Source organism: Streptomyces sp. NPDC026515 (genome assembly GCF_055567595.1).
The window spans coordinates 336,008-383,873 of record NZ_JBVHQD010000010.1 but is presented as its reverse complement, the minus strand read 5'-3'; the positions used below and the strand labels follow the sequence as shown (position 1 = coordinate 383,873).

General features: G+C 72.1%; 48 protein-coding genes and 1 pseudogene (1 of these 49 only partly in view). 26 read left to right on the top strand and 23 right to left on the bottom strand.

Annotated features, from left to right (window positions below):
- Together ACZ4O3_RS23455 and ACZ4O3_RS23450 are read left to right on the top strand one after the other, a co-directional pair.
- Positions 1 to 8,627, top strand: an 8,627-nt coding sequence (locus ACZ4O3_RS23455; protein ID WP_467724043.1) for a hypothetical protein, incomplete at its 5' end; no start/stop codon positions are given.
- A gap of 38 nt (positions 8,628 to 8,665) precedes the next feature.
- Positions 8,666 to 11,188, top strand: coding sequence for a right-handed parallel beta-helix repeat-containing protein (locus ACZ4O3_RS23450; protein ID WP_467724041.1), 2,523 nt, complete (start codon positions 8,666 to 8,668; stop codon positions 11,186 to 11,188).
- Here the strand turns inward: ACZ4O3_RS23450 and ACZ4O3_RS23445 are convergent.
- Together ACZ4O3_RS23445 and ACZ4O3_RS23440 are read right to left on the bottom strand one after the other, a co-directional pair.
- Positions 11,145 to 11,564, bottom strand: coding sequence for a cysteine hydrolase family protein (locus ACZ4O3_RS23445; protein WP_467724039.1), 420 nt, complete (start codon positions 11,562 to 11,564; stop codon positions 11,145 to 11,147). The two genes, ACZ4O3_RS23450 and ACZ4O3_RS23445, sit on opposite strands and share 44 nt — an antisense overlap.
- A gap of 66 nt (positions 11,565 to 11,630) precedes the next feature.
- A complete protein-coding gene (locus tag ACZ4O3_RS23440) occupies positions 11,631 to 12,269 on the bottom strand; it encodes an HD domain-containing protein (protein WP_384999584.1) in 639 nt (212 codons plus the stop codon).
- Positions 12,270 to 12,371: 102 nt separating this feature from the next.
- Here ACZ4O3_RS23440 and ACZ4O3_RS23435 point away from each other — a divergent pair, with 102 nt between their 5' ends.
- A complete protein-coding gene (locus ACZ4O3_RS23435) occupies positions 12,372 to 13,334 on the top strand; it encodes a GlxA family transcriptional regulator (RefSeq protein WP_467724037.1) in 963 nt (320 codons plus the stop codon).
- Between the two features lie 18 nt (positions 13,335 to 13,352).
- Here ACZ4O3_RS23435 and ACZ4O3_RS23430 read toward each other — a convergent pair whose 3' ends face one another.
- From ACZ4O3_RS23430 to ACZ4O3_RS23410, 5 genes and pseudogenes are all read right to left on the bottom strand, one after another.
- Positions 13,353 to 14,540: a cytochrome P450 gene (locus ACZ4O3_RS23430; RefSeq protein ID WP_362731639.1), complete on the bottom strand. Its 1,188-nt coding sequence runs from the start codon at positions 14,538 to 14,540 to the stop codon at positions 13,353 to 13,355.
- A gap of 38 nt (positions 14,541 to 14,578) precedes the next feature.
- Positions 14,579 to 15,952 (bottom strand): NAD(P)/FAD-dependent oxidoreductase, encoded by a 1,374-nt coding sequence (locus ACZ4O3_RS23425; RefSeq protein ID WP_467724036.1) that lies wholly within the window; start codon positions 15,950 to 15,952, stop codon positions 14,579 to 14,581.
- Complete coding sequence (locus tag ACZ4O3_RS23420) at positions 15,942 to 16,151, bottom strand: ferredoxin (RefSeq protein WP_362725911.1); 210 nt, start codon at positions 16,149 to 16,151, stop codon at positions 15,942 to 15,944. The genes ACZ4O3_RS23425 and ACZ4O3_RS23420 overlap by 11 nt, the downstream gene beginning before the upstream one ends.
- Before the next feature lie 429 nt (positions 16,152 to 16,580).
- Positions 16,581 to 17,002: pseudogene (locus tag ACZ4O3_RS23415) on the bottom strand (SRPBCC family protein); the annotation flags it as partial.
- Positions 17,003 to 17,149: 147 nt separating this feature from the next.
- A complete protein-coding gene (locus tag ACZ4O3_RS23410) occupies positions 17,150 to 17,995 on the bottom strand; it encodes a histone protein (protein ID WP_467724034.1) in 846 nt (281 codons plus the stop codon).
- 147 nt (positions 17,996 to 18,142) lie between these two features.
- On the opposite strand from ACZ4O3_RS23410, the gene ACZ4O3_RS23405 reads away from it, so the two are divergent.
- From ACZ4O3_RS23405 to ACZ4O3_RS23360, 10 genes are all read left to right on the top strand, one after another.
- On the top strand, positions 18,143 to 18,505 hold the full coding sequence (locus ACZ4O3_RS23405; protein WP_362725905.1) for a gas vesicle protein GvpO: 363 nt from the start codon (positions 18,143 to 18,145) through the stop codon (positions 18,503 to 18,505).
- Between the two features lie 30 nt (positions 18,506 to 18,535).
- Positions 18,536 to 18,967, top strand: coding sequence for a gas vesicle structural protein GvpA (locus tag ACZ4O3_RS23400; RefSeq protein ID WP_362725902.1), 432 nt, complete (start codon positions 18,536 to 18,538; stop codon positions 18,965 to 18,967).
- 2 nt (positions 18,968 to 18,969) lie between these two features.
- Positions 18,970 to 19,683 carry a GvpL/GvpF family gas vesicle protein gene (locus ACZ4O3_RS23395; protein WP_362725899.1) on the top strand — a complete coding sequence of 238 codons (714 nt, stop codon included), beginning with the start codon at positions 18,970 to 18,972 and terminating at the stop codon, positions 19,681 to 19,683.
- Between the two features lie 12 nt (positions 19,684 to 19,695).
- Entirely contained in the window at positions 19,696 to 19,950 is a 255-nt protein-coding gene (locus ACZ4O3_RS23390) for a gas vesicle protein GvpG (RefSeq protein WP_467724031.1), read from the top strand.
- A 21-nt stretch (positions 19,951 to 19,971) separates the two neighbouring features.
- Positions 19,972 to 20,406: a gas vesicle protein gene (locus tag ACZ4O3_RS23385; RefSeq protein ID WP_467724029.1), complete on the top strand. Its 435-nt coding sequence runs from the start codon at positions 19,972 to 19,974 to the stop codon at positions 20,404 to 20,406.
- Positions 20,399 to 21,223 carry a GvpL/GvpF family gas vesicle protein gene (locus tag ACZ4O3_RS23380; RefSeq protein WP_467724027.1) on the top strand — a complete coding sequence of 275 codons (825 nt, stop codon included), beginning with the start codon at positions 20,399 to 20,401 and terminating at the stop codon, positions 21,221 to 21,223. Before ACZ4O3_RS23385 ends, ACZ4O3_RS23380 begins: the two co-directional genes overlap by 8 nt.
- On the top strand, positions 21,220 to 21,453 hold the full coding sequence (locus ACZ4O3_RS23375) for a gas vesicle protein (RefSeq protein ID WP_362725890.1): 234 nt from the start codon (positions 21,220 to 21,222) through the stop codon (positions 21,451 to 21,453). The genes ACZ4O3_RS23380 and ACZ4O3_RS23375 overlap by 4 nt, the downstream gene beginning before the upstream one ends.
- Positions 21,417 to 21,884: a gas vesicle protein K gene (locus ACZ4O3_RS23370; RefSeq protein WP_467724025.1), complete on the top strand. Its 468-nt coding sequence runs from the start codon at positions 21,417 to 21,419 to the stop codon at positions 21,882 to 21,884. The genes ACZ4O3_RS23375 and ACZ4O3_RS23370 overlap by 37 nt, the downstream gene beginning before the upstream one ends.
- Positions 21,885 to 21,998: 114 nt before the next feature.
- Entirely contained in the window at positions 21,999 to 22,172 is a 174-nt protein-coding gene (locus ACZ4O3_RS23365) for a CsbD family protein (protein ID WP_362732380.1), read from the top strand.
- Between the two features lie 28 nt (positions 22,173 to 22,200).
- Complete coding sequence (locus tag ACZ4O3_RS23360; RefSeq protein WP_362732382.1) at positions 22,201 to 22,641, top strand: low affinity iron permease family protein; 441 nt, start codon at positions 22,201 to 22,203, stop codon at positions 22,639 to 22,641.
- 26 nt (positions 22,642 to 22,667) lie between these two features.
- Here ACZ4O3_RS23360 and ACZ4O3_RS23355 read toward each other — a convergent pair whose 3' ends face one another.
- Positions 22,668 to 23,000, bottom strand: a complete 333-nt coding sequence (locus ACZ4O3_RS23355) for a helix-turn-helix transcriptional regulator (RefSeq protein WP_362732384.1) — start codon at positions 22,998 to 23,000, stop codon at positions 22,668 to 22,670.
- 92 nt (positions 23,001 to 23,092) lie between these two features.
- Between ACZ4O3_RS23355 and ACZ4O3_RS23350 the strand changes: the two genes are divergently transcribed.
- Complete coding sequence (locus ACZ4O3_RS23350) at positions 23,093 to 23,485, top strand: ANTAR domain-containing protein (RefSeq protein WP_467724023.1); 393 nt, start codon at positions 23,093 to 23,095, stop codon at positions 23,483 to 23,485.
- A gap of 46 nt (positions 23,486 to 23,531) precedes the next feature.
- On the opposite strand, the gene ACZ4O3_RS23345 is transcribed toward ACZ4O3_RS23350, so the two are convergent.
- Positions 23,532 to 23,699: a hypothetical protein gene (locus tag ACZ4O3_RS23345; protein WP_467724021.1), complete on the bottom strand. Its 168-nt coding sequence runs from the start codon at positions 23,697 to 23,699 to the stop codon at positions 23,532 to 23,534.
- Between the two features lie 164 nt (positions 23,700 to 23,863).
- Here ACZ4O3_RS23345 and ACZ4O3_RS23340 point away from each other — a divergent pair, with 164 nt between their 5' ends.
- Positions 23,864 to 24,529, top strand: coding sequence for a nitroreductase (locus tag ACZ4O3_RS23340; protein WP_467724019.1), 666 nt, complete (start codon positions 23,864 to 23,866; stop codon positions 24,527 to 24,529).
- Between the two features lie 58 nt (positions 24,530 to 24,587).
- Here the strand turns inward: ACZ4O3_RS23340 and ACZ4O3_RS23335 are convergent, their stop codons facing one another.
- From ACZ4O3_RS23335 to ACZ4O3_RS23315, 5 genes are all read right to left on the bottom strand, one after another.
- The gene (locus ACZ4O3_RS23335; RefSeq protein WP_467724017.1) at positions 24,588 to 25,595 is read right to left on the bottom strand and encodes a zinc-dependent alcohol dehydrogenase family protein; all 1,008 of its coding nucleotides are present in this window, start codon (positions 25,593 to 25,595) and stop codon (positions 24,588 to 24,590) included.
- 131 nt (positions 25,596 to 25,726) lie between these two features.
- Complete coding sequence (locus ACZ4O3_RS23330) at positions 25,727 to 26,077, bottom strand: ArsR/SmtB family transcription factor (protein ID WP_362720505.1); 351 nt, start codon at positions 26,075 to 26,077, stop codon at positions 25,727 to 25,729.
- Positions 26,078 to 26,152: 75 nt separating this feature from the next.
- Positions 26,153 to 27,292, bottom strand: coding sequence for a DNA alkylation repair protein (locus ACZ4O3_RS23325; protein WP_467724015.1), 1,140 nt, complete (start codon positions 27,290 to 27,292; stop codon positions 26,153 to 26,155).
- A 68-nt stretch (positions 27,293 to 27,360) separates the two neighbouring features.
- Positions 27,361 to 28,758, bottom strand: coding sequence for a dihydrolipoyl dehydrogenase (lpdA, locus tag ACZ4O3_RS23320; RefSeq protein WP_362720511.1), 1,398 nt, complete (start codon positions 28,756 to 28,758; stop codon positions 27,361 to 27,363).
- A 52-nt stretch (positions 28,759 to 28,810) separates the two neighbouring features.
- Positions 28,811 to 29,512 (bottom strand): SDR family oxidoreductase, encoded by a 702-nt coding sequence (locus ACZ4O3_RS23315; protein ID WP_362720514.1) that lies wholly within the window; start codon positions 29,510 to 29,512, stop codon positions 28,811 to 28,813.
- 175 nt (positions 29,513 to 29,687) lie between these two features.
- On the opposite strand from ACZ4O3_RS23315, the gene ACZ4O3_RS23310 reads away from it, so the two are divergent.
- From ACZ4O3_RS23310 to ACZ4O3_RS23300, 3 genes are all read left to right on the top strand, one after another.
- Positions 29,688 to 30,188, top strand: coding sequence for a winged helix-turn-helix transcriptional regulator (locus tag ACZ4O3_RS23310; RefSeq protein WP_362720516.1), 501 nt, complete (start codon positions 29,688 to 29,690; stop codon positions 30,186 to 30,188).
- A gap of 82 nt (positions 30,189 to 30,270) precedes the next feature.
- Positions 30,271 to 30,777 carry an SRPBCC family protein gene (locus ACZ4O3_RS23305; protein WP_362720519.1) on the top strand — a complete coding sequence of 169 codons (507 nt, stop codon included), beginning with the start codon at positions 30,271 to 30,273 and terminating at the stop codon, positions 30,775 to 30,777.
- Positions 30,777 to 31,835, top strand: coding sequence for an LLM class flavin-dependent oxidoreductase (locus tag ACZ4O3_RS23300; protein ID WP_467724013.1), 1,059 nt, complete (start codon positions 30,777 to 30,779; stop codon positions 31,833 to 31,835). The genes ACZ4O3_RS23305 and ACZ4O3_RS23300 overlap by 1 nt, the downstream gene beginning before the upstream one ends.
- Before the next feature lie 53 nt (positions 31,836 to 31,888).
- On the opposite strand, the gene ACZ4O3_RS23295 is transcribed toward ACZ4O3_RS23300, so the two are convergent.
- Positions 31,889 to 32,554, bottom strand: coding sequence for a TetR/AcrR family transcriptional regulator (locus ACZ4O3_RS23295; protein ID WP_362720525.1), 666 nt, complete (start codon positions 32,552 to 32,554; stop codon positions 31,889 to 31,891).
- Positions 32,555 to 32,791: 237 nt separating this feature from the next.
- On the opposite strand from ACZ4O3_RS23295, the gene ACZ4O3_RS23290 reads away from it, so the two are divergent.
- The 3 genes from ACZ4O3_RS23290 to ACZ4O3_RS23280 all read left to right on the top strand — a co-directional run bounded on the left by ACZ4O3_RS23290 (position 32,792) and on the right by ACZ4O3_RS23280 (position 36,419).
- Positions 32,792 to 33,574, top strand: a complete 783-nt coding sequence (locus ACZ4O3_RS23290) for a polysaccharide deacetylase family protein (RefSeq protein ID WP_467724011.1) — start codon at positions 32,792 to 32,794, stop codon at positions 33,572 to 33,574.
- Between the two features lie 129 nt (positions 33,575 to 33,703).
- Positions 33,704 to 36,007: an FUSC family protein gene (locus ACZ4O3_RS23285; protein WP_467724010.1), complete on the top strand. Its 2,304-nt coding sequence runs from the start codon at positions 33,704 to 33,706 to the stop codon at positions 36,005 to 36,007.
- A 214-nt stretch (positions 36,008 to 36,221) separates the two neighbouring features.
- Complete coding sequence (locus ACZ4O3_RS23280; protein ID WP_467724008.1) at positions 36,222 to 36,419, top strand: amidase family protein; 198 nt, start codon at positions 36,222 to 36,224, stop codon at positions 36,417 to 36,419.
- Positions 36,420 to 36,428: 9 nt separating this feature from the next.
- Here the strand turns inward: ACZ4O3_RS23280 and ACZ4O3_RS23275 are convergent, their stop codons facing one another.
- From ACZ4O3_RS23275 to ACZ4O3_RS23260, 4 genes are all read right to left on the bottom strand, one after another.
- Positions 36,429 to 37,529, bottom strand: coding sequence for an NADH:flavin oxidoreductase/NADH oxidase (locus ACZ4O3_RS23275; protein WP_362726335.1), 1,101 nt, complete (start codon positions 37,527 to 37,529; stop codon positions 36,429 to 36,431).
- Positions 37,530 to 37,649: 120 nt separating this feature from the next.
- A complete protein-coding gene (locus ACZ4O3_RS23270) occupies positions 37,650 to 37,949 on the bottom strand; it encodes a hypothetical protein (RefSeq protein WP_362726333.1) in 300 nt (99 codons plus the stop codon).
- Between the two features lie 227 nt (positions 37,950 to 38,176).
- Complete coding sequence (locus ACZ4O3_RS23265; protein ID WP_467724006.1) at positions 38,177 to 39,244, bottom strand: alpha/beta fold hydrolase; 1,068 nt, start codon at positions 39,242 to 39,244, stop codon at positions 38,177 to 38,179.
- Between the two features lie 105 nt (positions 39,245 to 39,349).
- A complete protein-coding gene (locus ACZ4O3_RS23260; protein ID WP_467724004.1) occupies positions 39,350 to 40,141 on the bottom strand; it encodes a COG4705 family protein in 792 nt (263 codons plus the stop codon).
- A 323-nt stretch (positions 40,142 to 40,464) separates the two neighbouring features.
- Between ACZ4O3_RS23260 and ACZ4O3_RS23255 the strand changes: the two genes are divergently transcribed.
- The 3 genes from ACZ4O3_RS23255 (at position 40,465) to ACZ4O3_RS23245 (ending at position 43,297) form a co-directional block, all read left to right on the top strand.
- Positions 40,465 to 41,133, top strand: a complete 669-nt coding sequence (locus ACZ4O3_RS23255) for a DedA family protein (protein WP_362726325.1) — start codon at positions 40,465 to 40,467, stop codon at positions 41,131 to 41,133.
- A 131-nt stretch (positions 41,134 to 41,264) separates the two neighbouring features.
- Positions 41,265 to 41,927, top strand: coding sequence for a response regulator transcription factor (locus tag ACZ4O3_RS23250; protein WP_467724002.1), 663 nt, complete (start codon positions 41,265 to 41,267; stop codon positions 41,925 to 41,927).
- Positions 41,924 to 43,297 (top strand): sensor histidine kinase, encoded by a 1,374-nt coding sequence (locus ACZ4O3_RS23245; RefSeq protein WP_467724000.1) that lies wholly within the window; start codon positions 41,924 to 41,926, stop codon positions 43,295 to 43,297. Before ACZ4O3_RS23250 ends, ACZ4O3_RS23245 begins: the two co-directional genes overlap by 4 nt.
- Before the next feature lie 26 nt (positions 43,298 to 43,323).
- On the opposite strand, the gene ACZ4O3_RS23240 is transcribed toward ACZ4O3_RS23245, so the two are convergent.
- From ACZ4O3_RS23240 to ACZ4O3_RS23225, 4 genes are all read right to left on the bottom strand, one after another.
- Entirely contained in the window at positions 43,324 to 44,175 is an 852-nt protein-coding gene (locus ACZ4O3_RS23240) for a COG4705 family protein (protein WP_362727135.1), read from the bottom strand.
- A 114-nt stretch (positions 44,176 to 44,289) separates the two neighbouring features.
- Positions 44,290 to 45,015 carry a COG4705 family protein gene (locus ACZ4O3_RS23235; RefSeq protein ID WP_467723998.1) on the bottom strand — a complete coding sequence of 242 codons (726 nt, stop codon included), beginning with the start codon at positions 45,013 to 45,015 and terminating at the stop codon, positions 44,290 to 44,292.
- A gap of 112 nt (positions 45,016 to 45,127) precedes the next feature.
- Entirely contained in the window at positions 45,128 to 45,289 is a 162-nt protein-coding gene (locus ACZ4O3_RS23230) for a hypothetical protein (RefSeq protein WP_362727131.1), read from the bottom strand.
- Between the two features lie 263 nt (positions 45,290 to 45,552).
- Complete coding sequence (locus tag ACZ4O3_RS23225) at positions 45,553 to 47,001, bottom strand: aldehyde dehydrogenase (protein ID WP_467723996.1); 1,449 nt, start codon at positions 46,999 to 47,001, stop codon at positions 45,553 to 45,555.
- Between the two features lie 186 nt (positions 47,002 to 47,187).
- Here ACZ4O3_RS23225 and ACZ4O3_RS23220 point away from each other — a divergent pair, with 186 nt between their 5' ends.
- Both ACZ4O3_RS23220 and ACZ4O3_RS23215 read left to right on the top strand, forming a co-directional pair.
- Positions 47,188 to 47,676 (top strand): TetR/AcrR family transcriptional regulator, encoded by a 489-nt coding sequence (locus ACZ4O3_RS23220; protein WP_467724067.1) that lies wholly within the window; start codon positions 47,188 to 47,190, stop codon positions 47,674 to 47,676.
- 69 nt (positions 47,677 to 47,745) lie between these two features.
- Positions 47,746 to 47,866, top strand: partial view of a maleylpyruvate isomerase family mycothiol-dependent enzyme gene (locus ACZ4O3_RS23215; protein WP_467723994.1) — the 5' end (the start) only. Its footprint extends 704 nt past the window's final position; only the first 121 of its 825 coding nucleotides appear in the window; it begins with the start codon at positions 47,746 to 47,748; the stop codon falls past the right edge of the window.

The following is a 47,866-nucleotide window of genomic DNA, read 5'->3' as shown; positions in this document are numbered from 1 at the left end:
ACCTCACCGACCTGCGCCGGCTCAGCCTCAAGGAACGGCCCCGGCTGCTCGGCGGCACGTCCCTGCCCGCCGACGGCGCGACACCGCCGCCCGCGCACTCCGGCCCGGCCCTCCACACCGAGACCGAGACAGCCGTCCCGCTGACGCCTCCGCAACAGCTGGCCAAGACCCTCGGCGAGCACACCGAGGCCCAGCGCGGCGTGCAGCAGGCCGAGAGCAGTCTCGCCAACGCCGGCGGCAACCAGCGCCCGGCCATGGAGGCGGCCCTGGCCAGGGCGAACGAAGAAACCGCCCAGGTCACGGTCCGTCTGGACGAGGAGATGACACAGGCGCTGGCCGACGGCCGGCTCACCCAGCTCGACCTCAACCTGCTGGTCGACCAGTTCGCCGGTGCCGGTGAGATCCAGCGGGCCCTGCGGTTCCGGGAACACGCCCTGCGTCTGGACGTCCAGGCCCGGCAGGCACCCGAGGCCGCCGCGGACCATTTCATCAGGACCGGCAAGGAGATCGAGGAGCAGTCGCTCGCACTGCGCGGGCTCACCCAGCGGCTGGAGAACCTGGTCAAGTCGGGCAAGAAGACCCCACTGGAACTCCAGAGCCTCGCCCGGACCCTCGACCAGGCGGCCGACACCCTCGACGCCTCCCTCAAGGGCTTCGTCAAGGACGCCGCCGAGCTGGGCGGTGTCTACACCCTCCGCGGCGAGCACGCCCCCGTCTCCACCGTGGCCCACGAGCTCGCCCGGAAGGTCGACGACGCCGTCAGGACGGCGAAGCCCGGCGGCTCCATCACCCTCAGGGGCTTCCACGGCACCGAGTTCTCGATCTCCCGCCTGCAGCGCGACATGCCGGACGTCGTCCGCCACTTCCGCAGCAACAAGGCGTACGCCGAGGTGCCCACCGGAAATCAGTGGAAGGCCGAACTGCCCGGCTCGCAGGAGCAGTGGGCGAAGATCTTCCCCAATTTCGAGGACTTCGAGAAACTCTCCCACGCACAGAAGACGCATTTCGTGCGGACCCTGTCCGAACGGAACATCACGCAGCTGCGCAAAGACGTCCGCGAGCTGCTGGACAGCCTGCCGCAGACGGAGCGCGCCGAGTTCCAGAAGCTGCTGACCAGCCTGGAGAACCTGCCCTATCGCATCAAGCACGCGACCCCCGCCTACCACGCCATCGCCAACAGCGGAGTGATGTCCTCGCAGGGCGACCTGGCCCGACGGGGCATCAGGTTCCTCGCGTCCGGCAAGAGTTCGGCGAAGAACACCTCCAACCTCGGCAACGACGACTTCGTCTTCTTCCGCATGGAGGCCGGCGACAAGCCGATGGCGACCCGGTACGGGCCGACCACCCTCGTCTTCGACGCCAAGGTCCTGGAGGAGAAGGGCGGCTGGGTCTCGCTCCACGACCAGCTGCACCCGCTGGACCGCGAGACGATGCGTGACCTGAAGTTCGGCGACGACACCGTCCGCAGCGCCAAGTACGACGACGGCTTCGAGGAGATGGGCAAGCGGGCCCGCTGGACGTACGAGTACCCGGGCGGCGGCAAGTCCCGCACGGTCTCCTTCGACCAGGAGGTCTTCCACGGCGCACACGTCCAGGAAGCGCTCGCCCTGTCCGTGGTGCGCGAAGTGCACCAGATCGGGGGCGGCTTCAAGGACGACGTCCTCAAGCTCGTCCAGGGTCCGGTCGACGTGGAGAAGATGGGCGCCGTCGTCTCCAAGCTGTACCGGCCCGAGGCCAAGTTCGGCTCCGGGCTGCCGATCAACCCGTTCTCCAGCCAGGTCGAATCCCGGTGGCCGAAGCCACTCATGGTCCACGACATGGAGGGCGACGGACGCTATCTCGCCGACGGCACGGTGGACCCCGCCGCCCGGGCCGCGGGCAAGGCGTTCGACGAGGCGTCCGACAAGCTGCGCCAGGCCGACAACGCCGTCGGCAGCGGCAACAGGAAGGCGCAGCGCTACAACCTCAACAAGGCGCAGCCCCTGGCCGAACAGGCGGTCAAGCTGACGCAGGAGTTCCACGACATCGCCCAGGGCGCCCGCAAGGACATGGCGAAGGGGCTGCTCGACGAGCGGACCAAGCTCCTCGACGACATCAACGGACGTATCGGCGCGCTGAAGGGCCAGCCCGGCACGGACACGGTGAAGGCGCAGCCCAGGCCGGGCAGGACCCCCACCGCGGGGGCGTCCTCTTCGGCCGCCGTGGTGAACGGCCCGAACCTGAGCACGCTTCCGCAGCCGGCCGAGGACGCGCTCAACGCCGTTCCGGGGATCACCGACCACATGCGGAAAATAGTCCGGGCACTCGCCAACTCGGACGGGTTCCGGGTCCTGGCGGACTCCAGCGCCGGCGCGCAGACCACGGCCGCCGTCGACCTGGGCAGGACCGCCTTCGGCAAGGCGTTCAAGCAGCTGGCGAAGGAGAAACTGGTCTACGGCGACGCGAAGGGCCTCCATTTCACGGACGACGGTCGCCGGCGGTTCCTGCCGCAGAGCGCCGACACCGGGACGACGGCACCGTCCCTGTCGGTCGCGACCGACGTCCACACGGCCCCGTCCCCCACCCAACCCCAGCTCCCGCACACCCGGTCGGGCCCCCACACCGAGGCTCCCGCGCTCACCGGCGACGGCCTGCCGCCCCACTCCCCGGACACCGACACGCCGGCACCGCACGACCTCGACACCAACTCCCCGGCGCCCCACGACCTCGACAGCAAGTCTCCGGCGCCCCACGACCTCGACAGCAAGTCTCCGGCGCCGCTCCGCGTCGACTCCGAGCCGGTCCCGCCGGTGATCAAGGAGGGCGACGCCACCGTCTCGCACGCCACGGACCACGACGCCTCCCCGCACCACATGGCGGACACCGACACCACTGCGCCCCACCCCGCCGACACCGACGCGGCCGCGGTACACCTCGACGACGTCCGCCCCCCGGCGGCGCCGCACCACGGTGGCGACGGCGACCTCGTCCCGCTGCCCCCGCGGGACGGCACTCGGCCCGGTGCTCCCGTGCTGGACGACCTGCTGGGGACGCCCCGCCGGACCGGCGACACCACCGTGACGGCGGCGCCCGGCACCGCTCACCCGGCCACGCCCGACATCCTCGACCGGGCCGCCTTCCGGCGTGACACGTACCGGGAGCACGGCATCCGCGCCCGCTCGCAGATCCGGCACGTCGACCGTGCTCTCGACGCCTTCCATCACGTCCCCGAGGACCGGCTCGCCCAGCGCGCCGAGGCCCTGGACAACCTGGCCGACACCGCGCGGCAATTCCTGCGGGACCGCCCGGTCTCGGTCCGCCGCCCCGGAGTGGAACGGCTGCTGGGCCAGGTGCGCGCCGAAGCGCACGCCTACCGGCTGCTCGACGACCTCCGGCGGCTCGGCGGCGACGGGGACGGGCTGGCCGGCCGCATCCGTACCGCGCTCGCCGACGGCGGCATGACCCCGCACACGCGGACCAGGCTGCAGACGGCGCTCGACGGGATGGACAGCTCCGCGCAGGCCCGGCGGCACAACGACGCGCTGAGCCTGCTGGACGGCCCCCCGCCGCTCCGGGACACCGGGGACACCACCCTCACCGCACCGGCCCGGCAGCCCGGGGAGGCGCCGTGGGCGGAGGATTCCGCGCGGTTCGACGAACTCCTCGGCGGCGACGGGCGGCCGTTGCGCGAGGCCTGGGTCGAGCTGTCGTCCGCCCGGGTCGAACTGAACCGGGTCGAGGACCTGCGCGCCGCGCCGGGCGGGGCCGGCACGTCACGGGGCGTCAGCGACTACGACAGGCAGCTCGGCCACGAGCTGATCTCCGCTCGGGAGCGGTTCCGCACCGCGTACACGAACCTCGAGGAGCTCGGTGTCCGTCCGACCGAGATCGAGGCCCGGATCCACGAGATCGAGAGGGGAGCCGTCCGCCGCGGCGCGACGCTCGGCGCGGGCAAGCTCGACACGCTGCCCGACACCGCCCCGCCCGTGGTCGACCGGATCGATCTGAACAACTCCGGCGTGAGCGGGCCGAACGGCCTGACCATCGAGCGGAGCGTGGGCCAGGACAACGCGGTGACACTGCGGGTGGTGGACCAGCACGCGCACCCGGACCCGACGCGCACGGTCCTCGCCCGGCAGGACGGCGGCTTCGACGTCCGGCACACGCCGTCGGGAACCGTCGACACCTACACCGCGAACGGCGACCGGATCGCCTACGAGATGCCGCTGCACGACGCCGGCGGCCGGCCGACGGGGCTGCGTCTGCACACGGACATCAACGCTCACGGCGCACGCCGGACCCTGACCGTGAACGGCCCCGGCGGGGACCGGCTGACCGCGTTCCCGCTGCCCGGCGACGAGGCACGGATCACCCATCTCGACACCGGCGCCACCCGGCGCGTGGACGCCCTGGGCCACCAGCTCGACGAAGGCTTCCAGCTCACCGGCGGCAACGGCGTCCCCACCGGGACGGACCGGGTGTGGGTCACCGGTGCCGACGTCCACGTCACCGATCTCGCGGGCAACCGTCTGGACCTGCGGGTGCAGCACCTCGGTGACGGGAACGGCATCAGGGTCACCGACGGAACGACCGGGGTGTCCGTGCGCCACGACGGCCAGGGCCGGCTCCAGGAGACCGGTATCGCGCTGACCGACCCGCGGGGCACGCGCGGGCAGCGGTTCCTGGCCGACGACGGCGCGGGCCGCTTCACGCTCACCGACCCCTCCGGTGCCCGGCAGCCCCAGACGGTCACCGCGCTGCCCGGCGGCACCGGCTTCCGGGTGACCGACGAGACGAGCGGCGCGACCAGCAGGTTCACGGCCGACGGCCGCTACCAGGACACCGGCCTCGCCCTGTTCGACCCGACGGCGAACGCGCGCGGCGGCCGGATCCTCGTACCGGACGGCGCGGGCCGTCACCGGCTCACCGACGCGGCGGGGCAGCCGCTGCCCCAGCGGGCGGTCGCGGTCGGCGGCAACCGGCCGCGCACCATCGACGACCTGACCGGCGAGTCCGTGCTGTACAACACCCAGGGCCGCCCGGTGAGCACCTCGACCGCGCTGGCCGACCCGGCCGGCAGGCCGCGCGGCGCCCGGTTCGTCGAGCCCGACGGGGCCGGCGGTCACCGTCTGACCGACGCCGACGGCAACCGACTGCCCGGCACCGTCACCGCGCTCCCGGACAACGGCGGTTTCCGAACCGTCCACGCCACCGGGCACCGCACCTTCGGCGCGGGCGGCGACTTCACGGGCGACGGACTGCGGCTGACCGGACGCGACGGCGTGCCGGCCGGGCATCTGGACCGGCCGCTCGGCGCCGCCCCGCGCCGGCTGGACGACGCCTTCGCGCCGGACCCGGCGCGCGCGGTCACCTTCGATCCGGCCGGCCGGATCGAGATCGCCCTGCCCGGCGGCGGCCGGCAGGTCTTCGACCAGACCACTGGCCGGTTCGTCCGGGAGACCGTCCCGCTGCCCGGTGGCGGCCACCAGACGACCCTGGCCGACGGCTCGTTCACCCGGTACGACGGCCACGGTGCCGTCACCGCCGAGGGCACCCCGCTGCCCGCGGGCCACGGCGGGCGCCTCCTCGTCGTGGAACCGCCGGCCGCCGGCCGCCCCGGGGCGGCCTGGCTGGAGGACGGGGCGGGCGGCAGGTTTGCGCACTGGGACGCGGTCCGGCGTCCCGACGGCACCACGCGGATCGGGTTCAACGACCGGACCAGCCCGCGGCACGGCGAGTTCGTGCACCTGGCCGCCGACGGCGGTGTGGCCCGGCAGGGCTTCAACGTGCTGGACAACGGGCGGCGCACGGACTACCGGTACGTCGTCGACCACACCACGGGCACCTGGGAGCGGACCACCAGGTCCGGTGCGCCCGTCGCGCCCGGGTCCTTCCACCACGGCAGCGCCGACCTGTCCGGAGCCGCACACGGCCACATCACGCTGCAGAGCTCGACCAAGAAGCAGGTGCCGGTCTTCGAACGCCAGGTGCTGCCCGGCGCCTCCGGCGACGTGGTCGACTCCTTCCGCCGTACCGACACCATCTCCTTCGCCCGCACCAACCCCCGTACCCACTGGGTGCGCTGGGACGGGACCGGCACCCCGGCCGGTACCGGCAGCCGGCACTACGACACGGCGGGCACCGGCTGGCGCGACACCGACGGCTGGGGCCGCACGGTGCGCGAGCACCGGGACGGGCTGCAGAAGTTCGACGGACGGGCCGGGCGCACCCTGGGCGTCGACGACGGCAACGGCGGCTGGACCTGGCACCGTTACGACGGGGCGGGCAAGGAGATCGCCTCCGGCCCGCGGACCCGTGAGCACCTCGGCGCGGGCTGGACAGACCGCACCGCGGGCGGTGACATCGCGCAGCGGCAGTGGGGCATGGCCGAGTGGCCCGAGCGGGCCGGCCAGTACCAGGAACACGCCATGAACCCGGACGGCACGCTGCGCGGCACCTGGGAGCGGCACTCCCCGCACGGCAAGGAGGTCGGCAGGCACGAGGCGTTCGGCGACGGTTTCCTCACCACCGACCGCTGGCGCGAGCAGCGTCCGCCGACCTGGGTGCGCACCCGCTGGCTGACCGGCGCCGAGCACACCCGGCCGCCGTACGCGCATGTCCGCGGTGACGACACCTACCAGCTGTTCACCTGGAGCAGGGAGGCGAACGACGGCACGGTCGCCGCCTCCGGGGTGCGCTATGTCGGCATGGACGGCAGCGCCCTGGACCTGGCCGCCGACGGGAGTTTCGCCCGCTTCAGCGGCAAACTGCACGACGGCACGTCCCTGAAGGTCGGCGACCACGCCGGACGTCCCGGCCACGCCCCGGCGAACCCCACCGACCAGCCCTGGCAGGCCGGCGACGTCCGGGGTTACCGCGAGCCGCTCACGGACGACCCCGGGGGCAGGCTCTGGCAGGACGTCTACCGGGACGCCGGCGGCACCACCCGGATCGCCCGTGAGGGGCTGCCCGGCGGGGTGGTGCGGGAGTACACCGGCCTGCCGGAGGACCGGCTCTGGGTCGAGCGGGACCCGCACGGCAACCTGGTCGGCCAGAGCCACGCCAAGCCGAACCAGCCGGGTCATGTGATCCAGGGTTCCGGCCGCGCCGACTCCGGCCGCTGGACCTGGCGTGAGTTGGACGCGCACGGCGCCCAGGTCGCCACCGGCGAGCGGGAGTTCTTCCGCGGCTCCACCGGCTCCCGGCTGCCCTGGGACGACTCCTACCGGGACTTCGGCGCGAACGGGCAGCTGGTCCGCGAACGCCGGATGCTCGACTCGGGCAATTACGTGGACGCCTGGCGCGACGGCAACGGCCTGTGGAGCGCCAACGCCTTCCGGCGCGACGGCAACGGCCTGTGGAGCGCCAACGCCTTCCGGCGCGACGGCACGGCCCTGAACCCGGCCCTGGCCGACCAGGCCCGGCGCTGGTGGCACGGCGGCGCCTGGCACGACCAGTGGGCGCCGGGCTCCCGCCACTTCCGCGACTCGCTGCCCGGCGCCGGGCAGGGCGCCGCGCCCACCGTCCTGCGCGAGACCCCGGTGCACAACGGCGGTCCGGTGCGGGTACGCACCTACGACACCGGCGCCGGCACGCCGGGGTCGGTGTGGAAGGAGTACGACCACGGCGGTGTGGTCCGCGAGCGGAAGGCGGAGGGCAACGGCTTCCTGGAGACCGACGCCTGGCGCGGCCAGTGGAACCGCTACAGCGACCGTGGCGAGCTGATCGCCCAGCGCACCGACAACGGGCTGGTGTTCGAGCGGGACAGCTTCGGCCGGATGCGGCTGACCGGCAACGAGTACGACTTCCGGGGCGCGCTCACCGAGATCCGCGGCTGGGGCCGTACCACCCGTGAGGCGCAGCGCATGCCGTGGTCGGGGACCGTCCTGCCGGACGGCGACGCGGCGCTGCGCGAGGCGCGGTACGAGCCGTACTGGCAGAGCGTGGCCAAGAAGGCGGCGCTGGAGTTCGGTCAGGAGTTCATCCTGGAGTTCGGCGCGAACCTCGCCGTCAACGGGATCGTGGCCGCCGTCCAGAACAAGCCGTTCACGGGCAAGGACGCGCTCAAGTCGTTCGCGAACGCGGCCGTCGGCGCGACCGTCAAGACCGGTCTGAGCACCGCGGTGCACGAGAACCGGGCCCTCGGGTTCGAGAAACTCGGCTCGCTCAAGGCCGGCGTCGCCAACATCGACGGCGGCAAGCCGTGGACCCGGCGTCCGATGAACCACGACAAGACCTGGGCCAACGAGTGGGCGGGCAACGAGACGCCGACCCGCTGGCGCGGCGGTACCTACGACTTCTCGTTCGGTGTGCTCAGCAGCGCGCTGTCCGGCTGGGTCAACGGCAGCATGAACGCGGCCGTGTGGGGCGTGACCGACGCCGACGGCCAGACGGTGAAGCTGCACGGCGGGGACGCGGTCTGGGAGGGCGGGATCAACGCGGCCGCGTCCGTCACCACGGCCGCCACCACCGGACTGGTCAAGAACGTGTTCGTGATGAGCGCGGGCAGCCGGCTCTTCCACCGCCAGGGATTCGCCGACTTCTGGATCCAGCTACCCTTCAAGATCTTCGAGAAGTCGATCCAGTCGCTGTACCTGACCAGTGCCTATCGTGCGAGCATCAATCCCACCTATTACCAGGCACCGTGATCGGGCCGGCGACGATCACCGAGACTTGAGGAACGTAGATGACCACCCGTCACACCGTGGCGCCCAAGGGTCAGGGCGGCCGGGGCGCGTACCGGACCATCGGCGAGGCGATACGCGCCGCCTCGCCCGGCGACCTGGTGGTGATCGCCCCGGGCACCTGGACCGAGAACCTGGTCCTGGACCGTGCGGTCGTGCTCACGGCGGAGCACGGCCGGGGCAGCGTCGTGATCGCGCCGCCGCCCGGTGAGCGGCCCGCGGTGACCGTGGACGGCCCGGACTGCGCGCTGCACAACATCACCGTGTGGGGCTCCGACGCGGGCCTGCCCGCGGTGAGCGTGTCGCCCGGGGCCGGTCTCGTCCTGGAGGAGTGCTCGGTGGAGGGCGGCCGGGTGCAGGCGAAGGGCCCGGAGGACGAGGAAGGCGGTACGACGGCACTCGTGCTGCGCCGCTGCCGGCTGGAGGGCGCCCGGCTGGCCGGTCTGCACCTGGCCGGGGGTGTCCGTGCCCGGGTGGAGGACACCGCGGTCACCGGCGTCGACGGCACCGGCGTGGTGCTGTCCGGCACGGCGAGCCTGGACGCCCTGCGGCTGCGCCTGGAGCGCACCACGGGGTCGGGGGTGCGGCTGCGGGGCCGGTCCCGGCTACGGCTGACCGACTCGGTGCTGGCCGGCAGCGGCCGGGCGGGGCTGCTCCTGGAGGACGCCACCGAGGCCACCGCCGGGGAGTCCCGCATCGAGACGCCCGGCGCGGCCGGGGTGCACCTGACCGGGTCGGCGCGGGCCGAACTGACCGACTGCAAGATCCGCGGTGCGGCCGCCAGCGGGCTGGTGGTGCAGGAGACCGCACGGCTCAGCGCGTCCGGCTGCTCGGTGGCCGACGCGGGCGCCAACGGGCTGCTGGTGACGGGGGCGGGCGAGGCCGACCTGGCGGACTGCCGGATCGACCGCAGCGCCTTCAGCGCGGTGCATCTGGCCGGTACGGCCGTGGGGCGGCTCGCCGACTGCCGGGTGCGCGGTGGTTCCGAGCACGGTGTGCACGCCACCGGCGAGGCCCGGATCGAGCTGACGGACTGCGGGATCGTCGATGTCGCGATGACCGGGGTGAGCGTCCTGGAGCGGGCGATGGCCACGCTCACCGGCTGCCGGGTCGCCGGGTCCGGCGCCGGGATCGGCATCGGCTCGCCCACCGGCAGTACGGTCGCCGACTCCACGGTGACCGGCACGAAGGAGATCGGCGTCCAGGTCGCCAAGGGCGCCACCGCCTCGCTCGCCGGGATCCGGATCAGCGGTGCCGGGGCGGCCGGGCTGGTGGTCGACGAGGGCGCCGAGGCGACGGTGAACGGGGGCTGGGTCGAGAACTGCGCGGGCTCCGGTGCCGTCGTGTGGACCGGCGCCAGGCCGGAGATGAGCGGGCTGCGCATCGACCGGCCGGGCAAGAACGGGGTGTTCCTGGCGGAGGGCGCGGGCGGCACGTTCACCGGGCTCGACGTCACCCGGGCCGGCTTCCCGGCCCTGCACGTCGCCGCGGGGGCCGACCCGGTGTTCCGGCACTGCCGGGTCCGTGACTGCGCGGAGGCGCTGGGCACCGACGAGGGCGCCAAGCCGGTCCTGGAGGACTGCACGGCCGACGGCGCCCCGCTGACCTTCGGCACGCCGGCCGCGGCCCCGGCGAACGGCACGCCCGGTGCCCTGCCCTCGCCCAGAGCCGCGAAGACCGCCGACGACGGCGCCGAGGAGCCGGAGGAGGAGAACCTGGAGGACCTGCTCGGCGAACTCCACGAACTGGTCGGCCTGGACCGCGTCAAGGAGGACGTCGGCTCGCTGGTCAAACTCATGCAGACGGTCCGCCGCCGCGAGGAGGCCGGGCTGCCGGCCCCGCCGCTCAGCCGCCACCTGGTGTTCGCGGGCAACCCCGGTACCGGCAAGACCACCGTGGCCCGTCTCTACGGCCGTCTCCTGAAGGCCCTCGGGCTGCTGCGCCGGGGCCATCTGATCGAGGTCGACCGTACGGCGCTGGTCGGCGAGTACGTCGGCCACACCGGGCCGAAGACCACCGCCGCCTTCAACCGGGCGCTCGGCGGTGTGCTCTTCATCGACGAGGCCTACTCACTGGCGCCGGCGCTGGCGGGCAACGACTTCGGCACCGAGGCCGTGGCGACCCTGGTGAAGCTGATGGAGGACCACCGCGACGACGTCGTGGTCATCGCCGCGGGCTACCCCGGTGACATGCACCGCTTCATCGGGTCCAACCCGGGCCTCGCCTCGCGTTTCGGCCGCACGCTCCTCTTCGAGGACTACGAGTCCGCCGAACTGGTCTCGATCGTGGAGTTCCAGGCCGGCCAGCACCGCTACGAGCTGACGGCCACGGCCCGCACCGAACTCCTCGCCCTCTTCGAGGCCATGCCCCGGGGCGAGGGCTTCGGCAACGGGCGCTCGGCCCGCCAGATCTTCCAGGAGATGACCGAGCGCCAGGCCCAGCGGGTGGCCGAGCTGTCCGACCCGACCTCGGAGGAGCTGATCAGCCTGGAAGCCCACGACCTGCCTCATCCGGCCGCCCGCTGACGGCGTCGGAGTGCGGCCGCCCAGGCGTCCACGGTCGTGACCTCGGCCTGCCGGCCCGCAGCACCAGGTCGAGGTCGCTGCCGGCGAAGGCGCCCACACGTCGCTTGGTCACGACGGTCCCGCCGGGTGCGGGCGCCACGTCGGGGTGCACCCGTGTCGCCGGGCCGTCGCCCGCCGGACCGGCCGCGCGGCTCGCCACCGCGGCGAACGTCTTGTTGCGGGAGCTGATCTCCGGGTGCCCGGGGCGGAAGCCGACGACCACGTAGATCACCGGGATGCCGCTTGCCCGGGCGAGACGCGGCAGGCAGCCGTCCGCGGCGAACCGGTCGGTGACGACCTGCTGGACGTCCATGACGAGCAGAGCTTGCCGAGGCACCGTCCATGTTCCCTCCCCGCGACCCGGCCGGCCGGGTCGACTACTCACCGGCCGTCGGCTCTCCGGTCACTCGGGCCAGGCTGAGCCCTTGATGACCTCGACGAAGTCGCCGCGCCGGAAGCCGGGGACGTAGTGGGCCAGTACGTCGGCCTTGACGTTGCCGAAGGTGGTGTCGGGGCGGTCCTTGATGCCCTCGGTGAAGGCGGCCAGGATCTGGTTCTTGAAGTCCGGGCGCGGGTGTGCGGCGACGACCGCCGCCCGCTGCTCGTCGCTGACCTCGTGATAGCCGATGCCGAGGACATCGAGCTCGACCCCGCGGGTGACCAGGGCGATCTCGGATGCCATGTGCAGCGGGATCTCCGGGGTGGTGTGCAGGGCGATGCTCGTCCAGACCCGGTCGGCGGGCTCGCCGGTGATGCCGTGGGCGTGCAGGAAGCGGCGGGCCTCGTCCGCGCCGTCGATCTCGAAGCGCTGGTCGGTGCGGCGCAGGCTCTTGGTCAGCCCGAGGTCGTGGAACATCGCCCCCACGTACAGCAGCTCGGGGTCGAAGGCCAGGTCCAGCGCCCGGCCACGCAGCGAACCCCACAGGAAGACCCGCCGGGAATGGTCGAACACCAGTGGGGTGGCCACGTCGCGCACCATCTCGGTGGCCTCCCGCACCAGGGCGGTGTCCGGGATGCGTACGCCCGCGATCTCTTCACTCATCGTTCTCGGCCTCCATACCGGATAGGTGATGTGCCTCAAGGATTCTCCGGGGGACGTAGGCTGGGCCATGTCTCTGCTGCCAGGAAAACCACGGATTCGGACATGACACATCGAGTGGGCCTTGTGGTCTTCGAGGGCGTGACCATGCTCGACGTCAGCGGCCCCTCGGAGGTTCTGCACCAGGCGGGCCGGCACACCGACGGCTACGAGCTGGTGCTGGTCTCGCCGGAGGGCGGGACGGTCACCACCTCCGCCGGGCCCGCGCTCACCGGCACGGTCCGGGCGGCGGACGCGGGCCCCGTCGACACGGTCCTGGTCGCGGGCGGCGACCGGCTGGCCGACCGGCCGATCGAGGGCGGGCTGCTGGCCACGGCCCGTGACCTCGCCGAGCGGGCCCGCCGGGTCGCCTCGGTGTGCACCGGCGCGTTCGTGCTGGGCGAGCTGGGCCTGCTCGACGGCCGCCGCGCCACGACCCACTGGCGGCACGCGGCCGCGTTCGCCCGCCGTTTCCCGCGGGTGCGGGTCGAGCCGGACGCCATCCATGTCCGCGACGGACGGTACGTCACCTCGGCGGGCATCAGCGCGGGCATCGACCTCACCCTCGCCCTGGTGGAGGACGACCACGGCGCCGACGTGGCCCGCGACATCGCCCGCGAACTGGTCGTCTTCATGCAACGCCCGGGCGGGCAGTCCCAGTTCTCCACGGCCATCAGCACCCCGCCGGCCCGCAGCGGCCTCCTGCGCACCGTGATCGCGTCCGTGGTCGCCGACCCGGCCGCCGATCACAGCCTGCCCGCTCTGGCCGCGTCGGCCGCCGTGAGCCCGCGCCATCTCGCCCGGCTGTTCCGGGCCGAACTGGGCACCACGCCCGCCCGCTGGGTCGAGCGGGTCCGGCTGGACCGCGCCCAGCAACTGCTCCTGGAGGGCCACAGTGTCACCGCGGCCGCGCTCCACAGCGGCCTGGGCACCGACGAGACCCTCCGCCGTGCCTTCGCCCGCCAGTTGGGCACGACTCCGTCCCACTACCGCAGCCGCTTCGCCTCCACCCGCGGCAGCCGGGAGTAGCCGGTACCGGCCACGCGCTCACAGCTGGAGCGGCAGGTGACGGGGGCCGCGCAGCATGGCGTTCTGGCGGTAGGGAGGCGGGTCCTGGACCAGGCTCGCGGTGCCGAGCAGAGGGAGCAGCGCGGTCAGTGCGGTCCGGGCCTCGATGCGGGCCAGCGGTGCGCCGAAGCACAGGTGGATGCCGTTGCCGAAGCCGAGGTGTTCGTTGTCCGGGCGGTTGGGGTCGAACCGGTCGGGGTCGTCGAACCGCCGGGGGTCGCGGTTGCCCGAGGCCAGCGCCAGGATGACGGGGGTGCCCCGGGCCAGGGTGGTGTCGCCGACGGTGATGTCGGCGAGCGGGATGCGTTCGCGCATGTGGACCGGGGGTTCGTAGCGCAGGAGTTCCTCGACCGTGCGCGGCATCAGGCCGGGTTCGCGGCGGAGGAGGTCCAGGTGCTCGGGTCCGCGCAGGAACGTGAGCACCCCGTTGGTGATGAGGTTGACCGTCGTCTCGTGTCCCGCGATGAGCAACAGGATGGCGGTCTCGGCGAGTTCCTCCTGGGTGAGCCGCAGGGCCGGGTCCGGCTCGTTCACGAAAGCGGCGAGCAGGTCGTCGCCCGGCTCGCCACGGCGCTGCTCGGCGAGGTTCACGAGATACCCGCCCAGCTCGGTCCGTGCCTTCTCGCCCGCCTCGCGCTTCCCGGCCGAGTCGCCGTCCTCGGGTCTGAGGTCGGCCGATTCGACCAGCACGTCGGACCACGCCCGGAAGAGCGGCTCGTCCTCGCGGGGCACGCCGAGCAGCCGGCAGATCACCGTGACGGGCAGCGGGTAGGCGAAGTCGTCGACGACGTCGATCTGCCGGCCCGCCTCGAAGGATGCCAGCAGTTCCCTCGTGATCCGGTCGATCTCGTCGCGCATCGCGTCGACGTGCCCCGGGCTGTGCGGTGGTCCGAAGGGGCGCATGGTCAGCGTGCGCAGCCTGTGGTGTTCCGGGTCGTCGAGCCGCAGGAACGGCGGCTTGGGCGTCACCCGGCCACCGGTGCGGGGATCGGCGCTCATCCGCGGGTCGTGCAGCAGGGCGGCGACGTCGTGGTAGCCGCCGACCAGGAAGCTGCCGTCCGCCTGCCGGACCGCGCGGCCGGCCTCCCGGAGTTCCGCGTACAGGGGGTAGGGGTCGGGGCGGCTGGCGTAGTCGGTGATCCGCGCCAGCAGGGTCTCGGACTCCATGGTGGCTCCTCGGAGTGGGAGTCGTGGACGGACGCGGATCAGCGCGTCGGCGGCACCACGGCGAGTCGGCGGTCGGGCAGGTATCCGGTGAGCGCCACGGTGGGGCCGTGCGAGAGCACGGAGGGATCCGGCACGTCGGAGGGGACCGGGACGTCGGCGGCGAGTGCCCGGTCCGCCGCGCCGGGCGGGGGCGGGAACGGAGCGGCTGTCTCGATCATGTGCCGGTAGTAGTCGAGCGACTTGGCCATGTCGACGGTGACCGCGGCGGTGACCCGCCCCTGGTAGCCGTAGACCATGACCAGGCGGCGCGCCTCCAGCGACCCCTGGGCGATGACCACGTGGTCCGAGTAGGTCGGCACGCCCACCGACTTGATGTTGAGCCCGAACTGGGTCGACCAGAACGTCGGGATGGCCAGGTGGGGGCGTTGCAGCGGCCCCGGATTGACCATGTTGTGGGCGGCCACCGCGGCCTGTTCGACCGCGTTGCCCCAGTGTTCCAGGGAGAGCATCTGGTAGCCGAACAGCGGGTGGGGGAAGCGGGAGACGTCCCCCGCCACGAAGACGTCGTCGGTGACGATCCCGTACATGGTGAAGGCGCGGCATCCGGCGTCGCAGGCCACGCCGCGCGGTCCCGCCGCCAGCCCGGAATCGGCCAGCCACTCGACGTTGCGGACCGCGCCGAGCGCCACGACGCAGACGTCGGCGTCGACGCGGGTGCCGTCGGACAGCTGCGCGCCGGTGAACGCGCCCTTCCCGTCGCCGTGCAGGGCGGTGACCGTCACGCCGGTGCGCAGGTCGACGCCGTGGTTGCGGTGCATGACGGCCGCGAGCTTCGACAGGGTGCCGCCGAGGGCGCCCACGAGCGGCGCGGGGCCGCGTTCGGTGACGGTGACGGCCAGTCCGCGTTCCCGGCAGGCGGAGGCGATCTCCGAGCCGGTGAAGCCGCCGCCGATGACCAGGACCCGTTCCGGTCCGGCGGCCAGCCGCTCGGCGAGTCCCCGGGCGTCCTCGCTGGTACGCAGGGTGAACACCCCGTCCAGGGCGCCTTCCTCGGGGTTGGGCCAGGGCCGGGCGCGGGTACCGGTGGCGATCAGCAGCCGGTCGTACGGGAGCGACTCGCCGTCCTCCAGGCGCACTTGTCCCGCTAGCAGGTCCACGCCGCAGGCCCGCACCCCGAACCGCCAGTCGGCCTCCGGATCGCGGCGCATCGGCAGTCCGGTGGTGTCCGCCGTGGCCTGCCCGAGCAGCACCTGTTTGGACAACGGCGGCCGGTCGTAGGGCGGATGGGGTTCGTCCCCGACCACGGTCAGCGAGCCGGTGAAGCCCTGGTCGCGCAGCCCCTCCGCGGCCCTCAGCCCCGCCAGCGACGCGCCGACGACGACGACACGGCCGTCCTTCAGGTCATCGCGCACCGCCGCTCACCTCTTCCCCGAGGAGGATCGCCTGCACCGGGCACGCGGCCACGGCCTCCCGCACCCGATCGACCTGGTCGTCGGGGACGGCCGTGGCGTACAGCAGCCCCTCGTCCCCGTGCAGCTCGAACACCTGCGGTGCGAGGAAGACGCACTGTGCATAGCCCTGGCAGCGTGTGAGGTCCACAACGACTTGCATCCCCACCACTCCCTCCGTTGCCGCGCCCCCCTCGTTTCCCGCCCCTCATGTCCAGCATGGAGCCAGACCAGGACTCCCGCACGCCACGCTGCCGGGGCACCGGGACGGGCCGTGACACGCCCGGCCTGGCGCCCGTGCACGTACCGCGGTGACGGCGTCAGGTGCGGCCCTTGTTCCGTGCGGCCCACAGGCGGGCGTGGCTCCCGTCCGCGGAACGGGGTCCGTGGGGGCGGCCGTGTTCGGCGTGCCGGCCAGGCGGCGGGTGACGGGGATTCGCCGAGCCGGCGCGTGCTGAGGAGCAGCGAGGCAGGCGCCAGGTCCCGGCGGCAAGCTGACACACCGTCACCGGGACGTCGCCCAGGGCGGCTTCGACGCGGCAACTACTGGCCACGGGCGTGATCGACAGGGACGGACCGGCGGTGAGCTTCACGCCCTCTCGTCCTCTCCGTCCTCCTCGTGCGTACGCACCACCTCACCGTCGCGGATCTCCCCGCGCCAGCCGTCGGCGTCCTCGGCGGAGAGCGTGACGAAGCGCTGGAAGTGTTTGGTGTCCAGCCGCAGTCGGCGTCCCTGGGGGCACAGGTTGCCGGTCTTCTCGAAGAAGCCGCAAGGGCAGTACTCGACGACGAGCACGATGTGGGTGAGCGTGGGCGCCACCTCATGGAAACTGACATTCCCGGGTGCTGCCTCTGGCGCCGTCCGACGTCCACACCGTGCGCTCGCCCGTTACCTGTTCCTGGATGGTCGCGTTCCACGAACGCGTGGACGGGCCCACTCTCACCTTCCAGTCGCTGCTGGTCCCGTCCCCCCTGCGACACACTGCGCACGCCTTTGGCGAAGGAGCTGAACTGCGAACTGCTCTTCGCCTTCTCCTTGCCACCCGCGACGTCCGCGAGATGCTCCGTCTGTGCGCCGGGGTGGTCGACGAACTCCTCGCGCAACCGGTCGAGGCGCGATGCCTCGTCCCGCCCGTTCTTTGGTGCCGTCCTCACCACGGCCTACCTCCGCCGCGCGGACGCCTTTTTGGCCGTCGTCCCTTTCGGGACAGTCTTCTTGGCGGCGGCCTTCTTCGACGCGGTCTTCCTGGCAGGAGCGGCGGTCTTCTTCGACGCGGCCTTTCCCGCCGGAGGTGCGGCCCTCTTCGCCGGGGACTTCCGGGCCGGAGCCGACTTCTTCGCGGCCGTCTTCTTGGCGGGCTGCGCCTTCTGGGCGGTGGGCCTGCGTGCGGCGGCCTTGTGTGCGGGGGCCTTGCGAGGCGCGGACGGCCGCGCGGACGTGCGGCGGCCGGGCGGCTCCTCCGAGGTGTCCTCGGCCCGGTGACCGGACCTCCGGTGCCCAGGCCTGAACCTCTTGGGCCTGGGCTCCTCTTCTTCCTCCGCCTCCTCCAACTCCTCGTCCTCAGGCTCCTCTTCCTCCTCCTCTCCCTCCTCGCCGTCGCCCTCGTTCTCGTACTCTCCTTCCTCCTCCTCTTCCTCTTCCTCCTCCGGCTCGTACTCCTCTTCGTCGCTCCCCTCGTCCCCCTCCTCCCTCTCGCTTCCGACGCGTGCGGTCCGCTCGTGCAAGGCGTCTGCCAGATCGGCGAGTTTGCGGTCGGCGGCCGCGACGAGGGCCTTCCTGCCAACGTCCTTGAATTCGCCGCGCAGTTGCTCGTTGAGGTCGGCGACCTGGGGAATCTCCTGGAGCTTTCGCAGTCCCTCGGTGACCAGTTGCTGGGGTTCGAGGCCGAAACGCCGGCCGGCGAGGTAAGTGGCCAGGCCGAAGGCGAGCCTTCCCTTTTTGGCGCGACCGAGGACGTAGCCACCGGCGACCGCGGCAGCGAGACTGATTTTCGTCGAATTGTTCATCGATCGTTCCCTCCGGCGAGCCGCTGTACGGCCGCACGGCGACGCGCGGCCGTCATGGGCCCGTCGCAGCACTGCTTCAAGATGTATATGCTGAAATAGTACATTTTGTTGATATCGGAGTGCCGCTCCAGTGACGGAGTTGGGAACATGCCCGCGTCTGACAAGAACGGCACGGGAAGAGGCAGACGCCCCTCCCCCAAAGACGACACCGCTCGCAGCGCTGACGGCGTCGGCGCCCGGAAACCTGTCAAACGTTCGGCAGCCTGGGCGATGCGCTCCGCCGCCGGGCAACTGGAGGAACTTCTCGGGCGCACCCCCGAATCGGTTTCGGCAATCAAACCGACCGAGGAGGGATGGGAAGCCGACGTCGAGGTACTCGAACTGGAACGAATACCCGAGACCACCAGCGTCCTCGGCACCTATCACGTGACGCTGAGTGCGAGAGGTGAACTGCTGGCGTACGAACGGATCCGCCGCTACACCCGCGGCCAGATCGACCGGCGCCGCTGATATGCACAAGGGGGGTGAAGGGAGGGCACCATGACTGTGGTGCCACAGGGCGGCAGCGGTGTCTCGCGCGGCAGCACGAGCAGTCTGTACGACGTCCTGGAGCTGATTCTCGACCGCGGCCTGGTCATCGACGTCTTCATCCGTGTGTCCCTAGTCGGTATCGAAATCCTCAAGATCGACATACGCATCGTCGTGGCCAGCGTCGACACCTACCTCCGCTTCGCCGAGGCGTGCAACCGCCTGGACCTCGAATCGGGCAGCAAACAGCCCACCAAGCTCACCGACCTCGTCGGCGAGATGACCGAAGGCGGGGCCGCGGGCAAGTCCAAGGGCGCCCTGACCGGTGCGGTCGAGGCCGTCAAGGACACCCTGACCGGCGGCGAGGAAGAAGAGGACGAGGAGGAGCCCCGGCCGCGACGGCGTCGGCCGACCACCACGGCTTCCCGGCGGCGGAGGGAATGACCATGGCCGTCTACGTGTACTCCATCACCTCGGCGGACCACCCGATGAGGCTCCACGGCGTCCACGGCGTCGGCGAGCCGCCCGCCGCGCTGCGCACGGTGACCGCCGGAGGTCTGTGTGCGGTCGTCAGCGAGACGCCCGAGGGCCTGCGAGCCCGACGGCGCGACGTCCTGGCCCATCAGCAGGTCCAGGAGCGGCTGATGGCCGACGGCGCCGTGCTGCCGCTGCGGTTCGGCATGACGGCCGAGGACGACGACGCCGTTCGCACGGTCCTGGAGGGCAGGGCCGCCGAGTACGTACAACGGCTGCGATCGCTGGACGGCACCACCGAGTACAACCTGAAGTGCTCGTGGGAGGAGGAGGCCATGCTGCGCCGGATCCTGTCGGAGTCCGACGAGGCCCGCGAGCTCAACACCGCGATCCGGGGCGGCTCCGGCACCCCGCAGATGTCACTCGAGCTCGGCGAACTGGTCGCCCAGGAAGCCGAGGCGCGACAGGAGGCTCTCGCCAAGGGCATCGTCGAGGCGCTGCACCCGTACGTGTGCGACGAGAGCCGCTCCGCCCCCCGCGGCGAGGACTTCCTCAGCGTCTCTTTCCTGGTCCCGGCGGACAAGGAGGAGATGTTCCTGGCCACCGAGATCAGCCTGGCCAACCAGCTCGGCGGGGACTGCGCGATCCGGCTGTACGGACCGCTGCCCCCGTACAGCTTCGTGTGAAAGGTACGGCTCATGGGCTTGCTGACTCAGCTCCTCACCCTTCCGCTCGCGCCGGTACGGGGCGTGGGATGGGTCGTCGACCGGGTGGTCGAGGCCGCCGAACGGGAGTACTACGACCCCGAACCCGTCGAGCGTGAACTGGCCGCGCTGGAAAGAGACCTGCTGGAGGGCCGCATCGACCAGGCGGACTTCGACGAGCGCGAGGACCTGCTCCTCGACCGTCTGGAAGAGATCGCCGCCTACCGGCGGGGCGACGCCCCTCCCTGAGCTGGAATCGAGGTACCCGAGGTGTCGGAACCCCCCGCCAACCGGCTGAGCACCTACCCATCCCGGGCAACGGCCCCGTACAGCAACGACCACGGCTCCTCGGCGAACCTTGCCGACATCCTGGAACGCGTCCTGGACAAGGGCATCGTCATCGCCGGGGACATCCGCATCAACCTCCTCGACATCGAGTTGCTCACCATCAAACTCCGGCTGATCGTCGCCTCCGTCGACAAGGCCCGGGAAATGGGAATCGACTGGTGGGAGCATGATCCGTCGCTCTCCTCCCATGCCGGAGGCGAGCACGCCCTGGCCGAAGAGAACAGAAGGCTGCAGGCGGAGATCGAGGCATTGCGGGGCCGGCGGGCTCTGTCCGGCGACAAGACACGGCCGGCCGAACGGCGCGCCCGCCGCGGCACTCCCCCGCCCGACGCGGGGACCGGGGTGAGTGATGACTGAGACAGTCGCCTACGCCTACGCCGCCCTGTTCCCCGTCGAGGGCCTCGGCACGGCCCTGCGCGGCGTGGCAGGTGTGGCGGGGGCACCCGTCCGCCTGGTGCCGGCAGACTCCGGCGGGACACCGGCGGCAGCGGTCAGTTCGGTACCTGCCCAGGACTTCCGGGAAGACGCCCTGCGCCGCCATCTGGAGCACCTGGACTGGCTGGAGACGGTCGCCCGCGCCCACCACAACGTGATCGAGGTCCTGGCCGCACACACGACCGTGCTGCCGTTGCGGCTCGCCACGGTGTACCTGGACGACGAGCGGGTGGAGGCGATGCTGCGGGAGCAGACGGACGCGTTCTCGCGTGCCCTGCGCCGGCTGGCGGGGCACCTCGAATGGGGCGTGAAGATCTACGTCGAGCCTCCGCCGGACCCGCGGCCCACCGATGCGCCCGTGGCGGCCGGCCCGGCCGACGGGCTCAGTCCGGGCCGGGCCTACCTCCGCGCCCGCCGCTCCCAGCGGCACCTGCGCGACGAGTCCTACCGGGCCGCCCGGGAGGCTGCCGAACGGGTGGCGGAGATCGGCCGCACGATGGCGGCCGACCACGCCAGGCACCGGGTTCAGCAGGGGGAACTCGCCGTCGGCGCCGGTGAGAACGTGGTCAACGACGCCTACCTGCTCCCGCGCGAGGCGGCAGCGGAATTCCGTAGCCGGATCCTGGACGCCGTCCGGGACCTGCCCGGCGTACGCGTCGACGTCACCGGCCCCTGGGCGCCGTACTCCTTCGCCGTCCCGCCCGGGGCCCAGCCCCCCGCCATGGACCGGACACCATGAACGAGGTACAGCGGCTTCCCGAGGCCGAGCCGCTGGCGCAACGCCAGGTGGCCCTCGTCGACCTGCTCGACCGCCTGCTCAGTGGCGGCGTCGTCGTCACCGGGGATCTGGTGCTGTCGATCGCCGACATCGACCTGGTCCGGATCTCGCTGCGGGCTCTGATCGTCTCCGTGAGCGCGCAGAACCCGTCACCATGGACGGCACCGGCAGGCCCGGAGGGCGCTCCGTGACGGGCGCGGACGCCGGGCGGACGCCCAGGCCGCCGGACCGCCTGGCCGAGGTCGCCGACGCGGCCACCCGGGCCTTCCGGCTGCTGCCCGCCGTACCGGACGACATCGCGGCGGCCCGGCAGCCGGGGCCGCCGCAACCCGCCCGCCGCATCAGCACCGACCCCGACACCGTCGAGCGAGACCTCGTCCGGCTCGTGCTCACCCTGGTCGAACTGCTGCGGCAGCTCATGGAGCGCCAGGCACTGCACCGTGTCGACCAGGGGGACCTCACCGAGGAGCAGGAAGAACGGCTGGGCTCCACCCTCATGATCCTCCACGACCGCATGTCCGAGCTGTGCGCCGACCACGGCCTGACCATGGAGGACCTCAACCTGGACCTCGGCCCGCTGGGAACACTTCTCCCGCCCGCGCACCCCGAGGGGCGGTCCTGAGCGCGGAGCGGCCCGTCGGCCACCGGATGCCGGCCGCCGGGCCGTTTGACCGTCCGAGGCGGGGTACTCGCAGTGGTGCACGAATCCCCCGAGCGGCAAGGACGGTGAATGACGATGGCCGGAGGGCAGAAGGCCAAGGGCAAGATGGAAGAGGCCACCGGAAAGGCCAAGGAGACGGTCGGGAATGCCGTGGGCAACGAGCGGATGACGGCCGAGGGGCAGGCCAAGAAATCCAAGGGCGCGGCGCGTCAGGCCAAGGAGAAGACGAAGGACATCTTCAAGCACTGACGAGACCGGTCACGAGCGGGATCTCCTGGTGGGGATCCCGCTCCTTCACGCACTGCCGGAGCACGCGGTGGCCGGCAGTTCCCTGGCGGTTCCGGAAGACGAGGAGATCATGGCCGTACGACATCCTGCCGAGAGGGGCAGAGGGAGATTCGAGCACTTCGCCGAATCCGCCTCGAACATGACGAGCTCGCCCGCGTTCTACGTGTTCTGCATGCTCCTCGTGGCCTTCTTCGTAGCCGCGCACGCCGCCCATCTGGCACTTTCCCAGCAGATGCTGGCCGGCGACCTGATGACGTGCGTGACGTTGCTGCTGCTGGCGTTGCTGAAGAACTCGGAGCGCCGGGCCGAGCGCGCCGTCCAGCGGAAGCTCGACGCGATCATCGCGGCGCTCCTGGAACAGAGCGACGGCGAAGCACGCGGTGTCCGGCAGGACCTGCGGAAGGCGATCCGGATGGAAGAAGACCTCTGACACCGTGGTCCCGGCCCGCGACGGGCTCATGCCCGGTGTTCTTCGCGCTCGTGGTCGTGCTGGAGCAGGAGGGCGAGCAGTCCGGCGACGGGGAGGCCGCCCTCCGCCGGATGGCGGAGACTGGTGTCCGGCTGGATGCGGTACGTGTTGCTCCGGCCCTCGCGGGTGTGGGTGAGATACCCCTCGGACTCCAGGTCGGTGATGATCTTCTGGACCGCCCGCTCGGTGAGCCGGCAGCGCGCCGCGATGTCACGGATGCGGGTGGACCGGTCCTCCGCGATGGCGACCAGCACGCGGGCGTGATTGGTGAGAAACGTCCAACCGGTGTGTGGCTTCGGTGCCTCAGTTGCTTGCCCCATGCTCCCAGGCTAGACGTGTTGTTCGCGCATCCAGAAGACTGAAAGTCTATTCAGGTGTCCCTTGATGTGTAATCGGCCGGCGGGCAAGTCCTGTGGAGAGATCGGGCCGTCTCTTCCGCTCCGGGCGGCGGAGGACGCCCGGAGCGGAAGAGACGGAGGACGCCCTGAGCGACGACGAGACCAAGGACGCCCGGGGTGCGGACGACCTCGTGGCCGAGGCGGCTCGGCTGCGGCGCGCCATGCGTACGTGCCCGGCCATGGACCAGGCCACGGGCGTACTGATGGCGACCTCCTCCCTCGACACGGAGGACGCGTGGGCCGTGCTGGTCACGGTCTCCCGGAACAAACACGAACACCAAGCTGCACCAGGTCGCCGAGGAGGTCCTGACGGCCCTGCAGGGCGACTCACCGCCCGACGGATTCCGGACCCAGGTCGCCTCCGCGCTGAGCGCGCTGCGCACCGACGAGGGCGGCGCGCCGGATGACCGGCCCGAGCCGCGCCGCGGTCGCGCCCCGCGAGGGGACGGCGGCTCAGTCCTCACCCCGCACGACGTTCCAGTCGTCCCCGCGCCGCGGCCGGCCCGCGGTGCCGTCGGTCGTCGCGCGCACCCAGGTGCGTATGCCCTTGCCGCGCAGGCGGCGTGCCTTCGCCCAACCCGTCTCGGATCCGCGGACGCTGCCCGTCTTCATGGCTTCCATGGTCACGGCTTCTCGTCTTCTCTCTGCCCGGCCCCGTTCCGGCCCGGCGCGTAGGAACTCCCCCGTCGTCTCCCCCATGGCACTCACCCCGGCCGGGTCCCCACTCGGCACACCCGGAAACGCCGGGACAAGGCCGCCGTCGCCGGACGAAAGGACCCGAGGACGTGGATGTGTACGAGGCCGTGCGCAGTCGAAGGGCCGTGCGGGCGTTCAGTGACGAGCCGGTGCCCAGAGAGGTGCTGGAACGGGTTCTGGCCACGGCGACCCGGGCTCCGTCGAGCGGGAACCTGCAGCCGTGGCACGTCTACGTCGTGGCAGGCGGCCCCCTGGCCGAACTGAAGAGACGTGCGACGGCCAGGGCGCTGGCGGGAGATCCCGGTGACGAGCGGGAGTATCCGATGTATCCGGCCGAACTGGTCCCGCCGTACTTGGACCGTTTCTCGGCCGCCGCCGCGCAGCGGTACGAGGCACTGGGGATCGAGCGCGACGACCCCGGCAGGCCCATGAAGGTCGCCGCCCTGAACACGGAGGCGTTCGGGGCTCCGGTCGTGTTGTTCTGCTACCTCGACCGGACGATGGGCCCAGGTCAGTGGGGGGACGCGGGGATGTACCTGCAGACGGTCATGCTGCTGCTCAGAGCGGAAGGGCTGCACAGCTGCCCTCAGGTGATGTGGACGATGTACCGCAGGACCGTGAGCCGGGCGGTCGGCGCCGATGAGGGCCTCGTCCTGTTCTGCGGTGTGTCGGTCGGCTTCGAGAAGGAGGACGCACCCCTGCCGCGCACCGGGCGCGCGAGCATCGGGGAGACGGTGAGCTTCGTCGGCGCGTGACCGACCGGTCCGACGCGGCGCCCACCGGCCGGGACGGCCGGTGGGCGCCGGGCGGGGTTCACGCCGAGGTGTCGTCGTGGGTGACAGTGACGACGATCTTGCCGACCTGGCCGTTGGCCGCCATGTAGCGGTGGGCCTCGGCGATGTCCGCGAGGTCGAAGGTGCGGTCGACGACCGGCGCGAAGGCGCCGGAGGCGAGGCCCGCGTTGACGAAGGCGACCGCGCGGCGCAGGCGTTCGGGGTCGGTGGTGATCTCGAAGAGCGTGTACGTGCTGCTGGTCAGCGCCGGGAAGGACTGCGCGTTCGGCAGCGGGGTGGGGCGCGGGTCGAGGGCGCCGTAGACCACCAGGAACCCGCCGGGGGCGATGCCCTGGGCGAGGGTCTCGACGCCGGGTCCGGCGACCGGGTCGAAGGCCAACCGGACGCCCTCGCCGCCGGTGATCTCCTTGATCCGGGCGGGCAGGTCCTCCTCGTCGGTGACGATCACGTGGGCGGCGCCCGCGTCCAGGAGGCGCTCCCTCTTGCCGGGGCCACGCGTGGTGGCGATCGGGATCGCGCCGACGTGGCGGGCGATCTGGAGGGCGGCCAGGCCCACACTGCTGGAGGCCGCGGAGATGAGGACGTGGTCGCCGGGACGCACCCGGCCGCTCTCGGCGAGGGGCCCGTAGGCGGTGATGTAGGCCATCCAGACGGCCGCCGCCCGCACGGGCTCGACCTCGGCGGGGCGGGGCACGACGGCAGAGGCGGGGACGATGACGTGATCGCCGTAGGTGCCGTAGTCGGTCTGCAGGAACTGCGGCACGACCGCGACCGGGTCACCCTCGGCGCGACCGGTGACCCCCTCACCGACCGCCTCGACGACGCCGGCGGCCTCGTAGCCCAGCGTGGAGGGGAAGACCGGGTCGTAGAAGTAGCCGCCCTCCCGGTACATGATCTCGGCGCGGTTCAGACCGATCGCGTCGACACGGATCCGTACCTCTCCCGCGCCGGGGGCACCGACCTCGACGTCACGGAGGGTCAGGACCTCGGGTCCGCCGGTCTGATCGAACTGTACGAGTCGTGCCATGGTGCATCCGTCCTCGGGACAGGGATGAGGGGAGTCGCGCCGGTACGAACTCGGCGTCATCACCCACCCTGCCCCAAGCTTCGATGACCGTCAAATTTCGAGATTCGTCAAAGTACTGTCGGCCGGCCGGCTCAGGCGGCGCTCGCCCCTTCCTCCGCGGTCGCGGCGGCCAGCACGGCCGTCAGCAGGCCGGGAAATCGCCGCTCCATCTCCTCGGCGCGGAGCGTGTTCATCTTGGCCGTCCCGACGTAGTACTGCCGGATCACACCGGCCTCGCGCAGCACGTTGAAGTGGTGGGTCAGCGTCGAGAGCGACACCGGCGCCTGGAACGTCCCGCAGCTCAGGTCCTCGCCCGCGCCGGCCAGCTGCGTCACCACCATGCGCCGCACCGGGTCCACCAGCGCCTCCAGCGCCTGCTGGAGCGAGACCTCCGACAGCTCGGGGTGCTCCACTGTGCGTGCGGCGGTACGGGGGCGGGCCACGGTGGCTCCTCGGGGTGACTTCGGGACGGTCACGTCATAGTACGACCGTCATCGAAACCACCGGCGGGCCCAAGATCACTCCCCGGCCTCCGGCGACACGGGCCCGTCGGCCTTCAGGAGCCGGAAGTCCGCCCTGTCGTAGCGGTGCCCGTTGACCTGGAGCTGCACGGCGTGCGCGCCCGGATAGTAGACGCGGGTGGTGAGGGGACGGAACGAGTGGCTCCGAGTCAGGTCGGCCGACTCTCCGGGGCCCAGGCGGCGCTTGGCGAGCTTGAACACCTTCGGCGCCGGCCTGCCGTTCGCCTTGAGGTGATGGACGACATAGTCGATGGCGAGGGAGACCGGTCCGTCCGAGACGTTGGTGATGCGCGCGGTGAAGACGAGGTCTCCGCCCATGGGCACATCGGTCTTCGACAGCAGCGGGCCCACCACCTTCACGTCCTCGCCGCCGCCGTGGAACCCGACCAGCTCCAGGGCGGCCGGCTCGCCCTTCTTCACGAGGGTCCGCATCGCGTGCCGGACCAGGGCGGGGGTGGTGGACTCCGGCTTGCGCAGCCAGCGGGCGGCGGCCTCGGCGGCGAGTGCGGCGTCCAGCCGCGAGACGTCGTTGAGGTGGTTCGCCACCGACCGGCGCACGTCCGGCGAGGCGTCCGTGTACAGCCTGTCCAGCACGGGGAGCGTGACCGCCGGGTCGCGGTTGAGGGCGGCCACCTGCCGGGCCCAGGGCAGTTTGGGGCGGGTGCCCTCGCTCGCCAGCCTGCGTACGGCCGGATCCGGGGAGCCGGTCCAGGTCAGGGCGGTGGCGAGGGTACGGTCCAGGTCCGCGACGAGGAAGGTGCGCAGCGCGAACTCACCGGTCAGGCGGGGCGTGAGCCGCGCCAGCAGGTCGAGGCCGTCGTCGAAGTGCCGGCCGGTGCCAGAGGCGGTGGCGCCGACGGCGACGGCCTCGCTGACCGGCCAGATCATCCAGCCCGTCAGATCGGCCCGGGTGAGGGACCGTCGTACCGCCTGGGCCAGTTGCTCGTAGTCACGGCCGCAGTCGGCCAGGAGCGCGTCGCCCACCGTCCGGGCCCGCTCGCTGAGGCCCAGCGGGTGAAGCAGCGCCGCACTGTCCGCGACGGCCTGCCAGCGCGACGCGACGGGGGCGGCCTCCTGGAGGATGCCGGACAGGCGGCGGATGCCGTCGGGACTGATCAGCTCGTCCGCGGTGGGCACGTCTCCTCCAGGGTGCGGTGTCAGGGTCGAAGAAGGTTACTTCACCCGGCCGTACGCCCGGCCCCGGGTCAGAGGTTGATCATGTGGCCCGCGAGGCCGTGCAGGGCGTCCTGGACCGCCTCGCTCAGGGTGGGGTGGGCGTGGACGTTGCGGGCGAGTTCGGTCACCGTGAGGTCCCATTTCTGGGCCAGTGTCAGCTCGGGCAGGAGCTCGGTCACGTCCGGGCCGATCAGGTGGCCGCCGAGGAGTTCGCCGTAGCGTGCGTCGCTCACCAGTTTCACGAACCCGGCCGTGTCGCCGAAGCCGTGGGCCTTGGCGTTGGCCGTGAAGGGGAACTTCGCCACACGTACGTCGAAGCCCTCGGCACGGGCCTGGGCCTCGGTCCAGCCGAAGCTGGCGATCTGCGGCTGGCAGAACGTGGCCCGCGGGATCATGCGGTAGTCCAGCTCCATGGTCTCCGCGCCGGCGATGCTCTCGGCGGCGACGATGCCCATCGCCTCGGCGGTGTGCGCCAGCATCAGCTTCGCCGTGACGTCACCGATGGCGTAGATGTGCGGTTGGCTGGTACGGCAGTACCCGTCGACGTCGATGGCTCCGCGCTCGGTGAGCCGTACCCCGGTGGCGGCCAGCCCGTAGCCGGCCGTGCGCGGCTGGAAGCCGGTGGCCTGCAGGATCTTGTCCGCCTGGAGCACCTGTTCGGTGTCGCCCTGCCGGACGGTCACCCGGACGTCGTCCTCGGTCTCCTCGATGCCCTGCACGGCTGTCGAGGTCAGCACCCGGATGCCCTGCCGTTTGAAGCGCCGGGTGAGTTCGGCGGAGACCTCCTCGTCCTCCAGCGGCGCGATCCGGTCCAGGAACTCCACCAGCGTCACCTCGACGCCGTAGGACCGCAGCAGATAGGCGAACTCGACGCCGATGGCGCCCGCACCCGCGATGACCAGGCTGGCGGGCAGGCTGTCCGAGAGGATCTGCTCCTCGTAGGTGACGACGCGCCGGCCCAGGGCCGTGCCCGGCAGCAGCTTCACGGTCGAACCGGTGGCGATGATGCAGGAGCGGAAGGTGAGTGCCGTCTCCCCGTCCCGCATCCGCACCTGCAGGGTGTGCGGGTCGAGGAAGGTGCCCTGCCCCTCGAACTGCTCGATCTTGTTCTTGCGCATCAGATAGCCGACGCCCTTGACGCGTCCGTCGGCCACCACCCGGCTGCGCTCGTAGGCGGCGCGGTAGTCCAGGCCCACCTCGCCACTGATCTTCACGCCGAACTTCTCCGCGTCGTGCAGGATCAGCTGGGCCACCTCCGCGTTGCGCAGCAGCGCCTTCGCCGGGATGCACCCGATGTTCAGGCAGACACCGCCCCAGAACCGGCCCTCCACGACGGCGGTGCGCAGGCCCAGCTGGGCGGCCCGGATCGCGGCCACGTAGCCGCCCGGCCCGGCCCCGAGAACGACGACATCGAAGTCGGTTTGCATGGCTCTCCTCACCACTGGGTCGGGTCGGTCAGCGCACTGCACCGCCGCACGATCAGACGGTGCCGTAGAGGAGATCCAGCGGCCCGGACAGTGCGGCGCGAACCTTTCGGGTCGTCTCGTCGACCAGCACCTCGGGCTCGTCACGGGCGATGGCGTCCATGGTCTGCGACGCCACCTCGGCCGGGTCGATCTTCGGGCCCTCGATCTCCGTGGTGGCGTCGGTCTCCACATAGCCGACGTGCACACCGACGACCAGGGTCCCCTGGTCCCGCAGGGCGAGGCGCAGCGCGTTGGTCAGCGACCACTGTGCGGACTTGGACGCCGCGTAACTGGGGAAGCGGCTGTTCGCCCGCCAGGAGGCCACGGACAGCATGTTCACCAGGGCTCCGCCGCCGTTGGCCGCGAGGACCGGCGCGAAGGCCCGGGAGACGGCCCAGGTGCCGAGATAGTTCACCTCCAGCTCCCGCCGCGCCCCGTCCAGGGAACCGCCTGCCAGCAGGGGCGGTCCGCCCTGGATGCCCGCGTTGTTGATCACGATGGTGGCGTCGGACGCGGTCCGGGCGGCGGCCTCGACCTGGTCGTCGTCGGTGACGTCGAGGCGCAGCGGTTCCAGTCCGGGCTCGGTGAGGTCCTCGGGCCGGCGGACGCCCGCGTACACCTTGGACGCGCCCCTGGCCAGCAGCGCGCGCGAGAACGCCAGGCCGATCCCGCGGTTCGCTCCGGTCACCAACGCGACCGATCCCTCGATCTTCATGGTCGGACACCTCGTCTCGGCGCAGGGACCCCGTCATGACCAGTCAAAGCGCACCGGGCATCGCTGTCCACGCGGCCCGTACCCGGCCGCTCGCGGTTGGGGCGATCCCGCACGGCCACCGTCAGCTGAGTCTTTTGATGAGACTCTATCCGCCGAGACTCGTTATCGTGAGGGCATGAAACGGACGTCGTTCGCCACGTGGCCGTGCTCCATCGCACGGACCGTCGATCTGTTGGGTGACCGCTGGACTCCGCTGGTGGTGCGGGAAGCGTTCTACGGGATCCGCCGCTTCGACGACTTCCAGCGGGAACTGGGCATCGCCCGCAACACGCTGACCGACCGGCTGCGTCACCTGGTCGAGGAGCGGATCCTGGAGAAGCGGCAGTACGAGGCCGAGCCGCCGCGCTACGACTACGTCCTCACGGAGAAGGGGCGGGACCTGTTCACGGTGCTCGCCGCGATGTCCGCGTGGGGCGACCGGTGGCTTGCCGGGGAGCGCGGGGTCCCCGTGGTGTTCCATCACGACGCGTGCGACCACGACACCACGGCCGAGGTGGTCTGCGCCCACTGCCGGACCCCGCTGCGGGCCGAGGAGACCTCGATGCGGATGGGGCCCGGCTATCCCGAGCGGCTCAGGCAGCGGCCGGACGTACGACGGCGGTTCGGTACCGACTGAACTCGGCGCGCTCCCTTGACATGGTGAGTCTCATGACGCAACTCTGAGGGTCAGACGCTTGACGGCAGGGAGGCCGACGATCTTGGAGTGGACGGGCGCACGCTACGCGGACAAACCGACGGTCGAGGTGCGGACCTGGATCGACGCCCCACCGGAGCGGGTGTGGGCCCTGGTCAGCGACATCGAACTGATGCCGGAGATGAGCGAGGAACTCCGGTCCGTCACCTGGCTGGACGGCGTGGCCGGACCCGAGGTGGGCGCCAGGTTCGTCGGCCGCAGCGAGCACGAGGCGTTCGGCACCTGGGAGACCACGTCCCAGGTGATCGAGTGCGAACCGGGGTCGGTGCTCGCCTGGGCCGTCGAGGACCCCGCCGCTCCCTCCGCGGTCTGGCGGTTCCGGCTGCGCCGCGAGAACGGCGGGACCGAACTGTCGCAGTGGATGCAGCTCGGGCCGGGCCGGTCGGGGCTGTCCGTGGCGATCGACCGGATGCCCGACAAGGAGCAGAAGATCGTGTTCGTACGACTGCGGGAGTTCGAGCGCAGCATCACCGCCACCCTCACGCAGATCAAGCAGCGGGCGGAGGCGTGATGCGGACAGCCACCACGATCGAGGCCTCGGGCGGCGAACACTGGTCCCAGCTGAGCGACTTCGTCGTCGAGGCGGAGAAGCTGGGCCTGGACGTCTGCTGGGTCGCCGAGGCCTGGGGTTCCGACGCGCCTTCCGCGCTCGGCTACTACGCGGCGCTCACCGACCGGATGCTGCTCGGCTCCGGCGTCATGCAACTGGGCACCCGGACGCCGACAGCCGTGGCCCAGACGGCCGTCACCCTCTCCAACCTGTCCGGCGGGCGCTTCCTGCTCGGCCTCGGCGCCTCCGGCCCGCAGGTGATCGAGGGACTGCACGGTGTGCCCTTCGCCCGGCCGCTGCGGCGCATGCGCGAGACGGTGGAGATCGTGGGGCGGGTGCTCGACGGTGGTCGACTGTCCTATTCCGGCGCCGAGTTCAACGTTCCGCTGCCCGGCGGCGAGGCCGTGCCGATGCGGCTGTCGATGCGCGCCGAGCACCGGATCCCGGTCTACCTCGCCGCCCTGTCACCGGCCATGCTGCGCCTGACCGGTGAGGTCGCCGACGGCTGGCTCGGCACCAGCTTCGTGCCCGAGGGCGCGGCCGACGCCTACTTCGCCCCTCTCGACGAGGGCCTGGCCCGCGGCGGCCGGACCCGCGCCGACCTGGACGTCTGCCAGGGGGCCGAGGTCGCCTTCGCGCCAGACGAGGAGGCGCTCGGCGCGATGGTCGCCGGCCGCAAGAAGGAACTCGCCTTCAGCCTCGGCGGCATGGGGTCGGCGTCCACCAACTTCTACAACGGCGCCTACAGCCGCCAGGGCTGGGCCGAGGTCGCCGCCGAGGTGCACGAACGCTGGCAGGACGGCGACCGCGACGGCGCGGCCGCCCTGGTGACCGACGAGATGGTGCTCGCTACGACGCTGATCGGCACCGAGACCATGGTGCGCGAGCGGCTGGCCGTCTGGCGCGACGCGGGCGTGGACATGGTACGGCTCTATCCGGCCGGTGAGACCCTCGAGGAGCGGCTCGCCACCCTGGGCCGGGCGATCGAGCTGGTCCACGAGGTCGACGGGGCCGCCTGAGCGGACGACGCCGCGCCGGAGGGCGGCCGGAGGCCGCGCCCGGCACCGGCGTCTCAGACCTCCGGAGCCGTGGCGCGCAGACCGTCCAGCAGGGCGGTCAGGATGCGGGTCAGCCGGGGCTCGACGTCGACCACCGCGTGCGCCAGCTCCGGGTGGCTTTCGTAGAGTTCACGAAGTCCGGTGCCGGGCGCGGCCATCTGCCACAGCGCCCCGGCCATGCCCGTGGCGGTGGCGATCACGTCCACGGCCGCGCCCTCGCCGATCCCCAGCAGCCCGCGCAGCACAGTGGCGATCGAGGCGACCTCGGCGAGCGCGATCGTCTTGAACCCGTAGGCGGAGTCGAGCGACACGTTGCGCTCCAGGTTCAGCGGCGCCTGGGCAAGCAGGTCACAGAAGAACGGCCGCGCCACCAGCGACCGGGCGAGGGCGGCCGCGATCTCGTCATGACCGGCGCCGGTGAGCTCACCCAGCCGTGCGCGCAGCGCCGCCGACCATTCCTGCCAGCCTTCGCCGGTGAGCGTCAGAAAGATCTGCTCCCGCGTCTCGAAGTACCGCAGCATGGCGGACTTGTGCATGCCGACGGCGGCGGCGATGTCGGTCAGCGTGACCTCGCGCACGCTGCGCCCGGTGCCGAGCGACCGGGCGGCGTCGAGGATCTCCCGTTCACGCTGCTGCTTGGCCGCCGCACTGCGGGCACGCTGAGGACGGTTCGAACTCACGCGCGGAATATTAGCACAACCCAGTTGCATTAATGGGGCGCCCGGGGCTCTGCCGCGCGGTTGCGGGCCGGACCGCCAACACCGATCGCTCCGCCCGCCGTTAAAGGACACACGGGGTGTCCGTCGCAGATCTCCAGCGGAATTGTCCGTGATCGGTAACGGATGGATCCGGTGACCCCCTCCATCCGTCTGGACGGGTGCACGAGAGCAGCGGAACGACAAGGATCGGGGCGGACGATGGTACGGCGCGGCGGACGAGGATGGTACGGCCAGGTGGCCGCGGCGGCGCTGGGGGTCACGGCGGTGGCTGTGGCCGCCTCACTGTGGACCTCACCGGCCGGCCCCGTCGACAGGGGCGCGGGGGCCGGGACCTCGGCGCACCCCGCGGCGCCCGGCCCCGCCCGGAAGGCCGCCGCCGTGTCGGCGGAGATCGCGCACGCCTCGGACCGGGGCGAGCGGGGCGTCAACATCACCGTCGACGACGGGCCGGACCCGGTCTGGACGCCGCAGGTGCTCCAGGTGCTCAAGGAGTACGGCGTGAGGGCCACGTTCTGCATGATCGGCCCGCAGGCGAAGGCGCGTCCCGACCTGGTCAGGGCGGTGGTGGCGGCCGGGCACCGGTTGTGCGACCACACGGTGTCGCACGACGTCACCATGGACCGCAAGTCCGAGGCCTACCAGTCCCGGCAGATCCTCGACGCGGAACGCATGATCACCGAGGCGTCGGGGGGCGTACGGCCGCTCTACTACCGCGCCCCGGGCGGCGCCTTCACCCCGTACAGCAGGAAGCTCGCCGCCTCGCACGGCATGCGGCCGCTCGGCTGGAACGTCGACTCGAAGGACTTCGAACGCCCCGGCACGTCCGCCGTCGTCACCACCGTCAAGGACGAGATGCCCAACGGGCCGACCATCCTCTTCCACGACGCCGGCGGCGACCGCTCCGAGACCGTGGCCGCCCTGCGCGAGGTGCTCCCCTGGCTCAGGGGACAGGGGTACACGTTCGGCTTCCCGGTGCGGTGAGCCGGGCCGCGTCAGCGGTGTGCGCGGGACCTCGGGCAAATGTTGCGGACGGCCCGGGGGTGACCGCATATGGGTGGTGTGCGCGGCGCGGCGGCGGAGCCGGCTGCCTGGGGCCGGCGGGAGGTGTGCATGTCGGGGCGGGCACCGCGCTGGGTGACGTGGTTGCGCGACCGGGACCCGGACCTCGCGGCGACCCGGCGGGCCGGGCGTGCCGCGCTGGTGCTGCCCGCCCTGTTCGCCCTGTCCGGCGAGGTGTTCCACAACCCGACGATGGCGAGCTTCGCCGCGTTCGGGACCTTCTCGATGCTGCTGCTGGTCGACTACTCCGGTTCCATGGTGGAGCGGCTGCGGGCGCAGGCGGCTCTCGCGGTGGCCTGGCTGGTGCTGATCTGTGTCGGGACGCTGGCCGCCGCGCAGATCTGGCTCGCCGTACTGGCCACCGTCGTGGTCGGGTTCGTGGTGCTGTTCGCCGGTGTGGTCAGCTCCGTCCTGGCGGGCAGCTCGACGGCGCTCCTGCTCGCGTTCGTGCTGCCGGTCAGCGCACCGGTGTCGCTGTCCCAGCTGCCGGACCGCCTCGCCGGGGCCGGTCTCGCGGCGGCGGCGGCGCTGCCGGCCGTCGCCCTGCTGTGGCCGCGTCCCGCCGCCGATCCGCTCAGCGCACCGGCGGCGGCCGTCTGCCGTGCCGCCGCCGCATACCTGCGCACCCGGGTCTCCGCACCGGCAACCGGCGGGTCGGCGCCCCTCGACGACCGGTGCAGAGCCGCGGCGGAGCTCACCGCCCGCGCCGGCGCGGACCTGCGGGAAGCGTTCGACGCCACCCCCTACCGGCCGACCGGCCTGTCCGCGACCTCACGGGCCCTGGTCCGGCTGGTCGACGAACTCACCTGGCTGTGCGCCGTCCTCCTGGACCGGTCCGGCTACGCCGAGGAGCCCCCCGGCTGTGATCCGGCCGCGCTCGGCGTGCGCCGTACCGCGGCCCATGTCCTGGAGGCGGCCTGCGACCTGCTCACCGACCTGAACGGCGACACCGGCCCGCTGCGGACCCGCGCCGAACGGCTGCGGGCGGCGCTGACCGGGATGGAGCACAGCTCCACCGTCCACGTGCCCGCCGGGCACCCGGGCGGGAACAGCCCGGCGGAGAACTACAGGTTCATCGCCGCGCTCGACGTGTCCTTCCGCGCCCAGGAACTCGGCTTCGCCGTGCTGCAGATCGCCGACAACGTGGACATGGCGGCCACCGCCTGGCAGCGCAGCTGGCCCGAGCTGCTGCTCGGCCGGGAGCCGGGTGCGCTGGCCGCGCCGCTGGCCTCCGCGCGGGAACGGGCCGCCGCCCATCTGAGGGCCGACTCCGTGTGGATGCACAACAGTCTGCGCGGCGGTGTCGGCCTCGGCATCGCCGTGTTCCTGGCCGGCGCGACCGGTGTGGAGCACTCCTTCTGGGTACTGCTCGGCACCCTGTCCGTGCTGCGCTCCAACGCGCTCAGCACCGGGCAGAACGCCGCCCGCGCCGTCCTCGGCACGGTGGCCGGCTCCGTGGTCGGCGCCGGGCTGCTGCATCTGATCGGCCATCACGGCACCGCGCTGTGGTTCGTGCTCCCGGTGGCCGTCCTGTGCGCCGGCATCGCGCCCGCCGTGATCTCCTTCGCCGCCGGGCAGGCCGCGTTCACCGTCACGCTCGTGGTGCTGTTCAACATCGGCCACGATCCCAGCTGGCATGTCGCCCTGCTGCGCATCCAGGACATCGCGCTGGGGTGCCTGGTGAGCGTCCTCGTCGCGGTGTTCTTCTGGCCGCGCGGCGCCCAGGCGGCCGTTCACAAGGCACTCGCCCAGGCGTACGAGGACAGCGCCCGTTACCTGGGGGCCGCCGTCGACTACGCCCTCGGCCACTGCCACCCCGCGGATCCGGATCCGCAGAGCCGGGCGGCGGCGGCCTCCGCGCGCCGTCTCGACGACGCGTTCCGCAGCTTCCTGGCCGAACGCGGCGCCAAGCCGCTGTCGCTGGCCTGCACGGCCACCCTCGTGTCGGGCGTCGTCGGGCTGCGCCTGGCCGCCGACGCCGTCGTCTCCCTGTGGCAGGGCGAGGACCGGGCACGCGTCCAGGCCGTGCGGGCGGACGCCCACCGTGCCGTCCTCGGGTCCGCGGATCTCGTCACCGACTGGTACCGCGGTCTGGCGGCCAGCCTCGGGGACCACTCCCCCGTCCCCGACGTCGTCCCCCTGCATCCCGAGGGTGCGGCGCGGCTGGTGGAGTCCGTCCGCGGCGAACTCAGCGACGGTCAGGGCCGGGCCACCCCCGTCGCGGTCCGGATCATCTGGACCGACGACCATGTCGACGCCGCCCGCCGGCTCCAGCCCGGCCTCGCGGACGCGGCGAGGTCCCGGGCGGCGGCGCACCGCGGCCGGCTGCGGAAGTGGCCCACCAGAACCGGCTGACCCCCGGCGTCGACCGACCGGCGCCCCCGGGTGCTTCTCGTCAGTGTCCGGCGGACCTGAGGGGTGCACGGACAGGTACGCGCCTGGCGGCCGCCGCCGACCGGGCTGCGGGTCGGTGTGCTCACCGCGCCACCGGTCGACGGGATCGCGGTGGACCTCTGGGGAAGGGGTTGCCGACGGGAATCCTCGGGCGGCGCTGCTGAGCAGCTACCCGATGGGGGTGCTCACCTCGGTGTTCGACATCACCGGTCAGCCGGCGATCTCGCTCCCCGTCCACCACGACGCGGCCACCGGACTTCCGGTCGGCGTCCAGATCGTCGCCGCGCCCTGGCGGGAGGACCTGCTGCTCCGGGTGTCGCGCACCCTGCAGCCGGCCCTCCCCTGGTGCGGTCGCCGCCCGCCCGTCTGCTGACGCCTCGCGTCAGGCCCGGTGGTACTGGACGGGGGTGTCGACCGTGCCACCGAGCTGCTCGGCGGCGTGGCGGGCCCAGTAGGGATTGCGCAGGAGTTCGCGGGCCAGGAGGACGGCGTCGGCCGTGCCGGAGGCGACGATCTCCTGGGCCTGCGCCGGATCGGTGATCATGCCCACGGCGGCGACGGGCATGCCGGTCTCGTTGCGGACGCGCTCGGCGAAGGGCACCTGGTACCCCGGGCCGGTCGTGATCCGCGCGTCGGGGACGATGCCGCCCGTGGAGACGTCCATCAGGTCGACGCCGTGCGCCAGCAGCTCCTTGGCGAGGCGGACGGTGTCGTCGGCGGTCCAGCCCTCACGGCCGTCCTCGGCGTTCTCCGAGAGCCAGTCGGTGGCGGAGATCCGGAAGAACACCGGCAGTTCCTCGGGCCATACGGCGCGGACGGCGTCGACGACCTCCAGCGCGAAGCGGGTCCGTCCCTCGAAGGATCCTCCGTACTCGTCGGTGCGCCGGTTGCTCTGCGGGGAGAGGAACTGGTGGATCAGGTAGCCGTGGGCGCCGTGGATCTCGGCGACCTGGAACCCGGCCGCAAGAGCGCGTACGGCCGCGTCGGCGAACTGCCGGACGATCTCACGGATGCCTTCCGCGGTCAGTTCCTCGGGAACCGTCGAGGTCTTGTCGAAGGCCACCGCGCTGGGGCCGACCGGGGTCCAGCCGAAGGGTTCCGCCGGGGCGATGGGGCGCCCGCGGTCGACCCAGGTGCGCTCGGTGGACGCCTTGCGCCCGGCATGCGCCAGCTGGATGCCCGGCACGCTGCCCTGCGACTTCAGGAACGCGGTGATGCGCCGGAAGGCGGCGACCTGCTCGTCGTTCCAGATGCCGAGGTCGTACGGGGAGATCCGGCCCTCGGGGCTGACGGCGGTGGCCTCGGTGATGATCAGCCCGGTGCCGCCCGCGGCACGCGCGGCCAGGTGCGTGAAGTGCCAGTCCGTGGGTACGCCCGCCCGCTCGCCGCCGGGCTCGGCGCTGTACTGGCACATCGCCGCCATCCAGACGCGGTTGGGGATCGTCAGCGACTTGAGATCGAAGGGGGTGAACAGCGAGTTCAACTCGTAACTCCTTGGGGCGGGACGGGACGAGGTGCCGGGCCGGACGGGGGCCGACCGCAGTTCCTCACGTCCCCAATAATTGCATGCGCGGGTATTTCATTCCCGCCCACTACCCGCGATTCATGGCCGCCGGTTCCGAGGCCGTCGCCGGGCGACGACACCGGCGGCCTCCTGTACGGGACCGATGATCCGCGCCGGGAGCAGACGCAGCACGTCGAGGTGGTCCACCGTCCAGATCAGCCGTACGACCGCGGAAGCATCGTGGGCGTCCGCGTCCGAGGTCAGTTCACGGCGCAGTGCCTGTTCGAGCGCCTGGTCCGCCTCCCTCGGGCCGTCGATCGGCTCGCAGGCGCCCAGGACCGCGGCACGGGCGGCGGCCCGCTCACCTCGGCAGGGTCCGGGCGGACCGGGTGGCCACACAGCCCGTCTCGGCGCGCGGACACCTGGCCTGGTGGGCGCAGACCTCGGCGAGGGAAGGCGCGCACGGGTTCGCCGGCCGGGCGACTTCGGCGGTCCGGCTTCCCGCGGGTCACGCGCCAGACAGAGCGGGAGCGGCCCGGCTCCTGACCGTCACGTCCCCGGGCCGCCGGGCCCGCGACCGTCGCCGCGCCCCGGTGCGCCGCCGCCTCGGCTCGGACCGCCTCCGGTCAGGAAGGTGACGGTGCCACGAGGCGGTCCGCGTCCACGACCGCCTGCGCGAAGGCCTCGGGCGCCTCCTGGGGAAGGTTGTGGCCGGCGTCCGCGAGGGTGCGGTGCTCGTACGCGCCGGTGAACCTGTCCCGGTAGGTGCTGCCGTCCCCGGGCGCGGTGAACGGGTCGCGGCCGGGATCGAGGGTGACGGTGGGCACGGCGATGGACGGCTTCGCGGCGAGTCTCTTCTCGAGGTCGTCGTAGCGGCGCTCTCCGGGGGCGAGGCCGAGCCGCCAGCGGTAGTTGTGGATGACGATGGCCGCGTAGTCGGGGTTGTCGAAGGCCGCCGCCGTACGGTCGAAGGTGGCGTCGTCGAAGTCCCAGGTCGGGGACACCTGTGTCCACACGAGCCGGGTCAGGTCACGGCGCCTGTCCTGGTCCTCCATGGCCCTGCGGCCGCGCTCGGTGGCGAAGTAGAACTGGTACCACCAGGTGTACTCTGCCTTCGCCGCCAGGGGTTCCAGGTTGGCCTTCAGGTCGGTGACGAGGTACCCGCTGACCGACACCAGCGCCCGGCACCGCTGCGGCCAGAGCGCGGCGATGATGTCGGCGGTGCGCGATCCCCAGTCGAAGCCGGCCAGCACGGCCTTCTCGATCCCGAGGGCGTCCATCAGCGCGATGATGTCGAGCGCGACGACCGACTGCTGGGCGTTGCGGACGGTGCGGGCGGACCGGAAACGCGTGGTGCCGTGACCGCGCAGGTAGGGGACGACGACCCGGTACCCCTGCCCGGCCAGCAGGGGGGCGACGTCGACGTAGCTGTGGATGTCGTACGGCCAGCCGTGCAGGCAGATGACGACGGGGCCGTGGCCCGGGCCGGCCTCCGCGTAGCCGACGTCGAGCAGTCCGGCCCGGGTCTGCCTCACCTGGGAGAAGGAGCCCGCGCCCCCGCCGGCTGCCGCTCGTCGGTCCCGGGCGGCCGCGGAGGCCGCGGCGGAGGCCGGGGGAACCTCCCCAAGACCTCCCAGCGAGACAGCCCCCGCGCCCGTGCCCACCACCTGGCCGAAGGTGCGCCTGCCGATCACGTGAAGACCTCCTCGATACGCCGCCCGGAAGCCCGGTCTTCAGCTTGCATTTCACTCGGCCGTCGCGCATCCGGGTGACGGGCGGTCCCCCACCACGCTGCAGGCTCAGGCCGCCTCGACGGTGAACGTGTCCCGGCGGGAGACGGCGAGGTAGCCGACGAAGCAGACGATGGCAGCGGTCCAGGCCAGGGTCACCGGTGCCAGTCCGAGCCCGAGGCCGCCACGGGGGCGGCCGAGCGCCATCCAGTCGGCGAGGGAGGCTCCGAGGGGGCGGGTGATGACATAGGCCGCCCAGAAGGCGGCCACCGCCTTCAGGGCGCCGGAGCGGTGGGCGAGCGGAGGGAGGCAGATCGCCACGCCGAAGAGGACGACCGAGCCGAGGTAGCCGAACCCGACGGTGGCGGTGAGGTCGCCGGCCGCGGTACCGAGCGCGAAGGTGGCCAGGACCGCCGCCCAGTAGAAGATCTCCCGGCTCCGGACGTCGATGCTGTGGATGGACAGGGTGCGCTCGACGGCGTACCAGAGCGCGAACACCGCCGCCAGCGCGACGAGGAAGAACGGGGTGGACACGGTGTAGGGCACGCCGAGACCGACGTGCAGCACGTCGGCGGCCATCGTGCCGAAGACACTGACCATCACGACGGCGGTCCAGTAGACCCAGGCGATGTACCGGCGGACCGCGAACTGCACGGCCAGGCAGACGGCCAGGGCGAGACCGCCGAGTGCCACCGCCGGCACCGGGCCCAGCGTCCGGGCCAGCAGGTCGGACGCGGTCTCGCCCATCCCGGTGGTGAGCACCTTGATGATCCAGAAGTAGACGGTCACTTCCGGCACCTTGTTGGCCGTGGTGCGCAGGGGGGCGAGGGGCCGGTCGTCGAGGAGACGCTCTGTGGTCATGGCCCGCACGATGACACGGCCGGCTCCCGATGCCACAGATCCCTTTGCCATTGTTTTGGGGCTTCAGGTGCATGTGTTTCACAACGGCGGCGCCGGCCTGACAGCAACCTGAACGCCTCGGCAAAGAGCCTGTTCAGGAGGGGTGAACGGTGATACGAAGAGCGTTTCACGTGCGGCCCGCGCCGCCTCGGCGCCGCCGGCCGCGCCGAGGCGGCCGTGGCCGCGGACACCCCCGGGGAGCGTCTAGAGTTCCCGGAAGCGTCTACAAAGATGTAGTCGCCTGATCGCCCGGGCGACACCGTCCGCCTCGAAAGGACCCCGGCATGACCGCACCGATCCCTGTGGCGTCCCAGCTGGCCGTGAACGTGCTCGACGCCCACTCGTTGCTGGCGGCCTTCGGCGTGCTCGGTGTCGCGGTGGTGATGTTCGCCGAGACGGGACTGCTGGTCGGGTTCTTCCTGCCGGGCGACTCCCTGCTGTTCACCGCCGGCCTGCTGTGCACAGGCTCGGCGAAGGGGAGTCTGCACCTGTCACTGGGGCCCTTGCTCGTGGCGGCGGCGGCAGGTGCGCTGGTGGGAGCCCAGTGCGGATACCTGCTCGGCCGCAAGGCAGGCGGAGCCCTCCTGGCCCGGAGCCGTTCCCGCCGGCTGCACGAAGGGGCGGCACGCGCCGAGGAACTCCTCGAGCGGTACGGGTACGCCAAGGCCATCGTCCTGGCCCGGTTCGTGCCGGTGGTGCGGACCGTCCTCAATCCGATGGCGGGCGCGCTGGAGGTGCCGGCGCGCACCTTCACCCTGTGGCAGGTCGTCGGAGGCCTCCTGTGGAGCGTGGGCCTCACCCTCGCGGGGTACGGACTCGGTTCCTCGGTCCCGAACGTCGACCGCTACCTCCTGCCGCTGGTGGCGCTGATCGTGGCCGTGTCGCTGGTGCCCTTCGCCGCCGAGGTGTACCGGAGCCGCCGGGCCGCCCGGGCCGCGGAGGAGCGCGGGTGATTCGGCACCCGGCCGGCCCGCGAACCGGCGGCGCCCACTGGTGGCCGGGCGTGAGCGTGCGCGACGGTGCGGTGGCCGTGGGGGGTTCGGCTCGGGCACGGCCGGTACGGCCGGCGATCCTACGGAGGACCATGCGGCACAAGATCCTGGTCGTCGAGGACGATCACGGCCTGCGGGACGTGCTGCTCCGCGGCCTCAGCGAGGAGGGCTTCGACCCCGTGCCGGCCGCCGACGGGGCGACCGCCCTGCGGCTGGCCACCAACGGCATCGCCGCGGTCGTCCTGGACGTCCAGCTGCCCGACGCGGACGGCCGGGACGTGTGCCAGGCGCTGCGGGGCAACGGATTCGGTGCGCCGGTCATCTTCCTGACGGCCCGCCATCGCCTCGCCGACCGGCTGTCCGGGTTCTCCGCCGGGGGCGACGACTACCTCCCCAAGCCGTTCCATCTCGCCGAGCTCGCCGCCCGGCTGCGGGTCGCGCTCAGGCGTTCCGCGCCCGCGGCCGTGACCACGGCCGGAGACCTGGTCCTGGACGCGACCCGGCACAGCGTGCGGGCCGGGGACATCCATGTCGACCTGTCCCCGACCGAATTCCGGCTCCTGGCCCCGCTCGTGGCCGCGGGCGGCGCCATCGTGAGCCGTCGCGACCTGGTCCGGGCCGCCTGGCCGGAGGGAGCCCAGGTCAGCGACAACACCCTGGACCAGTACCTGAGCCGGCTGCGCCGCAAACTGCGCGAGGCGGGCAGCGCCCTGAGCCTGGGCACCGTGCGGGGGATCGGGCACCGGCTGTCATGATCCGTCCGCTGCGCCGGCTTGCGCCCCGTACGCTCCGCGGACGGCTCTCGTTCGTGGCCCTGACCACCGCCGCCCTGCTGATGACCGTGCTGACCGTGGTGTTCAACGTGGTGGTGGAACGGCATCTGCGGGTCCAGGCGGACGACGAACTGCGCACCCGAGCGGCCGCCGTCGCCACCACCGTCGACACCGGCCACCGGCGGGTACGGGTCGTGGAGAGCGTCAACGACGGCCTCCTCGACGCCAACGTGTGGATCTACACCGGGACGCACCTGCTGGAGAGGCCGCCGTCGGCCTTGGCCGACGGCACACTGACCCGGGCCGCCGGACGGCTCGCCGGGGGCGGATCCGCTCACTGCACGACCGTCGAGGCGGACAACCCGCGCCTGGTGCGTATGTGTGCGCGGCCGGTGTCCGGTCCCCCCGGCTCCGCCACGGTCGTCACCGCCGTGGATCTGGCCCCGTACCGCGGCCCGGCGGACACCCTGCTGCTGGGATCCCTGGTCCTGGACGCGGTCGTGCTCGCGTGCACGTACGCGTTGACCCGGCTGGCCGTCGGGCGGGCCCTGCGACCGGTGGCCACCATGACCGACCAGGCCACCGAGTGGAGCACCGCGGGCTCCGACGAACGCTTCGGCGCCACCGGCCCGGCCGAACTCGCTCGCCTGGGCGCCTCGTTGGACGCACTGCTGGACCGCATACGTACCGTGCTGCGGCACGAGCGGCAGTTGACCGGGGAGCTCTCCCACGAACTGCGCACGCCGCTCACCCGGATCATCATCGAGCTGGACTGGTGGCGGAGCGGGCCGCGTTCGGCCGCCGAGACCCGCGCCACCCACGAGGTGATAGCGGAAGCCGCCCAGTCCATGCGCACCATCTGCGACACCCTGCTGAGCGACGCCCGCCAGAGCGCGTCGGGCGTCTCCTCGCCCCCCGGCGCCACGCCCGTCGCCCCCGTCCTGAAGCGCATGGTCGACGTCCTCGGCGCCCAGGTGCCGGTGCGAGTGCTGCTCGAGGACCTCGATCCGGCGCTGGAGGCAGGCGTGGCCCCCGCTCTCCTCGAACGCATCGTCAGCCCGCTCCTGGCCAACGCGGCCCGCTACGCCCGTGCCACGGTGAGCGTGACCGCGCGACCGGTGCCCGGCACCGTACGGATCAGCGTCGCCGACGACGGACCGGGCGTGCCCGAGGCGTTCGTGGGTGAGCTCTTCCACCCCGGCCGCCGGGCCGAACCCGCCGACGGGCACGACGGCGCGGGACTTGGCCTGTCGCTCGCGCGGCGTCTGGCCCGGGCCGCCGGCGGGGAGGTGTCCCACGATCCCGGACACACACCGGGGGCACGCTTCCTGGCGGACCTGCCCGCGGGGTGAGCCGAGGCGGCCCCGCGCCACGTCGGTCAACGGGTGGCAGCCGCGCGCTCCCGGACCCGAGCACGAGCCATGAGGCCGAGCAGCAGGACCAGCAGGACGGCCGAGGAGCCGGCCGTACCGAGGTTCAGGCCGCCCTTGGCGACCGGCTTCGTCAGGAAGTCGCCGGCGGTCGCTCCCAGCGGGCGGGTGAGGACGAACGCGATCCAGAACAGCAGGACGTCGGGCACGACGGGCACCTTCACCAGTACGGCGAGGACGGCGAGCGCTCCGGTCACCAGCAGCGCCCCACCCGCGTAGCCGAGACCGGAACTGTCGGACAGGAAGTCGCCCATGGAGGTGCCGAGGGTGTTGGAGACGAGGATCGCCGACCAGAACAGGGTCTCACCGCGCAGGGTGACGATCTCCCGGATCCGGAAGGTCATGCCGCTCAGCCGCCAGACCGCGAAGACGATCAGGAGGACCGAGACGAGGATCGCCGCGCCGGCCGGGTAGCCGAGGCCGAGGCCCTGGGGTCCCCAGCCCAAAGACGTGGCGCCGCCGGACAGGTACTCGGCGCCGGCGTCACGGTTCATGAAGTCGGACACGGTGGTGCCGGCCATGCTGGTCGACAGGATGACGGTCCAGTAGCAGAACGGGTTGTAGCGCCGAGCGCGGAGCTGGACGACGAGCGTCACCACGAAGACCACGAGCAGGGCGATCGTGGTGAGGAAGTAGCCGAGCCTCAGCGTCTGCGCGAAGAGGTCCCCGCCGGTCTCGCCCAGTGTGGTCGCCGCGATCTTCATGATCCAGAAGGTGAGGGTGACTTCGGGCAGTCTCTTCGTCACCGGCACCGGTGTACCGGCGGCCTCGGGGCCGGTGAGCGTTCTGGGCTGCTGCATGGTGGGGGGCTCCTTGCGCGGTCGTACGGCGGAGCGACCGCGACGCCGCGATCGCCGCCGACGACCTTGGCAGCATCGGCCTGAACGGCTCCTGAACGCCTGTCACCTGCCTGGTCAGACAGGGTGGCGTGCGGGCCGCGAAGGCTGCGACACGTCCTTCCGGGTGACGGCCGGATACACCACGAGGCCGAGGATGACGGCCAGGAAGAATACGCTGGTGACGACGGTCCCGAGGCCGAGGCCGCCGTCACCGGTGGGCTGGGACAGGTAGTCGCCGATGGAGGCGCCGAGGGGGCGCGTGAGGACGTAGGCGATCCAGAAGCTCCATACGGCGTCCAGCCCGAGGGCGAAGGTGAACAGCACGGCAAGCCAGTAGAAGGACTCACGGCCGGTCGTGTCGATGTGATGGATGGACAGCGTCCGCTCACGCCGGTACCACAGCGCGAACACGACCGCGAGGACGATCGCGAAGACGGTGGTGCTGGTCTCCAGCGGGACGCCCATGTTGTCGGTGAGGTTGTCGCTGATCAGCGTCCCCACGACGCTGATCAGGGCGACGGCCGGCCAGTACACGCCCGCCCGGTAGGCACGGGTCCGGAACTGTACGGCCAGGACGGCCGCCAGCAGGGCGCTCATCAGCAGGGACACGCCGGTCAGGCCGAGCCCGGCCTTCTCGTTCAGCAGGTCGGCCGCGGTCTCCCCGACGGTCGTGCACAGCACCTTGATGATCCAGAAGCAGAGGATGACCTCGGGCACCTTGTTCCGCCGCGTCCGACGGGCCGGTTCCCTCTCGGCGTCGGTCGCCGAAGGCACCGGGGTGGGTGATGTTTCCTGTGTCATGAGGCCCGACCGTGCCAGGGACCACCTGAACACATCCTGAGTGCCGTACCGCGCCGCGGCCGTCGCGGATGCCTGCGCGTCGGCCGACCGGCCATCGCCGATTCCCGCCCGTTCAGGGAGCCACCATGTTCCGCGGCTGAGTGGCTTCCGCCGACGCGCCCGGTTTGCCGGTGGCCACGCCTGCCTCACCCGGGAGCAGCGCGCCCGTGCCCCGGCCGTCGCGGTGGAGGCCGCCGGCGGCGTTCCCGTCGTCGTCGGTATCGGCGCGCCGCACCTCGCACGTCCTGGAGCTCGCCGAGGACGCCCAGCAGGCGGGCGCCCCGGGAGTGCCGCCCGCCCCGATGACGTATCGCTGCCGTGGCGGCGGACCAGGTCCCACAGCGGTTCGAGTTCTCGGGACACATCCAGCCGCCTGGCACCTCGGTCTCACACGTGAGCCGAACCTGCCCCTTGGTCTGCGTGGGCTGGACGAGACCGCCCGCCGGGAGGTCGTCGCCGTGCCGGACGGTCTCGGACTCACCTCCTCGGCGCGGGCGGTCACGTCCCGGAGACCGGCAGGGTGACGGACTTGTGCTCGACGTACTGGGCCAGCCCGACCGCGCCGTACTCACGGCCGATCCCACTCGCCTTGTAACCGCCGAACGGGCCGTCGAAGGAGATGGCCGCGCCGTTGACGGTGACCGTGCCGGTCCGCAGCCTGCGGGCGGTCTCCAGCGCATGCGCCTCGTCGGCGGACCACACGCCCCCGGAGAGGCCGTACTCGGAGTCGTTGGCGATCCGTACGGCGTCGTCCTCGTCGTCGTAGGGGATGACCACGAGGACCGGGCCGAAGATCTCCTCCCGGGCGATCCGCATGGAGTTGTCGACGTCCGCGAAGACGGTCGGGGTCACGTAGTTGCCGTTCTCCAGCCCCGGCGGGACGCCCGGGCCACCGGTGACGAGCCGGGCCCCTTCCCTGACGCCGGCCTCGATGTAGTCGCGCACGCGCTGTTGCTGGTCGCGGCGGATCATCGGGCCGATGAAGGTGTCGGGGTCGGCCGGGTCACCGACCTTGAGCGACTCCACGAGGTCCTTGAGGCCGGTGACGACCTCCTCGTACCGGCCGCGCGGCGCGAGGACGCGGGTCTGGGCGATGCAGGACTCGCCGTTGTTGAGCAGCGAGGCGAACTTGAGCCCGCGCACCGCGCGGTCGATGTCGGCGTCCGGCAGGATGATCGCGGCCGACTTGCCGCCCAGTTCCAGGCTGACCCGCTTCAGCTGTCGGCCCGCGATGGCGGCGATCCGGCGCCCGGCCCCGGTCGAGCCGGTGAACGCGATCTTGTCGATGCCGGGGTGGGACACCAGGTACTCGCTGGTCTCCCGGTCGGCGGCGAGCACGCTGATCACCCCTTCCGGCAGACCGGTCCGCTCCAGCAGCTCGGCGAGGAAACCCATGCTCAGCGAGTTCTCCGGGGACACCTTCAGGACGACCGTGTTGCCGGCCAGCAGCGCCGGGATGATCTTCGCCAGGGCCGCCGAGTACGGGGAGTTCCAGGGAATGACGGCGGCGACGACACCGACGGGCTCCCGGCGTACGACGGCGCGCACCGCGGAGCCGGACCCCACCGGCTCCTCCCAGCCGAACCCCTCGGCGGCCGCGAGGTAGGCCTCGGCCTGCCGGGTGAGCCCCGGCTGCCCGGCCCTGGTGAACCAGGCGGCCGAGCCGTTCTCGGCCGAGATGAGGTCGGCGATCTTCTCGGCACCGGCCTCGCGCAGCGCGTTCAGACGCCGTATGACGGCGATGCGGTCGGCCGGCGCCGTGCGCGGCCAGGGCCCCTCGTCGAAGGCGAGCCGGGCGGCGGCCACCGCGCGGTCGATGTCGGCGGGCCGGGCCTGGGCGGCACGGCCGAGGACCCTCTGGTCGTGCGGCGACCGGATGTCGAGCAGTCCGGGGTCGCTGGGTGTCTCCCAGGAGCCGGCGATGAAGAGGCGGTCGTACGTGATCATGTGCCCTCTCCCGAGGTTGTCGAGTGAACCATTCGGTTATCTGTCACTTCAATGTAGCACTTAACTTCTTCACCGCATCGTTCATGAGTCACTAGGAGAGTCAGGTTCCACACATCGGGCTATGCTCGGCGCGTGAGAGCAGACGCAGCACGCAACCTGGAAGCGGTCCTGACGACCGGGGCCCGCATGCTCGCCGCCGACCCGGCCGCGAGCATCGCCGCGATCGCGGCCGAGGCGGGCGTCGACCGGCGCACCGTCTACCGGCGGTTCGCGTCCCGCGACGAGCTGCTCGCCGCCGTCTACGAGGCGCGCTACGACGCGGTCGAGCGCGCCGTGCAGAACGCCAGGCTGCGCGCGGCTCCGGTCGCCGTGGCGCTGCACCGCTACGTCGAGGAGATCATCGGCGTGAACCGCACGTGGCCGGTGGAACTCGGCCGGCTGCGGGCCGACGACGCGATCCGCCGGCGGCGCGATGCTCTGATCGGGGAGATCGACGACTTCCTGCGGCGCGCCACCGACGAGGGGCTGCTGCGCGCCGATCTGCCGCTCGCGTGGGCGAGTTCACTGCTGCCGCAGCTGATGCACTCGGCCGCACAGGAGCTGACCGGGCTCAGCGCCGCCCAGGCCGCCGACGTGGTCGTCGACACCTTCCTGAACGGCCTCGGCCCGCGGTGATCGCCACGGGTCTTGTGGTGCGCCCGTACCTCTGATTGGGTACCGCCCGGCAGAACGGGAGCAACCGACATGGACCAGGCGGCACGGCAGGACGTCCAGCGGGCGCTGCCCGAAGGGCTCGGACGGGCGATACGGCGGACCGGCAACGACATCGCGGCCGTGCTGGACGGCGTGGCGCACACGCGATCCG

Excerpts from the sequence above, each read along its gene's own strand:
- ACZ4O3_RS23450 (WP_467724041.1), top strand. The coding sequence starts at position 8,666 with ATGACCACCCGTCACACCGTGGCGCCCAAGGGTCAGGGCGGCCGGGGC.
- ACZ4O3_RS23440 (WP_384999584.1), bottom strand. The coding sequence starts at position 12,269 with ATGAGTGAAGAGATCGCGGGCGTACGCATCCCGGACACCGCCCTGGTG.
- ACZ4O3_RS23435 (WP_467724037.1), top strand. The coding sequence starts at position 12,372 with ATGACACATCGAGTGGGCCTTGTGGTCTTCGAGGGCGTGACCATGCTC.
- ACZ4O3_RS23430 (WP_362731639.1), bottom strand. The coding sequence starts at position 14,540 with ATGGAGTCCGAGACCCTGCTGGCGCGGATCACCGACTACGCCAGCCGC.
- ACZ4O3_RS23420 (WP_362725911.1), bottom strand. The coding sequence starts at position 16,151 with ATGCAAGTCGTTGTGGACCTCACACGCTGCCAGGGCTATGCACAGTGC.
- ACZ4O3_RS23410 (WP_467724034.1), bottom strand. The coding sequence starts at position 17,995 with ATGAACAATTCGACGAAAATCAGTCTCGCTGCCGCGGTCGCCGGTGGC.
- ACZ4O3_RS23405 (WP_362725905.1), top strand. The coding sequence starts at position 18,143 with ATGCCCGCGTCTGACAAGAACGGCACGGGAAGAGGCAGACGCCCCTCC.
- ACZ4O3_RS23400 (WP_362725902.1), top strand. The coding sequence starts at position 18,536 with ATGACTGTGGTGCCACAGGGCGGCAGCGGTGTCTCGCGCGGCAGCACG.
- ACZ4O3_RS23395 (WP_362725899.1), top strand. The coding sequence starts at position 18,970 with ATGGCCGTCTACGTGTACTCCATCACCTCGGCGGACCACCCGATGAGG.
- ACZ4O3_RS23390 (WP_467724031.1), top strand. The coding sequence starts at position 19,696 with ATGGGCTTGCTGACTCAGCTCCTCACCCTTCCGCTCGCGCCGGTACGG.
- ACZ4O3_RS23380 (WP_467724027.1), top strand. The coding sequence starts at position 20,399 with ATGACTGAGACAGTCGCCTACGCCTACGCCGCCCTGTTCCCCGTCGAG.
- ACZ4O3_RS23375 (WP_362725890.1), top strand. The coding sequence starts at position 21,220 with ATGAACGAGGTACAGCGGCTTCCCGAGGCCGAGCCGCTGGCGCAACGC.
- ACZ4O3_RS23370 (WP_467724025.1), top strand. The coding sequence starts at position 21,417 with ATGGACGGCACCGGCAGGCCCGGAGGGCGCTCCGTGACGGGCGCGGAC.
- ACZ4O3_RS23365 (WP_362732380.1), top strand. The coding sequence starts at position 21,999 with ATGGCCGGAGGGCAGAAGGCCAAGGGCAAGATGGAAGAGGCCACCGGA.
- ACZ4O3_RS23355 (WP_362732384.1), bottom strand. The coding sequence starts at position 23,000 with ATGGGGCAAGCAACTGAGGCACCGAAGCCACACACCGGTTGGACGTTT.
- ACZ4O3_RS23345 (WP_467724021.1), bottom strand. The coding sequence starts at position 23,699 with ATGGAAGCCATGAAGACGGGCAGCGTCCGCGGATCCGAGACGGGTTGG.
- ACZ4O3_RS23335 (WP_467724017.1), bottom strand. The coding sequence starts at position 25,595 with ATGGCACGACTCGTACAGTTCGATCAGACCGGCGGACCCGAGGTCCTG.
- lpdA (WP_362720511.1), bottom strand. The coding sequence starts at position 28,758 with ATGCAAACCGACTTCGATGTCGTCGTTCTCGGGGCCGGGCCGGGCGGC.
- ACZ4O3_RS23315 (WP_362720514.1), bottom strand. The coding sequence starts at position 29,512 with ATGAAGATCGAGGGATCGGTCGCGTTGGTGACCGGAGCGAACCGCGGG.
- ACZ4O3_RS23310 (WP_362720516.1), top strand. The coding sequence starts at position 29,688 with ATGAAACGGACGTCGTTCGCCACGTGGCCGTGCTCCATCGCACGGACC.
- ACZ4O3_RS23300 (WP_467724013.1), top strand. The coding sequence starts at position 30,777 with ATGCGGACAGCCACCACGATCGAGGCCTCGGGCGGCGAACACTGGTCC.
- ACZ4O3_RS23290 (WP_467724011.1), top strand. The coding sequence starts at position 32,792 with ATGGTACGGCGCGGCGGACGAGGATGGTACGGCCAGGTGGCCGCGGCG.
- ACZ4O3_RS23285 (WP_467724010.1), top strand. The coding sequence starts at position 33,704 with ATGTCGGGGCGGGCACCGCGCTGGGTGACGTGGTTGCGCGACCGGGAC.
- ACZ4O3_RS23280 (WP_467724008.1), top strand. The coding sequence starts at position 36,222 with ATGGGGGTGCTCACCTCGGTGTTCGACATCACCGGTCAGCCGGCGATC.
- ACZ4O3_RS23260 (WP_467724004.1), bottom strand. The coding sequence starts at position 40,141 with ATGACCACAGAGCGTCTCCTCGACGACCGGCCCCTCGCCCCCCTGCGC.
- ACZ4O3_RS23255 (WP_362726325.1), top strand. The coding sequence starts at position 40,465 with ATGACCGCACCGATCCCTGTGGCGTCCCAGCTGGCCGTGAACGTGCTC.
- ACZ4O3_RS23250 (WP_467724002.1), top strand. The coding sequence starts at position 41,265 with ATGCGGCACAAGATCCTGGTCGTCGAGGACGATCACGGCCTGCGGGAC.
- ACZ4O3_RS23245 (WP_467724000.1), top strand. The coding sequence starts at position 41,924 with ATGATCCGTCCGCTGCGCCGGCTTGCGCCCCGTACGCTCCGCGGACGG.
- ACZ4O3_RS23240 (WP_362727135.1), bottom strand. The coding sequence starts at position 44,175 with ATGCAGCAGCCCAGAACGCTCACCGGCCCCGAGGCCGCCGGTACACCG.
- ACZ4O3_RS23235 (WP_467723998.1), bottom strand. The coding sequence starts at position 45,015 with ATGACACAGGAAACATCACCCACCCCGGTGCCTTCGGCGACCGACGCC.
- ACZ4O3_RS23225 (WP_467723996.1), bottom strand. The coding sequence starts at position 47,001 with ATGATCACGTACGACCGCCTCTTCATCGCCGGCTCCTGGGAGACACCC.
- ACZ4O3_RS23220 (WP_467724067.1), top strand. The coding sequence starts at position 47,188 with ATGCTCGCCGCCGACCCGGCCGCGAGCATCGCCGCGATCGCGGCCGAG.